The organism is Devosia sp. Micro-HW1 (genome assembly GCF_056341075.1).
The window spans coordinates 285,920-343,590 of record NZ_CP094375.1 but is presented as its reverse complement, the minus strand read 5'-3'; the positions used below and the strand labels follow the sequence as shown (position 1 = coordinate 343,590).

At 62.2% G+C, this 57,671-nt stretch carries 45 protein-coding genes and 1 tRNA gene (2 of these 46 running past the window's edge); 13 read left to right on the top strand and 33 right to left on the bottom strand.

Annotated elements, in window-relative coordinates:
- The 10 genes from MQW79_RS01520 to MQW79_RS01475 form a co-directional block, all read right to left on the bottom strand.
- Window positions 1-571, bottom strand: partial view of a Crp/Fnr family transcriptional regulator gene (locus MQW79_RS01520; RefSeq protein ID WP_476586414.1) — the 5' portion only. The gene continues 152 nt to the left of window position 1, outside the view; only the first 571 of its 723 coding nucleotides appear in the window; it begins with the start codon at window positions 569-571; its stop codon lies off the left edge, out of view.
- A gap of 24 nt (window positions 572-595) precedes the next feature.
- Window positions 596-832, bottom strand: coding sequence for a DUF6894 family protein (locus MQW79_RS01515; protein WP_476586413.1), 237 nt, complete (start codon window positions 830-832; stop codon window positions 596-598).
- Window positions 833-914: 82 nt separating this feature from the next.
- On the bottom strand, window positions 915-1,733 hold the full coding sequence (locus MQW79_RS01510; protein WP_476586412.1) for an ABC transporter ATP-binding protein: 819 nt from the start codon (window positions 1,731-1,733) through the stop codon (window positions 915-917).
- A gap of 15 nt (window positions 1,734-1,748) precedes the next feature.
- A complete protein-coding gene (locus MQW79_RS01505) occupies window positions 1,749-2,801 on the bottom strand; it encodes a FecCD family ABC transporter permease (RefSeq protein ID WP_476586411.1) in 1,053 nt (350 codons plus the stop codon).
- Window positions 2,798-3,826 (bottom strand): FecCD family ABC transporter permease, encoded by a 1,029-nt coding sequence (locus tag MQW79_RS01500; RefSeq protein ID WP_476586410.1) that lies wholly within the window; start codon window positions 3,824-3,826, stop codon window positions 2,798-2,800. The genes MQW79_RS01505 and MQW79_RS01500 overlap by 4 nt, the downstream gene beginning before the upstream one ends.
- Window positions 3,827-3,834: 8 nt before the next feature.
- Window positions 3,835-4,776 carry an ABC transporter substrate-binding protein gene (locus tag MQW79_RS01495; RefSeq protein WP_476586409.1) on the bottom strand — a complete coding sequence of 314 codons (942 nt, stop codon included), beginning with the start codon at window positions 4,774-4,776 and terminating at the stop codon, window positions 3,835-3,837.
- 270 nt (window positions 4,777-5,046) lie between these two features.
- On the bottom strand, window positions 5,047-6,282 hold the full coding sequence (locus MQW79_RS01490) for a class I SAM-dependent methyltransferase (RefSeq protein ID WP_476586407.1): 1,236 nt from the start codon (window positions 6,280-6,282) through the stop codon (window positions 5,047-5,049).
- A gap of 225 nt (window positions 6,283-6,507) precedes the next feature.
- Window positions 6,508-8,298 (bottom strand): single-stranded-DNA-specific exonuclease RecJ, encoded by a 1,791-nt coding sequence (recJ, locus tag MQW79_RS01485; protein WP_476586406.1) that lies wholly within the window; start codon window positions 8,296-8,298, stop codon window positions 6,508-6,510.
- Window positions 8,299-8,501: 203 nt separating this feature from the next.
- Window positions 8,502-9,488 (bottom strand): class II fructose-bisphosphatase, encoded by a 987-nt coding sequence (gene glpX, locus MQW79_RS01480; protein WP_476586405.1) that lies wholly within the window; start codon window positions 9,486-9,488, stop codon window positions 8,502-8,504.
- A gap of 34 nt (window positions 9,489-9,522) precedes the next feature.
- On the bottom strand, window positions 9,523-10,863 hold the full coding sequence (locus MQW79_RS01475; protein WP_476588165.1) for a homoserine dehydrogenase: 1,341 nt from the start codon (window positions 10,861-10,863) through the stop codon (window positions 9,523-9,525).
- A 217-nt stretch (window positions 10,864-11,080) separates the two neighbouring features.
- Between MQW79_RS01475 and MQW79_RS01470 the strand changes: the two genes are divergently transcribed.
- Window positions 11,081-11,911 (top strand): hypothetical protein, encoded by an 831-nt coding sequence (locus MQW79_RS01470; protein WP_476586403.1) that lies wholly within the window; start codon window positions 11,081-11,083, stop codon window positions 11,909-11,911.
- Window positions 11,912-11,951: 40 nt separating this feature from the next.
- Here MQW79_RS01470 and MQW79_RS01465 read toward each other — a convergent pair whose 3' ends face one another.
- The 5 genes from MQW79_RS01465 to MQW79_RS01445 form a co-directional block, all read right to left on the bottom strand.
- Entirely contained in the window at window positions 11,952-12,932 is a 981-nt protein-coding gene (locus MQW79_RS01465) for an ABC transporter substrate-binding protein (RefSeq protein ID WP_476586402.1), read from the bottom strand.
- A gap of 19 nt (window positions 12,933-12,951) precedes the next feature.
- Window positions 12,952-13,920 carry an iron-siderophore ABC transporter substrate-binding protein gene (locus MQW79_RS01460; protein ID WP_476586401.1) on the bottom strand — a complete coding sequence of 323 codons (969 nt, stop codon included), beginning with the start codon at window positions 13,918-13,920 and terminating at the stop codon, window positions 12,952-12,954.
- An 11-nt stretch (window positions 13,921-13,931) separates the two neighbouring features.
- Window positions 13,932-14,900: an ABC transporter substrate-binding protein gene (locus tag MQW79_RS01455; protein WP_476586400.1), complete on the bottom strand. Its 969-nt coding sequence runs from the start codon at window positions 14,898-14,900 to the stop codon at window positions 13,932-13,934.
- 81 nt (window positions 14,901-14,981) lie between these two features.
- Window positions 14,982-16,121 carry a 23S rRNA (uracil(747)-C(5))-methyltransferase RlmC gene (gene rlmC / locus MQW79_RS01450; RefSeq protein ID WP_476586399.1) on the bottom strand — a complete coding sequence of 380 codons (1,140 nt, stop codon included), beginning with the start codon at window positions 16,119-16,121 and terminating at the stop codon, window positions 14,982-14,984.
- 67 nt (window positions 16,122-16,188) lie between these two features.
- On the bottom strand, window positions 16,189-17,412 hold the full coding sequence (locus MQW79_RS01445) for an LL-diaminopimelate aminotransferase (RefSeq protein ID WP_476586398.1): 1,224 nt from the start codon (window positions 17,410-17,412) through the stop codon (window positions 16,189-16,191).
- A 425-nt stretch (window positions 17,413-17,837) separates the two neighbouring features.
- Here MQW79_RS01445 and MQW79_RS01440 point away from each other — a divergent pair, with 425 nt between their 5' ends.
- Together MQW79_RS01440 and MQW79_RS01435 are read left to right on the top strand one after the other, a co-directional pair.
- Window positions 17,838-19,127 carry a glycosyltransferase gene (locus MQW79_RS01440; RefSeq protein WP_476586397.1) on the top strand — a complete coding sequence of 430 codons (1,290 nt, stop codon included), beginning with the start codon at window positions 17,838-17,840 and terminating at the stop codon, window positions 19,125-19,127.
- 58 nt (window positions 19,128-19,185) lie between these two features.
- The gene (locus MQW79_RS01435) at window positions 19,186-21,222 is read left to right on the top strand and encodes an NAD-dependent epimerase/dehydratase family protein (RefSeq protein WP_476586396.1); all 2,037 of its coding nucleotides are present in this window, start codon (window positions 19,186-19,188) and stop codon (window positions 21,220-21,222) included.
- Here the strand turns inward: MQW79_RS01435 and MQW79_RS01430 are convergent.
- The 3 genes from MQW79_RS01430 to lon all read right to left on the bottom strand — a co-directional run bounded on the left by MQW79_RS01430 (window position 21,197) and on the right by lon (window position 24,690).
- The gene (locus tag MQW79_RS01430; RefSeq protein WP_476586395.1) at window positions 21,197-21,838 is read right to left on the bottom strand and encodes an SdpI family protein; all 642 of its coding nucleotides are present in this window, start codon (window positions 21,836-21,838) and stop codon (window positions 21,197-21,199) included. The genes MQW79_RS01435 and MQW79_RS01430 overlap by 26 nt on opposite strands.
- A complete protein-coding gene (locus MQW79_RS01425; RefSeq protein ID WP_476586394.1) occupies window positions 21,835-22,104 on the bottom strand; it encodes an autorepressor SdpR family transcription factor in 270 nt (89 codons plus the stop codon). The genes MQW79_RS01430 and MQW79_RS01425 overlap by 4 nt, the downstream gene beginning before the upstream one ends.
- A 159-nt stretch (window positions 22,105-22,263) precedes the next feature.
- Window positions 22,264-24,690, bottom strand: a complete 2,427-nt coding sequence (gene lon / locus MQW79_RS01420) for an endopeptidase La (RefSeq protein WP_476586393.1) — start codon at window positions 24,688-24,690, stop codon at window positions 22,264-22,266.
- A gap of 522 nt (window positions 24,691-25,212) precedes the next feature.
- On the opposite strand from lon, the gene rocF reads away from it, so the two are divergent.
- On the top strand, window positions 25,213-26,184 hold the full coding sequence (gene rocF, locus MQW79_RS01415) for an arginase (protein WP_476586392.1): 972 nt from the start codon (window positions 25,213-25,215) through the stop codon (window positions 26,182-26,184).
- 4 nt (window positions 26,185-26,188) lie between these two features.
- Here the strand turns inward: rocF and MQW79_RS01410 are convergent, their stop codons facing one another.
- From MQW79_RS01410 to MQW79_RS01395, 4 genes are all read right to left on the bottom strand, one after another.
- Window positions 26,189-27,364 (bottom strand): GGDEF domain-containing protein, encoded by a 1,176-nt coding sequence (locus MQW79_RS01410; RefSeq protein WP_476586391.1) that lies wholly within the window; start codon window positions 27,362-27,364, stop codon window positions 26,189-26,191.
- A gap of 81 nt (window positions 27,365-27,445) precedes the next feature.
- Complete coding sequence (gene clpX / locus MQW79_RS01405; protein ID WP_476586390.1) at window positions 27,446-28,723, bottom strand: ATP-dependent Clp protease ATP-binding subunit ClpX; 1,278 nt, start codon at window positions 28,721-28,723, stop codon at window positions 27,446-27,448.
- A 174-nt stretch (window positions 28,724-28,897) separates the two neighbouring features.
- Window positions 28,898-29,527, bottom strand: coding sequence for an ATP-dependent Clp protease proteolytic subunit (locus MQW79_RS01400; RefSeq protein ID WP_476586388.1), 630 nt, complete (start codon window positions 29,525-29,527; stop codon window positions 28,898-28,900).
- A gap of 251 nt (window positions 29,528-29,778) precedes the next feature.
- On the bottom strand, window positions 29,779-30,006 hold the full coding sequence (locus tag MQW79_RS01395; RefSeq protein WP_476586387.1) for a hypothetical protein: 228 nt from the start codon (window positions 30,004-30,006) through the stop codon (window positions 29,779-29,781).
- Between the two features lie 134 nt (window positions 30,007-30,140).
- Here MQW79_RS01395 and MQW79_RS01390 point away from each other — a divergent pair, with 134 nt between their 5' ends.
- Window positions 30,141-31,397: a cytochrome P450 gene (locus MQW79_RS01390; RefSeq protein ID WP_476586386.1), complete on the top strand. Its 1,257-nt coding sequence runs from the start codon at window positions 30,141-30,143 to the stop codon at window positions 31,395-31,397.
- Between the two features lie 46 nt (window positions 31,398-31,443).
- On the opposite strand, the gene MQW79_RS01385 is transcribed toward MQW79_RS01390, so the two are convergent.
- From MQW79_RS01385 to MQW79_RS01365, 5 genes are all read right to left on the bottom strand, one after another.
- On the bottom strand, window positions 31,444-32,817 hold the full coding sequence (locus MQW79_RS01385; RefSeq protein ID WP_476586385.1) for a dicarboxylate/amino acid:cation symporter: 1,374 nt from the start codon (window positions 32,815-32,817) through the stop codon (window positions 31,444-31,446).
- 170 nt (window positions 32,818-32,987) lie between these two features.
- Window positions 32,988-33,629 (bottom strand): SdpI family protein, encoded by a 642-nt coding sequence (locus MQW79_RS01380; RefSeq protein WP_476586384.1) that lies wholly within the window; start codon window positions 33,627-33,629, stop codon window positions 32,988-32,990.
- A gap of 140 nt (window positions 33,630-33,769) precedes the next feature.
- Window positions 33,770-34,252: a 30S ribosomal protein S9 gene (gene rpsI, locus MQW79_RS01375; protein ID WP_476586383.1), complete on the bottom strand. Its 483-nt coding sequence runs from the start codon at window positions 34,250-34,252 to the stop codon at window positions 33,770-33,772.
- Window position 34,253: 1 nt separating this feature from the next.
- Entirely contained in the window at window positions 34,254-34,718 is a 465-nt protein-coding gene (gene rplM, locus MQW79_RS01370; RefSeq protein WP_476586382.1) for a 50S ribosomal protein L13, read from the bottom strand.
- Window positions 34,719-35,008: 290 nt separating this feature from the next.
- Complete coding sequence (locus MQW79_RS01365; RefSeq protein WP_476588164.1) at window positions 35,009-36,061, bottom strand: COX15/CtaA family protein; 1,053 nt, start codon at window positions 36,059-36,061, stop codon at window positions 35,009-35,011.
- 87 nt (window positions 36,062-36,148) lie between these two features.
- On the opposite strand from MQW79_RS01365, the gene MQW79_RS01360 reads away from it, so the two are divergent.
- Entirely contained in the window at window positions 36,149-36,370 is a 222-nt protein-coding gene (locus tag MQW79_RS01360) for a DUF2842 domain-containing protein (protein WP_476586381.1), read from the top strand.
- Window positions 36,363-36,659, top strand: coding sequence for a hypothetical protein (locus MQW79_RS01355; RefSeq protein WP_476586380.1), 297 nt, complete (start codon window positions 36,363-36,365; stop codon window positions 36,657-36,659). Before MQW79_RS01360 ends, MQW79_RS01355 begins: the two co-directional genes overlap by 8 nt.
- Here MQW79_RS01355 and MQW79_RS01350 read toward each other — a convergent pair.
- Together MQW79_RS01350 and MQW79_RS01345 are read right to left on the bottom strand one after the other, a co-directional pair.
- Complete coding sequence (locus MQW79_RS01350) at window positions 36,656-37,696, bottom strand: polysaccharide deacetylase family protein (RefSeq protein ID WP_476586379.1); 1,041 nt, start codon at window positions 37,694-37,696, stop codon at window positions 36,656-36,658. The two genes, MQW79_RS01355 and MQW79_RS01350, sit on opposite strands and share 4 nt — an antisense overlap.
- 13 nt (window positions 37,697-37,709) lie before the next feature.
- Window positions 37,710-40,046: a GumC family protein gene (locus MQW79_RS01345; RefSeq protein WP_476586378.1), complete on the bottom strand. Its 2,337-nt coding sequence runs from the start codon at window positions 40,044-40,046 to the stop codon at window positions 37,710-37,712.
- Between the two features lie 152 nt (window positions 40,047-40,198).
- Here MQW79_RS01345 and MQW79_RS01340 point away from each other — a divergent pair, with 152 nt between their 5' ends.
- The 5 genes from MQW79_RS01340 (at window position 40,199) to MQW79_RS01320 (ending at window position 46,184) form a co-directional block, all read left to right on the top strand.
- Window positions 40,199-40,750: a polysaccharide biosynthesis/export family protein gene (locus tag MQW79_RS01340; protein WP_476586377.1), complete on the top strand. Its 552-nt coding sequence runs from the start codon at window positions 40,199-40,201 to the stop codon at window positions 40,748-40,750.
- A 1-nt stretch (window position 40,751) separates the two neighbouring features.
- Window positions 40,752-41,855 (top strand): glycosyltransferase family 4 protein, encoded by a 1,104-nt coding sequence (locus MQW79_RS01335; RefSeq protein ID WP_476586376.1) that lies wholly within the window; start codon window positions 40,752-40,754, stop codon window positions 41,853-41,855.
- 90 nt (window positions 41,856-41,945) lie between these two features.
- Window positions 41,946-43,460, top strand: a complete 1,515-nt coding sequence (locus MQW79_RS01330; protein WP_476586374.1) for an undecaprenyl-phosphate glucose phosphotransferase — start codon at window positions 41,946-41,948, stop codon at window positions 43,458-43,460.
- Between the two features lie 37 nt (window positions 43,461-43,497).
- Window positions 43,498-44,904 (top strand): hypothetical protein, encoded by a 1,407-nt coding sequence (locus tag MQW79_RS01325; protein ID WP_476586372.1) that lies wholly within the window; start codon window positions 43,498-43,500, stop codon window positions 44,902-44,904.
- Complete coding sequence (locus MQW79_RS01320) at window positions 44,901-46,184, top strand: O-antigen ligase family protein (RefSeq protein WP_476586371.1); 1,284 nt, start codon at window positions 44,901-44,903, stop codon at window positions 46,182-46,184. Before MQW79_RS01325 ends, MQW79_RS01320 begins: the two co-directional genes overlap by 4 nt.
- On the opposite strand, the gene MQW79_RS01315 is transcribed toward MQW79_RS01320, so the two are convergent.
- The 3 genes from MQW79_RS01315 to MQW79_RS01305 all read right to left on the bottom strand — a co-directional run bounded on the left by MQW79_RS01315 (window position 46,157) and on the right by MQW79_RS01305 (window position 48,053).
- Window positions 46,157-47,131, bottom strand: a complete 975-nt coding sequence (locus MQW79_RS01315; protein WP_476586369.1) for a phosphotransferase enzyme family protein — start codon at window positions 47,129-47,131, stop codon at window positions 46,157-46,159. The two genes, MQW79_RS01320 and MQW79_RS01315, sit on opposite strands and share 28 nt — an antisense overlap.
- A 56-nt stretch (window positions 47,132-47,187) precedes the next feature.
- A tRNA-Pro gene (locus MQW79_RS01310) sits at window positions 47,188-47,264 on the bottom strand.
- Window positions 47,265-47,528: 264 nt separating this feature from the next.
- Window positions 47,529-48,053 (bottom strand): diguanylate cyclase domain-containing protein, encoded by a 525-nt coding sequence (locus tag MQW79_RS01305; protein WP_476586368.1) that lies wholly within the window; start codon window positions 48,051-48,053, stop codon window positions 47,529-47,531.
- Between the two features lie 422 nt (window positions 48,054-48,475).
- Between MQW79_RS01305 and MQW79_RS01300 the strand changes: the two genes are divergently transcribed.
- On the top strand, window positions 48,476-49,090 hold the full coding sequence (locus MQW79_RS01300; protein ID WP_476586367.1) for a transglutaminase-like cysteine peptidase: 615 nt from the start codon (window positions 48,476-48,478) through the stop codon (window positions 49,088-49,090).
- A 49-nt stretch (window positions 49,091-49,139) separates the two neighbouring features.
- Here MQW79_RS01300 and MQW79_RS01295 read toward each other — a convergent pair whose 3' ends face one another.
- On the bottom strand, window positions 49,140-57,671 hold the 3' portion of the coding sequence (locus MQW79_RS01295; protein WP_476586366.1) for a T1SS-143 repeat domain-containing protein. Its footprint extends 2,430 nt past the window's final position; only the last 8,532 of its 10,962 coding nucleotides appear in the window; the start codon falls outside the window, past its right edge; the stop codon is at window positions 49,140-49,142.

The following is a 57,671-nucleotide window of genomic DNA, read 5'->3' as shown; positions in this document are numbered from 1 at the left end:
TGCCCAAGGCGTCGGCGAGATGGGTCTGCGTTACCTTGAAGGGAAAGACAGTGCCGGAAATGGCGCCGACAGACTTGAGGCGCATATACATTTCGCAGAACAGATGCGCCATGCGGGCCTCGGCCGAGGCCTGGCCAATCAACATCATCCAGGTGAGGAATTTTGCAGAGTCGATCAGCGTATCCCGCCAGAAAAGGGCCGTGAGGCCGGGATTTTGATCCAGCATGGCCTTCATATCCGCGTGGCGAATGAGGCCGATGGTCGAAGGTGTGGTGGCCGAGAGCGTGTAGTCGACCTTCCTCAGATGCAGGCTCTGGAGATCGGGAATGTCCCCGGACGGATGGAAGGACAGAATCTGGCGACTGCCATCCTGCATGTGCTTCTGCCGATGCAGCAGACCCGAGAGCACGACGCAGCAATGGTGCATCATCTCCCCCTCCATCACCGCGTCCTCGCCCCGGTCCAGCTCGGAGACCCGCACGGGCAATTCCCTTATGGCCGTCTCATATTCGGGCAGAACGCGCCCGATGGAGTCGAGCTTGGCGATCAATACGTCGATAGGTTGAGTCATTGCCGCGTCCGATCCGCCGTACGACTAGTAGGACTGCGAGTGAAAGGTGACTCGCAGCTCAAGCAGCGCATTGCCCCGCTCATCGCGGACAACAATGTAGAATTCCCGCTGCGGTCCGTCGCGCGGAATTTCTTCGGCGGCAATTTCGGACAGGGTCCGTGTCGCTTCGACACGCGCGACGACCTCGTCCGGCAAGTCCGTGCCAGTATCGTCGACGGCGAGGCGATCACCGTCGTGAACATCGAAATAAAACAGTGGCATTGACCCTTCCTCTTTTCCGCTCAATGGGAAAGGAGGCGAAATCGTTCCGACAGACGGATCACAGAACTGTCTGGGACGCTGGTCAGGCGCTTACAGCATCGCGCTCGATGTGGTGCCGGCCAATCGGCACGATCATGGGCGTATTGGACACCGGATCGACGACGACGCGCGAGGCCATGCCGAAGACATCGGCGACCACGGCCTCGGTCATGACATCGACCGGGCGGCCTTCGGCGACGATCTGACCCGACTTCATGGCGACGATATGATCGGCATAGCGGCAGGCAAGGTTGAGGTCGTGGAGGACCACGACGACGGTGCGGCCGCGCTGCTTGACGAGATCGGTGAGCAGGTCGAGCACTTCGACCTGGTGATTGATGTCGAGGAAGGTGGTGGGCTCATCGAGCAGCAGGAGGTCGGTCTCCTGCGCGAGAGCCATGGCAATCCAGACGCGCTGGCGCTGGCCACCGGAGAGTTCGTCGACCGGGCGGTCGGCCAGCTCGGCCGTATCGGTGGCGGCAAGGGCTTCGGCGACGGCGGCGTCGTCGTCCGGGGTCCAGCGGCGGAACCAGCCCTGGTGCGGATAGCGGCCGCGACCGACCAGATCGGCCACCGAAATGGCGTCGGGGGCGATGGGGCTCTGCGGCAGCACGCCGAGAATAGTGGCGACTTCGCGGGTCGGCATCTGGTGAATGGGCTTGCCATCGAGATAGACGGCGCCACGCTGGGGCGGCAGCAGACGAGCAAGGCCGCGCAACAGTGTGGACTTGCCACAGGCATTGGCGCCGACGATGACCGTGAGCTTGCCGGGCGGCAAGGAAATATCGAGAGCGGAAACGATCTGCCGCTCGCCATAGGCGAGGTCGAGGCCCGCGGCCATGAGGTGGTGATGTACCGACATGTCGTTTCTCTCAGATCAGTTCACGCGGCCCGAGCGGCTGGAGGCCATAAGAAGCCATAGCAGGAAGACGGCGCCACAGGCACCCGTGACGACGCCAACCGGCAGTTGCACGGAAGGAATGAGATGCTGGGCAATGAGGTCGGAGACCAGCATGACCAGCGACCCCACCAGCGCAGCATGAAGGAAGCCACGCCCCGAGCCCTTGAGCAGATTGCGCGCCAATGGACCGGAGACGAAGGCAACAAACCCCACCGGGCCGACTGCGGCCGTAGCGAAGGCGGCAAAACCGACCGCGACCAGCATGAGGCCAAGCCGGGTGAATTCAACGCGCGCGCCGAGCGACTTGGCGGTATCGTCGCCCAGTTCCATGGCGTCGAGACCGCGCAGCAGCGCCATCATCATTGGTACCAGCACCAGCATAGCCGTGCCGAGGATAATGGAATCCCCGGGACGCGAGGCATTGAGACTGCCGACCAGCCAGGCCATGGCCTGCTGCACCTCGTTGAGACGGGCGCGGGTGAAGAGGTAGGAAATGACGGCGGCGAGCATGGCGGCCATGCCGATGCCGATGAGCACGACGCGGAAGGCAGTGACGCCATCGCGCCAGGCGAGCAGGTAGATCATCAAGGCGGTGAGCACGGCGCCGCCGAAGGCGCCGAACGAGACGCTGAGGCCAGACCAGCCGAGCACAATGATGCAGAACACCGCCGCTGCACTGGCGCCATGGGCAATCCCGATAATGTCGGGGCTTGCCAGCGGGTTACGCAGAAGAGTTTGGAAAGTGATTCCGGCCAGTGCAAAGGCAGCGCCGGACAGAATGGCCAGCACGGCACGCGGCAGGCGGACTTGCAGGACGATGAAATCGACGCCTTTGTCGACGAGCCCGGTAAGAGGAGAGAACAGCGACTGGATGATGCCGGGCACGGCGACCGGGTAGTCGCCCAGATACATGGCAAGGCAGAAGGCCAGGAAGAGCGCAATGACCAGGCCGAACGCGACCACCCGGCGGCGGCTGGCTGCAGCATTGCGGACGGCGGCAATTCGGGTGGTGTCGACAACCTGGGTCATAGCGCGGCCAGCTTCCGGCGCCGGACCAGCGCGATGAAGAAGGGCGCGCCGATAAAGGCGGTGACGATACCGACCTGCACTTCGCCCGGCGGGGCTATGATGCGGCCGATGATATCGGCGCCGAGCAGCAGGATGGGCGCCATCAGCATGGAATAGGGCAGGATCCAGCGGTAGCCGGGGCCGGTAATGGCGCGGGCCACGTGCGGCACTGTGAGGCCGACAAAGGCGATGGGACCGGCAGCAGCGGTGGCGCCACCGGCCAGAATGACGGCGGCAAGGCCGGCAAGACCGCGGGACAGGCCGATACGCTGGCCGAGCGCGCGGGCCACATCATCGCCCATGGAAAGGCCGTCAAGCATGCGGGCGCTGCCCAGAGCGAGCACCATGCCGAGTGCGAGGAAGGGCGCGACCTGGATGACGATGTCGATGTCGCGGCCCGACAGAGACCCCACCTGCCAGAAGCGGACTTCATCGAGGGTCCGCGGGCTGGTGAGCAGGATGCCGTTGATGATGGACTGCAGCACGGCAGTGATGGCAGCACCGGCAAGGGCGAGCTTGACCGGCGTCGCGCCTTCGCGGCCGAGCGAGGCTACCGAATAGACCACCAGCATGGTGACGCCGGAGCCGATAAAGGCCAGCCACACATACATGGAGAGCTCGGTCATGCCGATGACGGCGACGCCGAGAACAACCGCGAGAGCTGCGCCGGCATTGATGCCGAGAATGGAGGGATCGGCCAGCGGATTGCGGGTGGCGCCCTGCAGCACGGCACCGGAGAGACCGAGAGCGGCACCGACGAGCAGGCCGACAATTGTCCGCGGCAGGCGCAGGTCCCAGATGATGCGGTGCTCGGTGGAACCGGGGTCAAAGGCGGTGAGGGCCGCCCAGACAGTTTCGAGAGGGATGGCGCGGGCACCGGTCGCCAGCGAGAGCATGGCAATGGCCAAGAGGGCAGCACCAAGCATCAGCAGTCCGGCGGTGAGCCGGGCTGACTTCTGCATATGGTGGGAAACCGTGTCGGCCATGGCGGCGATCAGGGCGCCAGGTTTTCGTCGGCGGCGTTGATGGCGGCGGTCAGCTTCGCCAGTTCTTCGCCATAGACGCGGTAGTTGCGCATCCAGAAGGCAGGCCAATCGGTGACCTGACCGGCTTCCGCGGCCTTCATCAGATTCCAAGTGGGCTGGGCAAGAGCAGTTTCCATGGTCGCGGCTGAGCGGTTGTCGACCAGGATCAGATCGGGCTGATACTTGTCGGCCAGTTCCCAGGAAAGAGTTTCCCAATAGCCGCGGTCATCGGCGACTTCGGGATCAATGAGCTTGAGGCCCCAGGAGGCGAAGTCCATGAGTTCCGAGGCGCCACCGGTGGCAGCAATATAGAGGGCATCTTCACCGGCCCAAACGGCCAGCGCGGTCAGGTCGGGCTTGGCAGCGGTGGCAGCCTTGAAATCGGCCAGGGCGGTTTCGAAGGCGGCCTTGTCAGCGGCGATTTCCGGAGCCGACAGATCGGCGCCGAGGCTGGCAGCCAGTTCTTCATAGTCCTCGATCAGAGTGAGGATCGAGGCCCCCTGCTCCGGACCGGTGATCGGGGCCAGTGCGCTCAGCGCGGTGACGACGTCGGCGCCACCGGACCACGTGGTTTCAAGGGGCCAGAATTCGGCGACGATCAGGTCGGGCTCAAGCGCGGCGGCCTTTTCGACATCCACTTCGCCCCAAGCCTGGCCGATAATCTCGATGCCGGTGAGGTCGAGCCCCTGCAGGGCCTTCGCATCGGCGACGGCGCTATCGGCATAGATGGCGACCGGACGGATACCGAGCGGAATGAGGCCGGCAGCCGCATCCTGGCTGGCAATGATGCGGGTGGGAACCGCATCGAGTGTGACAGTTTCGCCGTCGCCGCCGACAAAGCTCCACTGCGCAAAGGCAGGCAGGGCTGACGAGGCAATCAGAGCGAGCGCGAGCGCGGCGGAACGAAGCATGAGGCGACCTCAGGGGTTCGGGAAATTTCGACGTTTCCCTAGACCCGGTAAGATGAGCGGTCAAGTCATGTTTATTGGTCTGCCGTGGAATTCGGACGGGGGCCATGGCCCGGCCCCTCCTACAGCCGTCATTGCCCGGCTTGTCCGGGCAATCCATTGCGCCGCCACTTCGCATGGACCACCCGGTCAAGCCGGGTGGTGACGATGGCGCGAGTAAAATGGGCCGCTTCTTGTGGCCCTCGGGTCGGGCCCAAGGGAGGCGTCGCGACGTCAGGCCGGCCTGCGGTACTGGTAGATGCCGACGTCGATGGAGCCTTCGGCGAAGCCGGCCTCGCAATAGGAAAGGTAATAGACCCACTTGCGCTTGAATGTTTCATCATAGCCAAGCGGGGCAATCATCGGCCAGCGTTCGAGGAAGCGTTCGCGCCAGAGGCGGAGGGTTCGCGCATAGGACAGGCCAAAAGTCTCGACCTGCTCGAGCACCAGACCGTAGCGCTCCCCGAACTCCTTCATGACTGTCTTGGTCAGCAGCATGCCTCCGGGGAAGATGTATCGCTGGATGAAGTCCGGACCCGATTTGTAGTTCTCGAAATCATGTTCCTGGATGGTGATGGCCTGGATGGCCGCAGTGCCGCCGGGCTTCAGGCGATCATGCAAGGTCTGGAAATAGCTGGGCCAGTTATCCTCACCCACCGCCTCGATCATTTCGATGGAGCCGATATGGTCGAACTCACCCTGAGTATGGCGATAGTCCTCGAAAACCAAGGTTGCGTATTGGTCGAGACCCTGACGAGAGAGTCGTTCGAGCCCGAATTTGAGCTGTTCGGCAGAAAGGGTAATGCCCCGCAGGTTGGCCTTGTAGTCGCGCGCGACTGTCTCGGCAAAGCCACCCCAGCCGCAGCCGATTTCCAATACGGACGAGCCCGGCGTAATGCCGGCCATGTCGGCGACGCGGCGATACTTGGCGAGTTGCGCCTCCTCAAGGCTCTGGTCACCCGAGGTGAACACCGCGGAGGAATAGGTCATGGAGGGGTCGAGCCACTGGCCGTAGAAGTCATTACCGAGGTCGTAGTGTTCGGCGATGTTCTTCTTGGAGCCTTCGAGCGTGTTGCGGCGCGAGAGGTGATAATGCAGATCGCCTGCCGCCCGATGGAAGAAACCCTTGCCGGCCTCGTCGAACATCTGGCGGTTCTGCAAGAAGAAACGGAACACGGCCGTCAAATCATCGGACTCGATGTCGCCATTCATGTAGGCGGCGGCAAAGCCGACCGTGCCGCGCTTCATGGCTTCATTGATGACCTTGAAATTGTTGAGGCGGAGCGTGGCGTGCTCGCCCGCATTGCCCTGCCCCAGCGTACGGGTACGGCCATTGGGAAGGATCACCGTGATCGAGCCATGGCGTGGCTTGCCGATCAGGGAAACACCAACCTGCTCCACGAGCCAGGAGGTGAAATGGGTCCACGCAGAAGCGCCGGTTTCGGTCTCTTCGACGACTGTTTTCGTCATTTTGCCGTTTGTTCCAACTATCGCAATACGCGGCGGCACGCGGCAGCGTGTCGCCAAACACTGAGCGTCAGAATTATCCTGTCGGCAAGGAGTCGCCTACCGGAGGACACCACGGATAGTTTAGCCGCCACAAGCAGATATGCAAGCGGCCTCCACCGGCGGACAGGCGCTCAGCAGTCCGCGCATTGCATAACGCGGCAAGATCCAAACTGGATTGAAGAAATTTCAGCGCGCCGGACGGGCGATGTCGGTGAGGCGGAACTGGGCCTGCTCGCGGCCCTGATAGTGATCGACCGAGAGACCTCCGGCAAAGTGCAGCGGTTGGTCACTATCGCGCATCAACGCATCGCCAAGAGCCGTGCCGGCGGCACGGAAGGCGATAGACTTGAGCTTGGCGCCATCGTCTGAGGTCAGGCTAAAACTGATATGCCCACCCTTGCCCACAATCTGCGGGAAGCGGGCGCGATGGGCGGGAAAGGCAAAGACCGGCGATGGATTGCCTGCGCCGTAAGGTCCCGCCTTTTCGAGGCTGTGCAGCAGATCAACACTGGCGCCCCGGGCCGTCAGCGCGGCATCGATCCTGAGGGCCGAGGCGGCCCGGGCAGCGCCGACACTGGCCGTAAGCTTTTCGGCCAGGAAGGCGCGGAAGGGGCCGAGATCACCGGGCCGCAGCGAGACACCAGCGGCCATGGCATGGCCACCGCCTTTCGGGATGATGCCCGTGTCCACCGCCTCGATGACGGCACTGCCCAGGTCGACGCCGGGCATGGAGCGGCCGGAGCCGGTGCCGGTGCCATCAGGATGAAGCGCGATGGCAAAGCTGGGGCGCTCGAACCGCTCGCGCAGGCGTGCGGCGACGAGACCAACGACGCCCGGATGCCAATTGGCCGAGGCCAGGACCAGGACCGGCGGCCCCTCTCCACTCCCGATTTCGGCTTCGGCGGTGGCAGCGGCTTCCTCGACGGCTTCCACCTCGATGCGCTGGCGCTCGCCATTGAGTTCGTCGAGCTGGGCAGCGATGACCATGGCCTGGTGTTCATCATCGAGGGCAAGGAGACGGGTGCCGAGGGCGGCATCGCCGATGCGACCGCCGGCATTGATCCGCGGGCCGATGAGAAAGCCAAGGTGATAGGGATTGAGCGGGCCGGAGGCGCGTGCGGCCAAAGCCAGGGCGGAAAGACCCGGCTTGTCGCCACGCCGGGCGACTTCGAGCCCGCGGACCACGAAGGCGCGATTAAGGCCGACCAGCGGGACCACGTCGCACACTGTGGCAAGAGCGACAAGGTCGAGAAGTTTCAGCAGATCCGGCAGGCCGGTATCGCCTCGGTTGCGCAAGGCGCGATTGACTGCGACCAGCACCATGAAGGTGACCCCGGCGGCGCAGAGATAGCCCAGGCCGGAAATGTCGTCGGGGCGGTTGGGATTGACCAGCGCATTGGCGGGCGGCAGGTCGTGATCGGCCAGGTGATGATCGATGACCAGCACATCGGCGCCGCGCTCGCGGGCATGGGCGATCGGCTTTTCGCTGGTGGTGCCGCAGTCGAGCGTGATGACCAGCGAAGCGCCCGCATCGATGAGCTTGTCCATGGCCGCAATATTGGGGCCATAGCCCTCAAAGATGCGGTCGGGAATATGCACCTGGGGCTCGATGCCGAAATGCCGCAAATAGCGGGCCATCAGGGCGCAGGAACAGGCGCCGTCGACGTCATAGTCGCCAAACAGGGCGATGGATTCATTGTCGGCAATGGCCTTGGCCAGCCGTTCGGCCAGATCGTCCATTCCTGATAGCGTTGACGGATCGGGCATGAGGTTGCGGATGGTGGGCTCAAGATAGCTTTCGGCGTCATCCAGGCCGACGCCCCGCGCCGCCATGATGCGCGAAAGTATGTCGGGAATGCCCGATCGTTGTCCGATGGCCGTAGCTGTGCGGGCCTGCGCAGCGTCAAGCCGATCAACCCACGCGCGGCCGGAGACCGAACTGGTGATGTCGAGGAAGGGGCGCGGGCTTTCGGGCATGGTGGAGGGTTAGGGGATTTTGGAGAGAGTGGGAAGGGGTTGCCCCTATTCTTCTCCCCATCGGGGAGAAGGTGGCGCGCAGCGCCGGATAAGGGGGAGATCGGATCGCGCCCTGGAGTGGTGGATGGCCTCCCCTCACCGACCCGGCCTGCGGCCGAGCCACCTCTCCCCAATGGGGAGAGGAATAGGGCGCCGAGTTCGCCTTACCTTGCGTGTCGCGCCTTTATCCAGCGCGTCGTCTGGCTCCAGCTGCGCATGACGACGGTGGAGGTCTCCACCGAGCCGCGGCGGAGTTTGACACCTTCGGCCAGTGAGCCATCGGTGATGCCGGTGGCCGAGAAGAGGACGTCGCCAGCGGCGAGTTCGGTAACGTCGTAGATGCGGTTGGGGTCCTCGATGCCCATTTCGCGGGCGCGCAGGCGCTTATCCGGGGTATCGAGGATGAGTTTGCCCTGCATGTGGCCACCGATGCAGCGAAGGGCCGCAGCAGCGAGGACCCCCTCTGGGGCGCCGCCTGAGCCGAGATAGATATCGACGCCGGTATCGGCAGTGTTGACCGCATGGATGACGCCGGCAATGTCGCCGTCGCTCAGGAGTTTGACGGAGACGCCGGCAGTGCGGAGTTCTTCGAGGAGGCCGCCGTGGCGCGGGCGATCGAGAACGATGGCGGTGATTTCCGAGATCGGCACGCCCTTGGCCCTGGCCAGCGCCTTCACGTTCTCGGTTGCCGACCATTCGATATGGACGGTGTCCGCCGGATATTCGGCGCCGATGGCGATCTTGTGCATGTAGACGTTGCGGGCAACGTTGAGGAGGCCCCCGCGCTCGGCCATGGCGAGGACAACAAGGCTATCGGGCTGGTTCTTGGCGCAGAGGGTGACGCCCTCGAGTGGATCGACCGCAATGTCAACCTCCGGCCCCTGCCCTGTGCCGACCGCCTGGCCGACATAAAGGTTGTCGCATTCGAACTGCTCGCCTTCGCCAATGACGATGCGGCCGGAAATGCTGACACGGTCCAGTTCATCCGTCATGGCGGCGACGGCGGCCTCGTCGGCGGCCTTTTCATTACCCTTGCCGCGCCATTCGGCGGCGGCAATGGCGGCACGCTCGGTGACGCGCACCATTTCGAGCGTCAGGGTGCGATGCAGATGCGCCGGATTGCGGCCGTCTTCGACCTTGCTGAGTTTCATGACTTTCCCCCGGGGCCCCTCGGACCCTGGCGGGTCAGAGCTTCTCGATACGAATAAGCTGTGGTTCGCCGACTATGAACCCATCCGCAGCGATCTCTGCAAGCGCTTCGCGCACGGATGATTCCAAAGTCTGTTGAGTAATCATCACCACGGTGCGGGTCGGGGACCCGTCGGGCGCGATGGCCTTCGCACTCAAATCCGACCGCTGGATGACAGAGTCGATGGAAATCGACTTTTCCCCCATGCGCGTAGCGATGGCGGCGAGGGCGCCGGGAACGTCCTTGGCGCTGAGGCGGATATAGTAGCCACCCTCATGGGCGCGGTGGGGCGCCTCGCGATAGGGCAGAAGCTCGTCGCTGGGCACGCCGAGCGGAGGGACGCGGGTGCCGCGGGCGATGTCGAGAATGTCGGACAGAACCGAAGAGGCAGTCGGCGGGCCACCGGCGCCAGGGCCAGCCAACAGCAGTTCATGGACATGGTCGGTTTCGAGCGCCACGGCATTCATTACCCCATCGACACCGGCAATGGCGCTGCCCTTGGGCACGAAGGTGGGATGGACGCGCTGCTCGATGCCGCTTTCGGTGCGTTCGGCAATGCCCAGGAGCTTGATCTTGTAGCCCAGGTCGGCCGCGACCTGGATATCGTGCTGGGTGATGCCGGAAATGCCCTCCACGCGGATCTTGTCGGGCGCAATTTCGTAGCCGAAGCAGAGCGTGGCAAGGATGGAGAGCTTGTGGGCGGTGTCAAAACCTTCGACGTCGAAGGTCGGATCGGCCTCGGCATAGCCCAGGGCCTGCGCATCCTTCAAACAATCGGCAAAGGAAATGCCTTCATTACCCATTCGGGTGAGGATGTAGTTGCAGGTACCGTTCATGATGCCAAAGACCTTGGCGATGCGGGCGGAGCCCAGGCCTTCGCGCAGGGTCTTGATGACGGGAATGCCTCCGGCAACAGCAGCTTCGAAACCCAGCTGAGCGCCGGATTCTTCAGCGAGGCGCGCGAGAGTGACACCATGTTTGGCCAGGAGCGCCTTGTTGGCGGTAACGACCGGGCGGCCGATTTCGAGCGCAGCCTTGACGGCGGCAAAGGCCGGACCGTCTTCACCGCCGATCAGCTCGACGAAGAGATCGATGCCGTCCCACTTGGCGAGGGCGACTGGATCGTCGAACCACTCAAGCCCAGAAATATCAATGCCGCGGTCGCGGGAACGCGAGCGCGCGGCAACGGCGACGACTTGCAGTTGCCGCCCAAGTTTTCGCGTCAGCTCGGCGCCATCCTTTTGCAGGATGCGCACCAGCGTTGCACCGACATTGCCCAGGCCCGCTACGCCGACGCGCAGGGGCGCCTGCCGGTCAGCATCCCCCAGCTCGGCCATGGCCTTCAAAATCCGGGCGCGCGTCTCGGTGCGCGGCTCACGGCCGTCCCGCAGATCGAAGACGAAAAGCGGGTCACCTGCTACAATGCGCCCGAAACGGGTCGGCGTCCAACCCCGTGCAGAGATGAAGGTTTCGACGGACTGACGGAAAGACTGGATATCACTCATGGTGGCGGACATGTGCATAGGAAGTCGCCTAGTCGTCAATAGGAATTATTTGGTCCTGGCGCTGGTCTGCCTTGGCTCAACAAGTTCCGCGTTCGGGCAGTCCGAGACCGGCGCCCTGCCCGCCCCCGGGGACATTGCCGCGGGCGAAAAGACCTATGCTGAACTGGTTGCAATGGCCCTGCCCGGCGCTGTCCAGACCGACGAATATATCGTCGTGGAGCAGGAAGTGGCGCTGCCCCATATCCAGGGGGCAGACTTCGAGGTCTTTGCCCCGCCTCCGGTTGCTGTCATCGATTTCAATGCCGTTGGCCTGGATGTGGACGGGGAGCCCTATCTCGCATTGATGATCGAGCTTGCAGAGGCCCCCAACAGTGCTGGGCCGATTGCGGCCCTGGCGCTGTTCGACACCAGCGGCGAGCCCGAGCTGGTCGATGTCGTCGATATCGGCGTCGATCGACAGTCCGGCTTTGCGCTGCCGCCCACCCTGCAGGTTGGTGCGGGGAATGACCTGATCCTGGTGTTCAACAGTCACGGAAATGCCGGCCAGTTCTACAATGCTGTCACCATTATCGACGTGGTCGAGGGCGAACTGACCATGGTGGACCAGGTGCTGACGCTGGCCACGATGAGCTGCGAGGAAACCCGGACGCAGTATCTGGACTATGTGGTGGCGACGCCTGACGGCGAGGGCAAGGGTGACTTCACCGTCATCGTCCGGGACGTGCTCGAACCGCCCGACGAGACCTGCGACACAAACGAGACTTATGCCCCGGGTGAAACCAGCTATTCGGTGGACTATATCTGGGACGAGGACGAAGGGCGCTATATCGCCCAAGGGGACTGGACCGCATTCGACAAGATGAACATCGCGCGGTTCTAACCACTCCTCCCCCTGATGAGGGAGGAGTGGTTTTTTGGGCCTATTCGGCCTTGGAAGCCGCTGCGGCCCGGCCGACTTCCCTGATGACATCGGCAAAGCCCCAGCGCAGGGAGGCCGGGGTGATGGCGCCGCTGACAGCCATGGTCAGTTCGTCGCCAACCAAGTTGGTATAGGCGTTCTTCTTGACCAGCGGCGAAAGCTGGATGAGCTCCATGGCGAAGAAGTCATCGGCAGACTGCTTGGTCGAAAAGAAGCTCACGAGCATCTCGGCCGGGATCTGGTCGAAATTCTCGTAGCTCAGCAGATAAGCAATCTTTGTATCGACCAGCGAGCCGCCGGGCGCCTCGCCGGCGGGCACCATGCCGATATCGGCAAACAACTGGACGCGCGGATCGCCTTCGATGCGCACCGACACTTGACCATCGTTGCGGTTGACGACGTTGGCGAAGACCGTGCCCTCGATCTCTGGATAAAGATCACGCTCGGCAATCATCCAATCCATCGTGTCAGACACCAGGGCATCAGCCTCGGCCGACAGTCCAAGCGCCTTGCCTGTCGTTGTGACGACGTCCTGCCAGCTCGCGAACCAGGGCTTTTCGGGATAGGCGATGACCGGAGCGATATTGCTCAGTGACGCATATTCATCGGCAGTCAGCCCCGAATAGGGCGCGATGATGATGTCCGGCTGCAATGCGGCGATTGCTTCGAGCGGCGCTTCGGGCGTGTTGGGCAGAACTGTGGGAAGGTTCATGCCCTTTTCGGCCAAAGCAGCTTCTGTCCAGGGGAGGACGCCATCTTCACCGCCACCATAGGCGAAGAAGGGCATGCCAACCGGCTCGACGCCGAGATCGATGACGACATCCTGCGCCGACCAGCCCCAGGTTACCACGCGGGTGGGCTTTGCTTCGATCGTGGTTGTGCCCAGGGCGTGCTCGATGGTCACCGGGAAGGTGTCCTCGGCCATGGCCGGGGCGACGAAGGCGGTGGTCGCGACAAGCGCGAGCACAAAGTGCTTCAGCATCAGAATAGTCCTTTGGTCCTTAGTTCTTGGCCGCGGTAGCGGCGGCGGCTATGTCGGCGATATAGTCGGGAAAGCCCCAGCGCAGGCCCAGCGGGCTCAGGGCACCGATGGACATGGCCTTGGCTTCGCCGACAATGGCGGCAACCGAGCCGCGCTCGACCTGGGGCGAGAGCTCCACAGTCGGCTGGGCGTAGAAGGCGTCGGCGGCGTCCTGGGTGTCGAAGAAGGAAATGATGACGTCGGCGTCGATCATGTCGAAGTTCTCGAACGAGACCACCGAGTAGAAGCCGCCCGATGTGTCGGCGCCTTCGATTTCGACATCGGGGACCATGCCGATATCGGCCAGCATCTGCACACGGGCGTCATTGGCCGAGTGAACGGCGACCTGGCCATCGTAGCCGATGGTGGTGGCAAAGCTGGTGCGCTGGAGATCGGGATACTTGGCGGCTTCATCGGCCATGAACTGCTCGGTTTCGGCCAGCAGCGCCTCGGCTTCCGCCGACTTGCCGAGCGCCTGGCCCGAAATAAGAACGACATCCTGCCAGCTGGTGGACCAGGGCGCGCCGGGAGAGGCGACGACCGGGGCAATGCCGCTGAGAATGCCGTACTGTTCCTCGGTGAGACCCGAATAGGGCGCCAGGATCAGGTCGGGCTGCAAAGCGGCAATGGCCTCGATCGGCGGCTCCGCTTCGGAGAGCAGTTCCGGCCTCGGACCACCGAGAGCCTCAACGGCTTCCAGCGTCCACGGCAGGAACCCGCCGCTATCGTCGCCGCCATAAGAGTTGGTGGGGACGGCGACTGGCACCTTGCCCAGGGCCAGGACGGTATCCTGTGCCGACCAGCCGAGGGTGACAATGCGCATGGGTTCGGCAGGAATGACGGTTTGGCCGAAGGAATGGGCGATTGTCACCGGGAAGGCGTCCTGGGCCAGCACGGGAAAGGAGAATACGGTGGTCGCGACAAGAGAGGCGGCTAGAGATTTGAGCATTGGTGGCGTCCTCAGTTCCGGCCAGCCTTCACGCCGTCCGCGATCAGCTTGATGTATTGCGGATAGCCCCACTTGAGCGAGAGTGCACTCGGCGGCGAGATCGAGTTGATGAGCTCGGCCCCGATGACGTGCGCGACGGCGCCGGACTGTACCTGCGGGTGCAGCGCAATGACCGGATTGCTGAAGAAGGCCGCGTCAGCTTCGGGCGTCTCGAAGTAGGATACGAGCACGTCGGCGGTGAGTTGCTCGAAGGATTCAAAGCTCAGCGAGAAATAGAAGCTCTCGCCCTGGGCCAGTTCGGTGACGCTGGGCGCGGAGACCATGCCGACATCGACCAGGAATTTTACCCGGCTATCGAGATCGGCATAGACGGCGACTTCACCATTGTATTCCGCGACCGTCGCGAAGCTTGCCCCCGCAACGTCGGGGTATTTGGCCGTTTCATCAATGATGAACTGCTCAAGCTCGGCAACGAGCGCCTCCGCCTCGGCCTTCTTGCCCATGGCCTCGCCGGTTATGGTGATGGTCTGCTGCCACGGCGTGCTCCAGGCGGTTTCAGGGAAGGCCACGACGGGCGCGATGCCGCTCAGTACCTCATATTCCTCGGCGGTGAGGCCCGAATAGACAGCGATGATGAGATCGGGCTGCAGGGCGGCGATAGCTTCGATGGGAGCATCGAAGCCCTCTGGCAGGATGGTGGGGAACTCGGCACCCATCGCCGCGACCGCATCCGTGGTCCAGGTGATGGCGCCATTCTCGTCGCCGCCATACCGGAAGAAGGGAATTCCTACCGGCACCTCGCCCAGCGCAATGACAGCGTCCTGCGCCGCCCAGCCCCAGGTGACGATGCGCTGCGGCTTGGCCGGAATGGTGGTTTCGCCGTAGGCGTGGGGAATGGTCACAGGAAATTCCTGCGCCTGCACGGCTGCCGCAAGGCCAAGACCGACAAGAACGGAAACGAGGAGGGATCGGACGTGCATAGGGTCACCCGTTGCGTGGAGATAGTCTCTCCATACAAAAGGTGACTTACTTTGTCATGTACCAAAATGTGATTGTTACAATCATGCTTTCGAGCCTCGTGTGAGCAGGACCATAACCTCGTAGTGGTCGGTCTGGGGAAACATGTCGAACAGGCGGATGCGCCTCGGGGTGTAGGACGGCATCGCCGCGATGTCCCGCGCAAGGCTCGCGGCATTGCAGCTCGAATAGACTATCGTCGGGACGCCCGATGCATCCAGAGTGGCGCAGAGTGCGTCCCCGAGGCCGCGGCGGGGCGGGTTGACGATGATCGCGTCGGGGGCCCCGGCGGTGGGAAGAGTCGTCGCGTCGCCGACGGCAAAGGTCACATCGGCAAGGCCGGCCTCGGCGGCGCTGGTCCGGGCCGATTCGACGGCGGGCGCACTCACCTCCACGCCATGCACGCGGCGGCCGGGAGCGGCGACATGGAGGGCAAAGCCCCCTACCCCGCAATAGAGGTCCCAGACAGAGCGGGCACCGACTTCATCGATCCATTCCCGCGCCTGGTTGTAGAGCCCGACTGCAATGTCGGTATTGGTCTGGAAGAAGCTGGCAGGCCGCAGATGCAGCACCAGATCGCCGAGGCGCATGGCCAGTGTCTCGCCGCCACCAAGGGCAATTTCCTCCTCGCCCTCGAGGACGGCCTTGTGCTCGGGCAGCAGGTTCGCGGTGACTACCGAGAGCTGCGGGAGGGCGGCGAGGAGGCCGGGCAGGTGCTTGCGGATGCGACCGAGAGGCTCGGTCGAGCGCAGGACGAAGCGCAGCATCAGCTCGCCATCGGGAGATTGGGTCAGGAGGACATGCTTGAGTTCGCCGCGGCGGGTGGGCACGTCGTAGGGCATAATGCGGGCGCGGGCGATGAAGCCGGCGATGGGGGCAAAGGCGGCGCGCACGCCGGGCGAGAGGATGCCGCAGCCTGTGAGATCGACGCCATGCCGGGACGCATCGAGAATGCCCAGCGTCGGCTCATCGGCCGTGCCGCCGACAACCATCTTGGCCTTGTTGCGGAAGTTGTCGGGACGGCTTGCCATGGGCGGCAACCAGACGGCATCGGGCCAGGCCGCAAGCACGGCGCGCAGATGCTGCATCTTGTCGGCAATCTGGGTGTCGTATGGCGTGCCCATTGCCGTGCATGAGCGGCAGACGCCGTTGTCGAAATAGAAGCACTGCATGGCGGCGCTCACACCTGCATCCACCCGGCTACCTCACGCAGGACAGGAGGCGGACTGGCCGCCTCCCCCAGAATCCGGATTACTTTGACGTGCCGTTCAGCGGCACGACATTACCCTGGCCGGATTTGCCGCCGAGGAACTTCTTGATGTTCCGGGCGGCCTGGCGGATGCGGTGCTCGTTTTCGACGAAGGCGAGGCGGATATACTGGTCGCCATATTCGCCGAAGCCGACGCCCGGAGCGACGGCAACGCCGGTCTCCTGCACCAGGAGCTTGGCGAATTCGAGCGATCCCATTTCCGCAAATTGGTCGGGGATGGGCGCCCAGGCAAACATGGTGGCCTTGGGGACCGGAATGTCCCAGCCGGCACGGCCAAAGCTCTCCACCATGACGTCACGGCGCAGCTTGTAGACCTTGCGCACTTCCTCGATGACATCGTCAGAGCCGTTGAGGGCGGCGACGGCGGCGACCTGGATGGGGGTGAAGGCGCCGTAGTCGAGGTAGGATTTTACGCGCGCCAGGGCGGCAATCAGGCGTTCGTTGCCCACGGCAAAGCCCACGCGCCAGCCGGGCATGGAATAGGTCTTGGACATGGAGGTGAATTCGACGGTGATGTCGATGGCACCCGGCACCTGCAGCACGGACGGCGGCGGCTGGTCTTCATCGAAATAGATCTCGGAATAGGCGAGATCGGAAAGGATGAAGATGTCGTTGGCCTTACAATACTTGACCACCTCGGTGTAAAAATCGAGGTCGGCCGTGTAGGCGGTCGGGTTGGCCGGGTAGTTCAGCACCAGGGCGATCGGCTTGGGGATCGAGTGCCGTACTGCGCGATCCAGCGAGCGCATGAAGTCCTCGTTCGGATCGGCCGGCATGGAGCGGACGACGCCACCGGACATGATGAAGCCGAAAGAGTGGATCGGATAGGTCGGGTTGGGCACCAGCACCACGTCGCCGGGGGCGGTGATGGCCGAGGCCATGTTGGCAAAGCCTTCCTTTGACCCGAGGGTCGCGACGACCTGGGTATCAGGATTGAGTTTCACGCCGAAGCGGCGGCCGTAATAGCTCGCTTGGGCCTTGCGCAGGCCCGGAATGCCGCGGGAGGTGGAATAGCGGTGCGTGCGTCCATCCTTCACCGTTTCCTGCAGCTTGGCCACAATATGGTCCGGCGTCGGCATGTCGGGGTTGCCCATGCCCAGGTCGATGATGTCCACGCCTTCGGCACGCGCCTTGGCCTTGATCGGGTCGATATGGGCGAACACGTAAGGCGGGAGACGGCGGATGCGATGGAAGACTTCGCTCATTTATTCCTCGGGTGGCCTGGCTGGGGCCGAAAAGCTGACCGCGACGCGCAAGGCGCTGCTTGCTCCATTTGGAGTGGCTGATTATCGCGGAATTATGGTTGTGCGGGGGTTAAGCGTCCCGTGAAGGACGGAGACATTTCTATTCGGCTCTTCCCGGCCATTTCCTGGCCATGCGGGAAGAGCTATCGGGCGTTTGCCGCGGCCGCGAAAAAAACGGCTGCCACCGGATTGCCGGCGAGCACAGCTGCGAACCTTGCAATGGTGAACGGAGACGGCATGTCTCTTGCCCTTATGAAATATCTTCTGCTACCACCCAAACGCGGCTTACTCCTAATATGTTTTCCCGCCATGGTTGTAAATGCCGCCGAGCCTTAACATGTAGTGGGCTCGCTGCTGCGGCAGTGTAGTTATTGTCGGACAGGTGCATGAGAAAACGCGTCGCGATCGCCACTATCGGCACTGCAGGTGATGTCAGGCCCTACTTGGCCCTCGCCATTCAACTCAAGCAGCACGGGCATGACGTCGTGCTGGGGGCCAATGCCGACTTCGAGGACTTCGTCACCTCGCACGGCATCGAGTTCCACAATCTGGGCACCAATATCCAGGACTGGCTGCAGGAGTCGCGCTTCGACACTGCCATCAGCCAGATGAAGATCCACCACTTCCCGCAATTGCTGCGACAAGGCCAGGCGCTGGTCGAACGGGCGGCGCGCAATTCCTGGGTCATGGCGCAGGGCGCCGATGCAATGGTGGTCAATATCAACACCAGCTTCGGCATCGACATTGCCGAGGCGCTGGACATTCCGGTCATCATGACGGCGATGCAGCCGCTCAATCCGACCCAGGAATTTCCGGTCTGCGCCTATGAAGTTCCCGATCTCGGACCGACTTTCAACAAGCTCAGCTATATCGCCATGAACATCCAGCAGGGGTACTACGACCTGCCGCGTGACCGTGTGCGCAAGGAGCTGATGGGCCTCGGGCCGCGCAAGCGGGGCGGCCTGTTCAAGGACAGCCACGGCAACAACCTGCCGACGCTCTACAATTTCTCCTCGATCGTCTCGCCGCGCCCGCGCGACTGGCCGCAGACGGCCGTGGTCACCGGCTTCTGGTTCCTTGACGACAACAGCCACTGGAAGCCGTCTGCCGAACTTCAGGCCTTCCTCGATGCGGGCCCCCCGCCGGTCTATATCGGCTTCGGCTCCATGCCTTTCGGCGCCGAGCGCAATACACAGATCCTGCGCCAGGCGCTGGAGCAGTGGGGCGGGCGCGCCATTGTTTCGCGCGGCTGGGGCGGCATCAATGTCGACGACTTGCCCGACACGGTCTTTGCCGTGTCCGAGGCACCGCATGACAAGCTCTTCCCGCACTGCGCGGCGGTGGTACATCATGGTGGCGCCGGCACGACGGCAGCGGGCCTGAGGGCCGGCAAGCCCACATTCACCCTGCCCCAGGCCTATGACCAGCGCTATTGGGGCCGCCGCGTGCGCGCTCTGGGCTGCGGTCCGGCGCCGGTGCGGCTGCGGACGCTGACGCCGGAAATCCTGGCCAGCGCTCTCTATGAGCTGACCAATAATAAGACCATGGCTGCCAATGCGCATTCGATTGGCGAAATGCTGCGGGGCGAGGATGGCCTGACCACAGCCGTCCATTTCATCGAAGCGACCATCGACGCGGCGCAGGCCGGCGCGCGACGGTTTTCCGTGCCGATGTGAGCCGCCTTTGCGGGCACATGAGACGCAATTGGGAAACGGCCAGGAGGGGGCAAGCGGGGTGAATATCTGCCTGGTTGGAGCGGGCGGCGGCATCGGCCGGCAATTGCTCAAGACGTTTTCGGCCAAGCATAACGTGCGCGCCGTTTATCGTACCCTGCCCGCGCGCGCTGGAAGCGCAGCGGTGGCCTTTGGCGACGAGACCGGACTTGCCCAGGCTGTGCAGGGTGCAGACGTGGTCATTCACGCCGCCCTCAATACACGCGCCAAGGGCAAGGATTTCATTCCAGCCAACCGATCGGTAACCGACAAGCTTCTGGACCTGATCCAGCCCGGCCAGTGCCGCCTCTTCGTCTATTTCAGCTCGCAGGTCGTGTATTCGGCGCTCGATCCGGTCGCCCATCCGGTGCAGGATGAGTCTCTGGCCCTTGAGGACAAGGGCAAGCTCGACGCTTACACCCGCCTCAAGCTGATCGAAGAGCAGCAGGTAATCGATGTCTGCCGCGCCAAGGGCATCGACTATCTCATCGTGCGCCCGACCGTGGTCATGGGCCCACACATGCAGTGGTCGAGCGGCATCGTCGACGCCATGCGCTGGGCGCCGTTCGGGCTCAAGAGCCGGACGTTCAACCTCATTCATGTCGAAGACCTCAGCGCGCAATTGCTGGCGCTGGTGGACAATGGCGTGGTCAATGACGTGGTCAACCTGGGCGACCTCGACGTCAGCTCGGACGACTATTTCCGTCACGCGGCAGGGCTCGCGGGACGCCCGATGTTCCTCGCGCCGGACTGGCTGGCCGGCATTGCCGGGGGCGCTATCCCCTCGACGCTGTGGTTCCTCGCGCATGACGTGACCGTCGACACGCAGAAGGTGCGGCGCCTGTCGGGCGTGGTGACTGACCGTTCGCTTGGCGATTTCTTCGAATATCAGGCCAAGGTGGTGCCGGCGAAAGATCTTGATGCCATTCGCAAAGTGGTACGGAGCGGCAAGCCCTTCCACACCATCGGACGTGGCTATTCCCTGTGGTTCAACGACAAGCTCACCTCCGACCAGCTGGTCATGGGGCACTATGCCGGGATTGCCGGGCTGGAGGGCGATGAGATCACGGTGCGGGCCGGCACGACGCTGCGCGGCATTCTCGACTATCTGGCGCCCCGCAATCTGACCCTGGGCACCCTGCCCGAGTTTGTCGACATTTCCGCCGGCGCCTGCTTCTTTGCGGAGGTGCATGGCAGCAGCTCGGACTATATCTCGGTCTATGACCTCATTGCGGCCATCCGCTATGTCGGTCCCGACGGGGTGGAAGCGTATTCCCGCCGCGACGAGGCCGAATGGGACGCATTGCGGGCCCAGACCAATATCGTGGTCACCGAGGTCACGTTCCGCTGCGTGCCAAACCAGCGGCTGGCCAATGTCATTGAATGGCATCCCGATACGCGGCTCGAGCACTATGTCGACGGCGGCTACCGGGCCAATTTCAGCACCACGGTGCACTGGTATCCGCGCAGTCACGAATTGATGGTCTACAACGTCAATCCCGTCGGAGAAAACCAGCCCAGGGATCGCGGGCCATTTGCTCCCATGCGTGGCTCGCCGGCCCTGATGCAGAAAATGCTGCTGAGCCTGCGGCTACGGGGCCGCCTGAGAATTGTCGGGCCCGCGGAGCAGGTCCTGGCCCCGTGGACCGGGGTGCCCGCCAAGGAACTGGTGGGCAAGGTTTTCCGCGACAGCCGCCGCCGTATCCGCAACCTCGAAGTCTGTGTGCCAGACACATGTGCGGCCAATTTCTTTGCGCGCGTGCGCCAGCACCTGCCTAAAATGCAGATCAATCCCGGACAGGGGATCGGTGTGCGCTTCACCCGAGACCCGCAATCGCAGCGTGGCTTTGTCTGGGTAGAAATGACATCCCGGAATGCCGATCAGATGCATGCGATGGTGGATATGGCGGGAGACGTCTGCGGCGATAATTTCTGGCTCCACCGCGGCAAGTATGTACCGAGCTGGGTCAGCGTCGACCACCTTTTCATCCGGCGCAGCCCGGTCAGCCTCTCCCCGAAGGTGGCCGCGCCGGTCAGCGACGCGACAAGCGGTAGCTGATCGCCACGCCTGCGAGGGCCGGCAGAAGCGCTGCCGCGATGACCACGGCAAAGAGCACGCCCGGCGGGGCATTGCCGATAGAGGCGAGGAGCGCCACTCCCCCCCCCAGCATCATGAGGCGACCGGTCCAGCGATGCGTCACGCGCCAGTTGCCGGCATCGCCTAGAGTCCAGGGCAGGCGAATGCCGGCGACGGCATTGGGCTGGGTCTTGGGCAGGTAGTTGCCGAGGACGAGGAAAATGACGCCGAGCGCGCCGACGATGAGCCTCGGCATGTCCACCGCGTAACCCAGGCCGATGGTGACGGTTGCTGCCAGCAGAAGCAGTGCGAGACCGAGGATGACCGAGACCGATGCCTCGATGACGTGGTGCCCCGCCTCGAAATCACGCTTGGCGTGCGGACGAAGGAAAACCAGCAGGCCGACGACAGCACCAGCCATCACGGCCGGCAGCAACAGGGCCACTGGCGCTGGCGCAAAGCCATCGGCCTCACCGGCCACATTCCAGTGGATCGGCAGGCTGCCATCGACGGGGACGATGGCGAAGGCCAGGAGCGTTGCCAAGCCGAGAAGGGCCAGCAAAGCAAGATTGAGACGACTAAGAGCTGGCCTGGTCACGACTTTTTCTCCGCAAGATCGAGAATACCGGCAAGGGCATCCTCAAGGACACTGGTGTTGAGGTGGTAGATCAGGCTGGTGCCGCGCCGCTCCACCACGACAAGCTCGGCCTCCTTGAGCTTGTTGAAATGGACCGACATCGTGGGCCGGGAAATATCAAAGTGATCCGCGAGGTCACCGGCGCTCATGGGACCGGCCTTGAGCAAGGCGAGAACCTTGCGGCGGACCGGGTGCGACAGAGCTTCGAAGACCATATTGATGCTCACAGCCGCTCCTTTTTCCAGGATCATCTAATTAGTGTTTTTGCTAATTAGTGTCAAGGCGAAATAGCGAGCGCAATCCGGCCCCCCCCCCCAGGGCCGGTGGCTTAAGCAAAAATGGCGGCCCGGGGGCCGCCATTTTCAGTAAGTGGATAGCGATAGCGATCAGTGGGTGACGCTGACGCCGGCGTCGTCGACGGGGTCGGTCTTGGCCGGGACGGCCGGTTCGGCATCAAAGTTCCACTCAATGGGCTCGGGCTTGCGCACCAGAGCACGCTCGATGACCTGGTCCATGCGGGAGACCGGAACGATTTCCATGCCTTCCTTGACGATATCAGGAATCTCCTGGAGATCGCGGACGTTCTCCTCGGGGATCAGCACCGTCTTGATGCCGCCACGCAGGGCCGCGAGGAGCTTTTCCTTGAGGCCGCCGATGGGCAGGACCCTGCCCCGCAGCGTGATCTCGCCCGTCATGGCAACATCGTTGCGCACAGGGATGCCGGTCATGACCGAGACGATGGCGGTGGCCAGACCAATACCGGCCGACGGACCATCCTTGGGAGTGGCGCCTTCGGGCAGGTGGACGTGGATGTCGCGCGTATCGAACATGGGCGGCTTGATGCCGTAGTCGATGCTGCGGGACTTCACATAAGCCTGAGCGGCCGTCAGCGATTCCTTCATCACTTCCTTGATGTTGCCGGTGACCGACATGCGGCCCTTGCCCGGCGTCATCACGCCTTCGATGGTGAGCATCTCGCCGCCGACCGAGGTCCAGGCGAGGCCGGTGACCAGGCCAACCTGGGCTTCGGCTTCGATCTCACCATGCTTGAAGATCATCGGTCCGAGATATTCGGCAAGCTTCTCGTCGGTGATCTCGATCGACTTGACCTTGGTGCGGACAATGTCGGTGACAGCCTTGCGCATCAGCTTGGAGATTTCGCGCTTCAGGTTGCGGACGCCGGCTTCGCGGGTATAGCCGCGGATGACCTTCATCAGCATCTCGTCGGAGAGCACAAATTCACCATGCGCCACGCCGTTTTCCTTGGCGGCTTCCGGCATCAGGTGCTGCTTGGCGATCGCGTGCTTCTCTTCCTCGGTGTAACCGGAGAGGCGGATGATCTCCATGCGGTCCATCAGCGGGCCGGGGATGTTGAGCGTGTTCGAGGTGGTGACGAACATCACGTCCGAAAGGTCGAAATCAACCTCCAGATAGTGATCGGCAAACGTGTTGTTCTGTTCCGGATCGAGCACTTCGAGCAGGGCCGAAGACGGATCACCGCGGAAGTCCTGGCCCATCTTGTCGATCTCGTCGAGCAGGAAGAGCGGATTGTTCTTGCCCACCTTCTTGAGCGACTGGATGATCTTGCCGGGCATGGAGCCGATATAGGTGCGGCGGTGGCCGCGGATCTCGGCTTCGTCACGGACGCCACCGAGGGCCATGCGGACGAATTCGCGGCCAGTTGCCTTGGCAATCGACTTGCCGAGCGAGGTCTTGCCGACGCCCGGGGGGCCGACGAGGCAGAGGATCGGTCCCTTGAGCGTGCCGGTACGGGCCTGCACGGCCAGGTATTCAAGAATGCGTTCCTTGACCTTCTCGAGGCCGTAGTGATCGGCGTCGAGAACCTTCTCGGCGAGGGCGAGGTCGCGCTTGACCTTGCTCTTCTTGCCCCAGGGCAGGCCCAGAAGCGTATCAAGATAGTTGCGCACGACTGTGGCCTCAGCCGACATCGGGCTCATGCCCTTGAGCTTCTTGATCTCGCCCTCGGCCTTGGCCTTGGCTTCCTTGGAAAGCTTGGTCTTGGCAACGCGCTCTTCGAGCTCGGTGACCTCATTGGCCCCGTCCTCGCCATCGCCCAGCTCGCGCTGGATCGCCTTCATCTGCTCGTTGAGGTAGTATTCGCGCTGGGTCTTTTCCATCTGCCGCTTGACGCGGGAGCGGATGCGCTTTTCCACCTGCAGCACGCCGATCTCGCCTTCCATCAGGCCAATGACCTTCTGCAGGCGCTCGATGACCGACACGGTCAGCAGCAGATCTTCCTTTTCGGGGATCTTGATGACGAGGTGGCTGGCAATCGTATCGGCGAGCTTCGAGGCGTTCTCGATCTGACCGACGGCAGCGACGACCTCGGCCGAAATCTTCTTGTTGAGCTTGACGTAGTTCTCGAACTCAGACTGCGCCGAACGGGCCAGGGCCTCGATCTCGGTAGCGTCTTCCTCAGGCTCGGGCAGGATCGAGGCTTCGGCCTCGAAGTAGTCCTCGGTCTGGAGGTAGTTATCGATAACCGCGCGGTTGAGCCCTTCCACGAGCACCTTGACGGTGCCATCGGGGAGCTTGAGCAACTGCAGCACGGTGGCGATAGTGCCCGTGGGATAGATCTGGTCCGGCGCGGGATCATCGTCCTGCGCATTCTTCTGGGTAACAACAAGAATGTGCTTGTCGTCGCGCATGACTTCTTCGAGCGCCTTGACGGACTTCTCGCGGCCCACGAAGAGCGGCACGATCATACTTGGGAAGACGACGATGTCGCGCAGGGGGAGGACCGGATAGACCCGGTCCCGGCTTGTTTCGCCGGTGGGATTGACGTCCGACATCACATTTCCTTTCCGGGGCGCGCCGGAGGGAGGAATAGGTAGCGCGCCCGTATTGCGACTGCCCAATCCAAAAAGGCTGGGCGATTCAGGTTAATAAATAGGGTGGACTACCCTGCCCGCAAGTCAACCTTTGCGGTTTTATGGCCGATAGCGTTACTTCGCACAGGAGATATGTGCGCAAGCCAGAAACACAGCTGTGCCTAGGATGCACCGTGGATGCAGCATCTTCCCAGGATCGCGCCATGACACAGGGCAACAGGCCATCGCCAAAGTTATCGCCGGAATTTTCGGCAGCGCTCGGGCTGACCTCGAGCAAAGTTGTGCCCGGGCGTGCTCGATGCTGACGGGATATTCCTTCGGGACAGCGGTGCCAAACGTGGCGCGGATTGCGACCGTGACCGGGGCAACCAGACGTGCCAGAGTGAGCTACATCGAGCCCTCCCTGGGATGAATTTGCACATCAAATCTGGGGACCAAGGGCAGTCTCTAGTACTGCGGCAGAAAAGTTCACAAGGACGGACCATGACCCTTCCCCGCCCCCGGCGTATCGACATTCTCGGCATTGCCACGGCCTCTGGCGCCTCGGTGCGCGGCTGCGGCATGGGGCCGGAATCCCTGCGTGTGGCGGGCTTGCTGGAGGCACTCATAGACCTCGACCTTGACATCGCCGATCACGGCGATCTGCGGCGCGTACACCCGGAGTTTTCCACCAATCCGGCCGGCTCGCGCCTCCCCGATGAGCGCAAGGCCGACGTCCTGGACCTGGCAGCCCGGGCCAGCGATGCGGGCCTTGCCATCCTGGAGGCCGGCAATTTTCCGGTCTTCATCGGGGGCGATCATTCCATTGCCATGGGCACGGTGTCGGCCGTGGCGCGGCATTGCCTGCCTCGGCAAAAGCCCGTGCACGTCATCTGGATCGATGCCCATGCCGATTACAACACCCCCGAAACCTCGCCTTCGGGCAATCTCCACGGCATGCCGCTGGCCCTGCTGTGTGGCGAGAAGGAATTCGACGACAGTTTTCGCGGGCCATGGCTCGGGCGGATCGATCCCCGCAATGTGACGATCTTTGGCGCGCGCTCGATTGACCGGGAGGAGCGCAGGCTGGTGCAGGCGCGCGGCGTTGACGTGGTCGACATGCGCAAGATCGACCAATTGGGCGTGGTTGCGGCAATGCAGAAGGTCATCGACAAAGCGAAGGCGGACGGCGCGCACCTGCATGTGAGCTTTGACGTCGACTCCATCGACCCGGCCATCGCCCCGGGCGGCGGTACGCTCGTCCCTGGGGGCCTCACCTATCGCGAGGCGCATCTGGTGATGGAAATGCTCCATGACAGCGGCGTTGTCGGCTCACTGGATGTGGTGGAACTCAACCCGTTTCTTGACCATGGCGGCAAGACAGCCACTGTGATGGTCGACCTCGTGGCGAGCCTGTTCGGTCGATCGGTCATGGGTGAGGAGCCCGGGCCGGTGGAATTCGTCACCGATCCGTAACGGGTCAGGCCACGAGCAATGTGGCGGGACTGCTGATGACGGCGCAATCCCTTCCGCCGGCCTTAGCCTGGTAGAGAGCGTCGTCGGCTCGGCGATAGACGCTGGCTATACCGTCATCGGCCGGTCCAGATTGCGCTATGCCGGCGCTGAAGCGCACCGGGGATCCGTCGGGCAGTGACAGGCGGGCTGCGAAGGCCTCACGCAACTGCTCAGAAAAATCGTGGGCGGTGCGCGCATCCACTCCAGCATAGATGAGGCAGAATTCCTCGCCGCCCATGCGGGCCGCCAGTGCAGGCGCAGGAATGAACGCAGCCACGGTTGCGCCGAAGGTCGCAAGGACCCTGTCGCCCTCGTCGTGGCCCCATTGGTCATTCACGCGCTTGAAGTTGTCGAGGTCGAGCGCAAGCATGGAAAAGCTGGTGCCCTGGAGGCGGGCGGACTGCCACAGCTTGCGCCCCTGCTCGAGCATGGCGCGGCGATTGGACAGGCCCGTGAGCTCGTCTCGGAAAGCCATGTCGGCCAGGCGAGCCTCAGCGCGATCCTTCAGGGCGGCAAGCCAGGACAGGATAATCAGAGTGGTGCCGATATAGCTCGCCAGAAAAGGCCAGGTGTTGCCTGGATCGCCGGACAGCGCATAAAAGTCGACCTTTCCGCGAAGCAGAACTTCGAGCGGGCGCGAGACGGCACTGCAGAAGGAAAAGGCGTAACCAAGCGCCATAAGGAAAGCGGTGCTACTGCGAACGACCTGCCGGCCGTAGACCATTACAAATACCGAAGCTGCAGCAAGCTGCAGGCTGAGAACAACGCAGCTGAGCAGCGCAGCATCCACAGGACGCATCTGCAGCGCGACGATGACCAGCATGACCCCGACCGGCGGGACCACAAACCAGGCCGTGTGGATTCGGCGGCCGGTCATGACGACGATGGCGGCCCATTGCAGCGCGACGGTGGCACTGATGCAGCCTGAGTAGACGGCGGTGACGTACATATTGCGCGTCGAAACGGCCGCAATGACGGTGATCCAGCTCAGGATCGCAAATCCCAGGGACCAGCAGAACACAGCCGTTTCCGGCCGGTCCCTGCGCAGGGTCATGATGGACACGCCAATCGCGAACACCATGATGCTGACGATACGCGCCACCACCAGCGTCGGCATGTCCAGTAGCAGTGCCGCGTCCACAGCCCCTCCTGACGGCCACAAAACATTACGGCCTCCGGCGATTTAAGCCGAAGGCCGTAAAGGATTGGTAAGCCTGCCAGATCAGGCGGTGGCCGGAGCCTCGTCCTTCTTGCGCTCGGAGTAGATATAGAGCGGACGGACGTCCTTGCCCTTCACCACTTCTTCCGAGATCACCACTTCTTCGACGCCCTCGAGCGAGGGCAGATCGAACATGGTGTCGAGCAGGATGGCTTCCATGATCGAGCGGAGGCCGCGGGCACCGGTCTTGCGCTCGATCGCCTTCTCGGCGATGGCCTTGAGGGCATCTTCGTGGAAGGTCAGCTCGATCTCTTCCATCTGGAAGAGGCGCTGATACTGGCGGACCAGGGCATTCTTGGGCGCCGTGAGAATTTCGATCAGCGCCGGAATGTCGAGGTCTTCGAGGGTAGCGAGGACCGGCAGACGGCCGATGAATTCCGGGATCAGGCCAAAACGGACCAGGTCTTCGGGTTCGACATCAGCCAGGATCTGGCCGACGCGACGGTCGTTAGGGTCCTTGACGGTTGCCGAGAAGCCAATGCCCGAACCTTCACCGCGGGCCGAGATGATCTTTTCCAGACCAGCAAAGGCACCGCCGCAGATGAACAGGATATTGGTGGTGTCGACCTGCAGGAATTCCTGCTGCGGATGCTTGCGGCCACCCTGCGGGGGCACGGAGGCAACGGTGCCTTCCATGATCTTGAGGAGAGCCTGCTGCACGCCTTCGCCCGAAACGTCGCGGGTTATGGACGGATTGTCCGACTTGCGGGAAATCTTGTCGACTTCGTCGATATAGACGATGCCGCGCTGGGCCTTTTCGACATTGTAGTCGGCGGCCTGGAGCAGCTTCAGAATGATGTTTTCCACGTCCTCGCCGACATAGCCGGCTTCGGTGAGCGTGGTGGCGTCGGCCATGGTGAAGGGCACATCGAGGATGCGCGCCATGGTCTGGGCCAGCAGCGTCTTGCCCGAACCGGTCGGACCAATAAGCATGATGTTGGACTTGGACAGTTCAACATCCTGGTTCTTGGCTGCGTGGTGCAGGCGCTTGTAGTGGTTGTGGACAGCCACGGAGAGCACGCGCTTGGCGCGGCTCTGACCGATGACGTAATCGTCCAGCACCTTGCAGATTTCTGCAGGGGTGGGCACGCCCTCGGAGGACTTGACCATGGAGGTCTTGTTCTCTTCGCGGATGATGTCCATGCACAGCTCGACGCATTCATCACAGATGAAAACGGTCGGACCGGCGATCAGCTTGCGCACTTCGTGCTGCGACTTGCCACAGAACGAGCAGTAAAGCGTGTTCTTGGAGGTTTCGCCGTTGGTGGTCTCTTTGGACATCCAGTCACTCCCGGGGGTTGAGAACCCCCAAATTCAAGCGTTAACAGGCAGGCTAACGCTCAAGGCATAAAGAAAGTCTAAGCCGAAACGACCTTAAAGGCCGTTCCGGCTGGGTGCAATTGCGCTTGGATCACAGTCCACGGCGCATCAGCAATGTGCTTAACGCGCGCCAAGTCAGACAGATGCCTCGGGGATAGCGCGTTTTTCCATCACGGTATCGATGAGGCCGAAAGCCTTGGCTTCTTCCGGCGACAGGAAGCGATCGCGCTCGAGAGCGTTCTCGATTTCCTCGTAGGTGCGGCCGGTGTGCTTTTCATAAATCTGATTAAGACGGCGCTTCAAACCCTCGACTTCCTTGGCATGAATCAGGATGTCGGTCACCTGACCCTGGAAGCCGCCGGACGGCTGGTGGACCATGACACGCGAGTTCGGGAGGCTCGAGCGCATGCCGGCTTCACCGGCTGCCAGCAGGAGCGATCCCATGGAAGCGGCCTGGCCCATCACCATGGTCGCAACGGCCGGGCGGATGAACTGCATGGTGTCGTAGATGGAAAGGCCTGCCGTCACCACGCCGCCGGGCGAGTTGATGTACAGGGCGATTTCCTTCTTCGGATTCTCTGATTCGAGGAACAGAAGCTGGGCGACGATAAGCGAGGCCATGTTGTCCTCGACCACGCCGGTCACGAAGATGATGCGCTCGCGCAAGAGACGCGAATAGATGTCGAAGGCGCGCTCGCCACGGTTCGACTGCTCGACCACCATGGGAACGAGCGTGTTCATGTAAAGATCGTGCGGATCCCGCATAGTTTGCCCCTTGGCCATGCCCCGGGTCGCGGACCGGGCGGCAGGCTTGGTTGTTTTGGCAATCCCCTGCCCTGAACGCGCACTCAGCGGGACAGTCGGGAATGCCGGAATCGAATCAGCGCGACCGGCTGATTGCAGGCGACACCGCCTTAACGGGCGGTAAAGGCAGAGATAGGCGGCATTGGGGCGAGCTTCAATAGCGCGTCCAATTCTTGTTGGTTCAAGGTGAATGCCGCCGAAACCTGTTGCCCTCAGGTGAAGCTGACGGCAACACCCTTCTTGCGGAAATAGGCCTGCATCAGCTTGCGGCCCTGGCGATTGCCCTGGGCCAGCTTGGCGGTCTCGAACGTGGCTTCCTTGACGCCTTCGCGGGTCATGGCGCCTTTGAGGGCCGCGATGTGGGTATCGAGGTCTTCGTTGTCATTGCGGATCGAGGTGTAGATGGCCTCGATGGCGTCGGAATAGCTGATATCGCTCACGGGAACTGCTCCACGGAATTGTTGGCCTCTTCCCTAGCGATTTTTTCGGGCAGAGCAAGGCAGCAGGCCATAGGCAGAACGTTCACTGCACTCTAGATTTGACCATACGATCAAAAGACCAGCCCCGAAGACCCATGGCCGCCATTATCCAAGTCAAGCCGATCACCGATGTCCCGCCACATCTCAGCGCCTCCGCGCAGCCGCAGGACCCAGCTTTCTTCCAGAACCCCTACCCTTTCTACGCTCGGCAGCATGCGAGCCACCCGGCCTTCTTCTGGGAAGAATATGGGCATTGGTGCTTCTCGGATTTCAAATCCGTGAGCCAGTTGCTCCGTGACAAGCGGTTCGGCCGGGAAATCCTGCATGTGGCGACGCGCGAGGAGATCGGCCTGCCCGAGCCCAAACCGCATGTCGCGGACTTCGACCTCACCGAGAAGCATTCCCTGCTCAATCTCGAGCCGCCCGACCACACGCGCCTGCGTACGCTGGTCAACCGGGCTTTCGTCTCGCGCCAGGTAGAACAGCTTCGACCGCGCATCCGGCAGCTTGCCAATGAGATGATCGACCGGTTCGAGGGCGAAGACAGCGTCGATCTGATCAAGGCTTTCGCTGCGCCGATCCCGGCCATTGTCATTGCCGAGATGATCGGTCTGCCGGCTGACATGGCGGGGCAATTGCTCAACTGGTCCAACCGCATGGTGACCATGTACATGTACAATGTCACCCGCGAGACTGAGCTCGACGCCAACCAGGCAGCCGCCGATTTCACCGCCTATCTCCGCAGTGTCATTGCCGAGCGGCGCAAGTCGCCCAGGGAGGACCTCCTCAGCCACATGCTGACCACGGATCGCGACGGCGATGTGCTCAGCGACGAGGAAGTGATGTCAACCGCCATCCTGCTGCTCAATGCCGGGCACGAGGCGACGGTGCACACAACAGGCAATGGGGTGAAATCGATCCTCGAAAGCGGCCTCGACCCACAGAGCCTGTTTGCCACGCCCGAGCAGGCCGAAAAGACCGTGGAAGAGTGCCTGCGCTTCGATGCGCCGCTGCACCTGTTTACCCGCTATGCGCTCATGGACACAGAGGTGGAGGGTGTTCCCCTTCGCAAGGGCGATGTCATCGGACTGATGCTGGGCGCCGCCAACCGCGACCCGGCGCGTTTCGCCAATGCCGACACGTTCGACCCGTTCCGGACCGATGGCGCCAATGTCAGCTTTGGCGCGGGCATCCATTTCTGCATCGGCGCGCCGCTGGCGCGGATCGAATTGCAGGAATCGATGACGACACTCTTCCAGCGGCTGCCAAAGCTCCGGATCGCGGAGCCGCCGCGCTACGGGAATGTTTACCACTTCCACGGGTTGGAAAAGCTGATGGTGAGTTGGAAATAAAAAGGGGGCCGTGAGGCCCCCTTTCGTTTGATGCAGCTGCTTCGGCTTACTGTGCCGGAACGGCGTCGCCTTCGACGTCGAGGTCTTCGATGGCCTTGCCATTGTCATAGACAGCCTGATCGAGAATGCCCTGGCGCTTGGCGACGATGGTCGGGACCAGCGCCTGGCCGGCGACGTTGACCGCGGTGCGGCCCATGTCGAGGATCGGATCGATGGCCAGCAGGAGGCCCACGCCTTCAAGCGGCAGGCCGAGGGTCGACAGGGTCAGCGTGAGCATGACCGTGGCGCCGGTGAGACCAGCCGTGGCGGCAGAGCCGATGACGGCCACGAAGGCGATCAGCAGATAGTGTTCGATACCGAGCGAGATGCCGAAGAACTGGGCCACGAAAATGGCCGAGATCGCGGGGTAGATCGAGGCGCAGCCATCCATCTTGGTGGTGGCGCCGAGCGGCACGGCGAAGGCAGCATATTCACGCGGCACGCCCAGGTTCTTCTCGGTGATCCGTTCGGTCACCGGCAGGGTGCCGATGGACGAGCGGGATACGAAGGCGAGCTGGATGGCCGGCCAGGCGCTCTGGAAGTAGCGGATCGGGTTGAGGCCATTGGCCTGCAGCAGCGCCGGATAGACCACGAAGAGCACGATCAGGAGGCCGATATAGATGGCTGCCGCATACCAGCCGAGCTGGGCAAGGGCATCCCAGCCATAGACGGCCACGGCATTGCCCAGAAGGCCGATGGTGCCGATGGGCGTAAGGCGGATGACCCACCACAACACCTTGTGGATGATCTTGAGGAAGGAGCGGTTGAACGCCAGGAACGGGTCGGCAGCGGGACCAACGCGCAGCGCGGCAATACCGATCACGATCGAGACGATCAGAATCTGCAGCACGTTGAAATTGAGGCTGGTGGTAGCGCCGCTGTCGGAGACGCGGGTCGACGCCTGCAGGCCGATGAAGTTGGACGGGATCAGGCCCTTGAGGAAATCGAGCCAGGAGCCGGTGGATGAGGGCGCACGGGCTGCTTCAGCAGCGACGGCGGTATGGACGCCCGGCTGGATGATAAGGCCAAGTGCAATGCCGATAGCGACGGCGATCAGCGCGGTGATGGCGAACCACAGCAACGTCTGCCAAACCAAGCGAGCCGCGTTATTGAGTTCGCGCAGATTGGCGATCGAGGCGACGATGGCAGTGAAGACCAGCACCGGCACAAGGGCCCGCAGCAGCGACACGAAGGACGAGCCGACAGTAGCAAGGGTCTGGGTCAGCCAGTTGGCATTGCCGGCGGCATCCGGACCCATGGTGCGGGCGATGTAGCCAAGAATGAGCCCAATGACCATTGCGGCCAGGACCTGGAATCCGAAGTTGAGATAGAGCGGCTTGGGCGCGCGCGGAGCGGAGCCGGCCGGAACAGCAGTGGGCATCGATTTGGCCTTTCAGGGAACGGAGACTCACTGCCCAAAATATGAGCAAAAAGCCTCTCGATTGACCAGAGACTACCCTGCACCTGTGGGGGTTTCAGCGCATGAGATTGCGTTTTGAGTTGGACGGAATGGATTATTCTGCCCCGGAACGTCGAAACGGCAGCAATGGCTTATCGCATCGCCCGCGTGAGCAGGGTCAGGACGCCTGCGATGAGCGGCAGGATGACCAGACTCAACGCCATGGAAATGGTCAGGACACCGGGGCCGGGATCGTTCCAAGCCAGCCAGGCAAGGGTGATGGCAGCTATGCCCGAAGCAATACCGCTGACCCGGTGCACAATGGTCCAGGCGCGGTCCGATCGAATGCGCCATGGCATCCGCAGGCCCGCATAGGAATGGCGCTCGGCTTCGAAGATGATCACGGCCAGGACCATCAGCGTTGCCGCAAGGCCAGCGGCGGCGATGCGGAACATGTCGAAATCGGACCCGATGCCGACTAGCAAAAGTCCGAACTGACAAGCCGTTGCGACCGCCAGCAGCAAGGTCAGGGCCGGATCAAGGATATGCTGGACCTTGGCATAGTGGTTCTTGGTCAGGAGCCGGCCGAGCACATGGAATCCGGCCATCAGGACCAGCTCAACTACCGGCGCGACCACAAGGGCAAGGTCACGCGGCCAGATCCAGTCGACCTGGCTTCCATGCCAGTGGGCGGGAAATGCAAAACCTTCCGGCACATGCATCAGGGCGACGGCTGATATAGCCAGGGTGACGCTGAAGAGCAGAAGGTGAAATCGGGTAACGAGGCTGGGCATGGGCGAACTCGGTGACGCCCTCCATATGGAAGCCTGCCAAGGCGAAGACCAGAGGGAATAGTAAATTCCTGCTCCTGGCCTTGATCCAAAAAGCAAAAGGGCCGGTTTCCCGGCCTTTTCGAATTTGTCGTTCGTGAAGCTTAGCGCTTGGAGAACTGGAAGGAGCGGCGGGCCTTGGCCTTACCGTACTTCTTACGCTCGACAACGCGGCTGTCGCGGGTCAGGAAGCCACCCTTCTTCAGAACCGGGCGCAGGCCGGGCTCGAAGTAGGTAAGGGCCTTGGAGATGCCGTGACGAACGGCACCGGCCTGACCGGAGAGACCACCACCGGCGACGGTGACGTTCACGTCATACTGGTCGAGACGCTCGGAGGCGACGATCGGCTGCTTGACGATCAGCTGCAGCACCGGACGGGCGAAGTACTTGGCGAATTCGCGGCCGTTGACGGTGACAGTGCCCTTGCCCGGCTTGATCCAGACGCGAGCAACGGCGTTCTTGCGCTTGCCGGTGGCATAGGCGCGGCCGAGGCTGTCGAGCTTCTGCACGTGGACCGGAGCGGGGTTGGCAACCGGAGCGGCAGCCGAGGTGCCGAGGTCTTCGAGGGAGTTGATGGTTTCGGCCATGTTACTTCACCCGGGCGTTCTTGGAGTTCATCGCAGCGACGTCGAGCTTGGTCGGGTTCTGCGCTTCATGGGGATGCTCGGTCCCGGCGTAAACGCGCAGGTTCTTGAGCTGGGCGCGGGTCAGCGGGCCGCCCGGCATCATGCGACGCACGGCGTTCTCGAGGACGCGGTTCGGGAAGCGGCCTTCCAGCAGCTCGCGAGCGGTGCGGTCCTTGATGCCACCCGGGTAGCCGGTGTGCCAGTAGAAGCGGTGCTGGTCGAGCTTGCGACCGGTCAGCTTCACCTTGTCGGCATTGATGACGATGATGTTGTCACCCATGTCCATGTGGGGGGTGAAGGTGGGCTTGTGCTTGCCGCGCAGACGCGAGGCAATGATCGAAGCCAGGCGACCCACGACGAGGCCATTGGCGTCGATCAGGATCCACTTCTTTTCGATCTCGCTCGGTTTTGCCGAGTACGTGCTCATATCGAATTCCTCAAAATTCAAGCAGCCGGCCCACGCATGGACCGGCCAGTTCGGCGGCGTCTCTATGGGAGATTCCCGAAGCCGTCAACACCAAATAATTTACAACGTAAAATCAAAGGGTTAGACTTACGGTATTATATTACCGCATTAAATGTTGCCCAATTCTCCATCCATTCCATCGTCACCACCCGGCTTGACCGGGTGGCCCATCTCTCAGGAGGTGGATTGCCCGGTCAAGCGGGGAATGACGGGGCGGAGGGGTCGCAGGGTCAGCCACCACCTACTTGTCGCTACCGCACGCGCGTCATGTCGGCGATATAGGCCACCGACAGGCCGGCGAGCATGAATGCCAGGGCCTGGTGACCGACCGCTAGGCTGATCGGCACGCTGGCCAGCAGAGTTGCGATGCCGAGACCCACCTGCAGCAGCACGACGACGCCGATGCGCGGCAGCCAGCCATGCACCCCGGCAAAACCGCCATCCTTGTACCGGCGCCAGATCAGCCAGAAGACAAAGGCGACGATGAGATAGGCAATGCCACGGTGGATGAACTGCACGGTCAGGGCGTTCTCGAACAGGTTCTTCCAGACCGGATCCATGACAAACAGGCCATTGGGGATGATGGCGCCGTCCATGAGCGGCCAGGTCTGGTAGCCCATGCCGGCATCCAGCCCGGCAACGAAGGCCCCTGCCCCGATCTGCAGTACCACGGCGACGAGCAGGAGAATGCCCATGGTCATGTGGAATGGCGTCACCCGGCCAAGGGCGCGGCCCGGCGAGAGCGTACGGGCGACGTAGATGAGCGCGATGAACAGAAAACAGGCCGCCGTCAGATGCGCCGCGAGGCGATATTGCGAGACGGATGTCAGCTCGCTGAGGCCCGAGGATACCATCCACCAGCCCAGTGCGCCCTGAAAACCACCCAGGATGAACAGGCCGAAGAGCGGCCAGGCCAGATCGCGCGACAAGCGCTTCTGGAACAGGAAGACGGTAAAGGGCACGAGGAAGACCAGTCCCAGCGCGCGCGCCAAGAGGCGGTGGAACCATTCCCAGAAGAAGATGTACTTGAAGTCATCCAGGCTCATCCAGGAATTGAGCACCTGGAATTGCGGGATCTGCTTGTAGGCCTCGAACTCGGCCTCCCATTCCGCCTGATTGAGCGGCGGAATGACGCCGGAAACCGGCTTCCATGAGGTGATGGAGAGCCCGGACTCCGTGAGCCGCGTAATGCCACCCACGACCACGATCAGCAGCACGAAGGCTGCCAGGGCGTAGAGCCAGATGCGGACAGGCCTCAGTCGGTCGCTGGCATAGCTCACTTGGCCCGGTGCGGCATCTTGCATGGCATTCACGGTCTTATTCCGGTATCGATCAACGTGCCGGAGTGGTAGACGTCCCAACACTGACCCGCAACAGTCCAGATGCCGCACATGACCCAGCGTAACCGCAAGTTGATAGGCGCCTTCCTGCTGGTTGGCTCGATTGTCCTGTGGTCGGTGCTGGCCACCGCGATCTACCTTCTCCTGCCAGAAGGGCTGCCTGGCCTCGTGCTGATCGTCTTTTTCATTATTGCCGGCATGGGCTGGATGCTGCCCGCCATGCCATTGATCAAGTGGATGGCAAAGCCGGACGCGACCAAATCCAATGGATAGATTGCTCGCCGAGAAAGTCTGGATCGTGCCGTGGTCGGTTCTGGCGCTTGCCGCCCTGATCGTCATGGCGATCTATCTCTTTGTCGATACGAGCAGCAGTGCGACGGGCGCCATCTGGTTCGTTCAGCGCTGGTTCCATTCGCTGTGCTGGCTCCTGCTGGCTCTGGCCGCGATTGCCATGGCGAAAGTCACGCCCCTGCCGTCCGATTGGGCCGGCTCGCTCGCCATCGCCGGCGGCGTGGTCTATGCGATTTTCGCGGCCACCAGCATGCTGGGTGGCAAGGTCTAGCCCGTCAGCTTTCCAAGCTGGGTAAATAGCCCGCCGCTTGAGAATACATCGACATATCGACGTTTCTGGAAGTATCCGTTGAGCGAGACGCGGGGGAGAGCGGTCAGCGTTTCGAGATGGTGCGGGTATAGCCCGCCCGGCCGCGTGGTCACCGCCGTGCGGAAACCGAGTTCCCGCGCCAGGGCGAATTCCCGCGGCCCGCAGGAAAGCGGACCGCCCAGCGGATAGGAAAAATGCGCGGGGCGAATACCGAACTGCGCCTCGATGACATCGACAGACTGGATCATCTCGTCGGCTGCCTGCTGCGCCGGCAGCTTGGCCAGCTCGTAGTGATGCACCGTATGCGCGCCAATCGTGCAGAGCGGGTCGCCAGCGAACAGGCGGAGCTCCTGCCAGTCCATGATCAGGTCGCGACACTGCTTGTCGAGGTCATAGCCATAGGCGGACGTAAACTGTGACAGGAGGGCGAGCCGCTCGCGTTCGGGGAGTTTCCGCATCCGCCAATAGAGGCGGTTGAAGGCGTCATTCTTCTCGGCCGTGGTGCGCGTGTCGACATATTCGATCTCGTCGCCTTCGGTGAAGGCCACTGCCTCCTGGCGCGCGATAATGTCCTCGATGGCCTGCCACCAGAGCTGGCCAATCCCATCCACAAAAGCCGTGGGGACATAGAGCGTGAACGGCGCATCATGGGCCTGCAGGACCGGCAGGGCATGGCGCAGGTTGTCGCGATAGGCGTCATCGAAGGTCAGCACGACAAAGGACCGGCCCTTATTCGGGGCGGCGAGTCGCTCAAGCGCTTCATCGAGGCTGACGATATCGATGCCAAGGTCCCGCAGGCGTTCGATACAATAGTCGAGAAAATCAGGCGTCACCTGAAGAATGGCGTTGGGCGAGAATTCAGCCGGCGCTTCCGGCAGCACGCGATGCAGCGTCAGGATCAGGCCGCGCGACTTCGACAGCAGATTGAACAGGTGCGGCATCCGCGAGAGCCAGAGCAGCTCGAAAGTGCTGCGGATGGCCGCATATTTGAGCGACATCGTTGTCCCCGGCTCAGGCGGCCACAGTTTCCCGCAGCGCCGTGATCTCGACCCTTGTCAGTCCGGCCTCTTCGAGCGACTGGCGCGTCTCCTCGGCATGGTCAAGCGCCGCTTCGTCATCGGCCACCAGCACGATACGTCCCCCGAGTTCGCCAAAAATATCGAGGCTTGAGCGGGGCCCGACCTGGCCAGTGAGCACGACCACGACCTCGTAGATGTCGCCCAGAGCCTCAACCAGCGTCTGCGGACGGCTGGAGCGGCGATCGATCGTGGCTGCGCGACCCCAGGTCACTTCGGCGAATCCATTGTCAGCCGACTTCTGGACAACATCCCCGAAGCTTGAAGCGCCAGTGCTGAGATCACTGATGCCGGCATTGGGGCTGCGATGTCCGGTGCCGGCATCGATGAGGGCAACGCTCAGGCCCTTGGCCAGTGCATCTCCAACGAGGTCTTCGGCGAGAATAGAACTCCCCTGCCCGTGCGGATGATCAGCCAGCAGCAGGAGATGCGTGCGGCCCAGAACCAGATCAGAGACGAGGTCCGAATACTGGACGAGGTCGGCAGACGGCGCCGGCTTCGTCATGGACGGAACGGGACGTGCAGTTATGTCGGCGACTGCGGCAGCACGACGTGCATCGCGTTCGGCCGTTGCCGGGGTGGCAGCCGGAACAACCTCGGCCGCGACGACCACCTCTTCGATGACGGGCGTTTCCTCGACTGTCTTTGCGGTGCGCAACAAGAGGTTGCGCATAAAGGCTCGCGCCGCGCCAGACTTTGCTTCGACCCGAGTTGTGTCAGGAAGAACAGGCGCTGCATCAACCACCGGCTGCGGGCTGGCCACGGGCTGTTCCACGGGGTCAATTTCCGCTTCCCAGCGCTCGCTGGGTTCAAGCTCGGCCGTGTCAAAAGGCGCTTCCTGCAGCGTGTCGGTGGCCGCATGCGGCCGAGCCGCCGACACGAGGACCCGGCCGGACATCAGTTCGGCAAAGGCCACGACACCAACCTGAATGACGACAGAAAGCACACCCACGCCGATCATGATCATGGAGGTCTTGGGCGAGGACGGCGTCACCGACGGCGCGGCTTCAGAGACCACGCGCACATCTGGCAGCGCTGAATTGGCATCGACACGCGACGAAGCTTCGTTGAACCGCAGCAGATAGGCTTCCAGAAGGTCGCGCTGCGCCTTGGCCTCGCGCTCCAGCCCATCGAGCGTTACCGTATCCTTGGTCGCAACAGAGGCCGTCGACTTGGCGCGAGCCAGCTCGGCCTGGGAAGACGCAACCAGGTCCCCTTCGATCTGCGCTTCGGCCTCAAGCGCGGCAGCAACGCGTGCGCCTTCGGTTCGAATCTGGTTGTTTAGCTCGGCTATCTGGGCGTTGAGCGCGCGGATGCTGGGGTGGTTGGCCAGGAGGGTGGCGGAAAGCTGCGCCTGCTCACCCTGCAGTCGCGCCTTGTCTTCACTGAGGCGCTGGATGACGACGGAGTCGCGCACATCCGGCACACTGTCGAGCGGCTGATTGCGATCGATAAGGCCGCGGATCAGCGATGCGCGCGAGAGGGCCGAATTGCGACGCTCCTGGGCAGTCGTAATCTGGGCAGCAATCGTGGAGAGCTGCTGATCGAGGAGGCTGGTATTGTTCTGACCGACGAACAGGTCGTTGTCGACCTTGAAGTTGGCGACCGCAGATTCGGCTTCTTGCACCGTGACACGCAGCCGGTCGATTTCGGCGCGCAGCCAACCCGAAGCATCCACCGTGTCGGAAATCGACAACTGCGCGCGACGGGCAACATGGGCGACCGCGACAGCATTGGCGATCCGGGCCGCCAGATCGGGATCCGTGGAACTGACCGTGACCGAAATGATCCGGGAATCACGCTCCTGAACGACATTGAGTCGATCATTCAGCGACTTGAGCACGACCTCATCGATGCTCTCAGGCGTGACCGCGCGCCGTCCGGCGAGCTGCATGATGACGCCCAGCGGCGACATGCTTGCTGCAGCACCGTTGAATTCAGGAACAGAACGCAGATCAAGCGCATCGATGACGCCCAGCAGGGTGTCGCGCGACTTCAGCAGCTCGATCTGGCTGGACACAACGCCAACCTCATTGCCCGAAAGCGAGGGAGCCTGCTCGTTGGACGCTCGAACATAAGGACTGGAGCGTGGCTCAACCAGGATGGACGAGGACGACTCATACATACGCGGCTGGAACATCAGCACGACGAATGCCGCAACCAGCAGGGCCAGTGTGACCAGTATGATGCGCGGAAGGCGCTGAACAATTGCCGAAAGCAGGGCCGAAACATCGATCCGCGTATCGTCATGTGATGAATGTTCGTAGCTCATGGCGCTTCCCCTGGTACGCTCCCAGAGCTACGCCAATCGTGGTCAACATTCAGTTAATCGACGCCGCATTGCGCAACTAAACTGCACGGCCATAAGCGAAATCTTAACCATGCCCGACCATGCTTTCATCACCTCGAAAGCTCGGGATTCTTATGCGCTGGCTACCACTGATCGCTGTTCTCGCGTCGCTCGCCCTTACTGGCTGCGCCACGACTCGCCCTGCCTCCTATCTCGTTGAGACCAAGGGGCCCTATCAGCTTGACACCGGCGACGTCCTGCGTGTGACCGTCTATGGCGATGCCGAGCTGAGCAAGACCTACAAGATCGACGACAAGGGGGCCGTGTCATTCCCGCTGGTCGGCTCTGTGACGGTGCGCGGCGGAACGACCGCCGATGCCGCACAGCGTCTCGCTCGCGCACTGGCCAATGGCTATATGCGTAACCCCGATGTTGCCGTCGAGATCGACCAGTACCGCCCCTTCTACATTCAGGGCGAAGTCAAATCCTCGGGGCAGTTCCCCTATGTCTATGGCATGACGGTGCGCGCGGCGATCAGTACAGCAGGCGGCTATTCCGAAACCGCCGACCGTGACCGTGCGATCGTATACCGGCGCCAGGGCAATGAGATGGTGAAGGGTTCCGTGGATCTCGACTTCCCCATCTTCCCCGGCGATACCATCGTCGTCCAGGAGCGGTGGTTCTAGCTTGCGCATTCTGCAGGTTTTGCGGGCACCTGTCGGCGGCTTGTTCCGCCATGTCGCGGACCTCACGCGAGCGCTGTCGGCCAACGGTCACAGCGTTGGAATTGTCGTCGACAGCCTCGCCAACGACGCCCAGACCGAAACCTTGCTTGCTGCTCTCGAGGCGGATGCGGCGCTCGGCATTCATCGCTTCGACATGCCAAGGCTGTTTGGCAAGGGCGACCTGAAAACACCCTTTGCTGTCAGCAACCTGGCGCAGAAGCTCGACATAGACATCCTGCACGGCCATGGCGCCAAGGGCGGCTTCTATGCTCGCCTGGCCACCTATGGGCGAAGCCGGGCCAAGGTCTTCTACACCCCGCATGGTGGTGTCCTGCACTATCCCGCAAACAAGCTCTCCGGGAGACTGTTTCATCGCATCGAGCGGCAGTTGATGGCCAAGACGGCAGCAATCATCTTCGAAAGCGCCTATGCGCAGAAGACCTATTCGTCCCTCATCGGCGCCCCGACCTGCCGCAGCACGGTCATCCACAATGGTCTCAGGCCGGAAGAATTCGTGCCGGTTGCGCCAATGGCCGACGCGGCCGATTTTGTCTTTGTGGGCGAGCTGCGCGGCCTCAAGGGTATTTTCCCGCTGGTGGACGCATTGGCCAACGTTCGCCGCCCTGACGGTGTACCAGCAAACCTGGTCATGGCCGGCGATGGCCCGGATCGGGCCGCGCTTGAGGCGCGGATTGCGTCCCTGGGACTGATGGAGCGTGTCAGGCTCGTGGGTTCGCGGCCGGCGCGCGAGGTTTTTGCGATGGGCCGCATCGCTGTCGTACCGTCGCTGGCAGAGTCCCTGCCCTATGTGGTGATGGAGGCCGCCGCCGCTCAATTGCCGGTCATTTCAACGCGGGTGGGCGGCATACCAGAAATATTCGGTCCGACCGAAGACAGCCTGATCCCTCCCGATGATGCCGGAGCCCTGGCGCTCGCCATGACGAAAGCGCTGGCAGATCCGACGGCGGCGGCGCACGAAATGCGCGTGCGGCTGGCGCATATCGAGGCGGGATTTTCCGTTGCGCGAATGGCGGGGTCCATCGAGGCGCTCTATCGGGACGCCTAAGAAACCCTCGGTCTGCATCTAAGGATTTCACCGAGTATAAAGGTCTCTCGATGACAATGCCGGCGCAAACACTGTGCGTCGGTAGGCCAAATGTATCGCGTTGACCCCCAGAAGGCCATTGAGGAACATGCGTCCCGCAAGGATGCATCGGACGAAATCAGGCTATCCCCCAAGGCCGAGGTCATCATTGCGGCACCTGTGGACTCGACCCTCTCGGGGCCTGTGATCGCGGGTGTCGCGCAGATCGTCGAGGCCCTGTTGCTTGCCCTTCTCGGCTACGGAATTCACGCCGCCTATGTGGAGCCGCAGCAGGACGCCTTCTACATCCCCGTCGTGCTCGCCACCGTCCTGATCGCCAACATCGCCTTCAATGCCGCCCGCTCGCACCGTATTGCGGTGTATCGCACCCTGATCTCACAGGTCGGCCGCGTGCTGGGCGCCTGGTCCGGCGTCATGCTGGTGCTGATGGTCGGCATCTTCTTCTTCAAGGCAGGAGACCAGGTCTCGCGCGTCTGGCTGCTCACCTGGTTCCTGTCGGGCGCGGCGCTGCTCGTGGCCTATCGTCTTCTGGTGCGCGTGCTGGTCCAGCGCTGGACCGCCCAGGGCCGCCTCAAGCGTCGAACCGTGATTGTCGGCGGTGGCAGCGATGCCGCGCTGCTCATCGAACAGATCAATGCCGGCTCCGCCAATGACATCAACCTGCTCGGCCTGTTCGATGATCGCGTCGGCGGGCGTTCGCCAGAGGTCGTCTCGGGCTGCCACAAGCTCGGCAAAGTCTCCGATCTCATCGAGTTTGCGCGGCGCACGCCGGTGGACCTCGTGATCGTGTCGATGCCGCTCTCGGCCGAGAAGCGCGTTCTGGACATGCTGACCCAGCTCTGGGTGCTGCCGGTCGACATTCGCCTGTCGGCCCACATGAGCAAGCTGCGCTTCACCGAGAAGGCCTATTCCTACGTGGGCGAGCTGCCCGTTCTCGATATGGCCGACCGGCCGATCTCGGACTGGAACCTGGTTTTCAAATGGGCCTTCGACAAGGTCGTGGCGCTGACGGCCCTGATCCTGCTTTCGCCGCTGATGATCGCCACCGCCATCGCCATCAAGCTTGAAAGCAAGGGACCGGTGTTTTTCATCCAGCACCGCCACGGCTTCAACAATGAGCTGATCCGCATCTACAAGTTTCGCTCGATGCGGACCGACATGCTTGACCAGTCAGCCGCAAAACTCGTGACCAAGGACGATCCGCGCGTAACCCGCGTCGGCAAGTTCATCCGCCGCACATCGATCGATGAGCTGCCGCAGCTGTTCAATGTGCTCAAGGGCGAGCTTTCCATCGTCGGGCCGCGCCCGCATGCCTTGCAGGCCAAGGCGGCCAACCAGCTCTACTATGAGGCCGTCGAAGGCTACTTTGCCCGTCATCGCGTCAAGCCCGGCATTACCGGCTGGGCCCAGATCAGCGGCTGGCGCGGCGAGACCGATACGATTGACAAGATCATGCAGCGCGTCAATCACGACCTCTACTATATCGAACACTGGTCGATCCTGTTTGATTTCTACATTCTCGTGATGACGCCGCTCCGCCTGTTCAATTCGGAAAATGCGTATTGAGCGGATGGTGAGGGCCCTTTTTCCACGCATCGCCGGCATGGCCGCACTGGCCCTGCTGACCTGCTCCACCGGATCGGCGTCGGCCGAAGACATCTGCCTGGAGTGCATCAGCGTGCGTGTCGGCCCGCCAGAAGTGGTCCGTGGCCCCTTCCCTGACGAGCTCGACGCCGCATTCGCCGCGATCCGGTTGCCTGATGGCCGGTTTCGCGGCTTTTCCGCCAATGGCGCGACCTATGCCGTAGATGGCGCAGACATTGGTGACATGAGCGGCCCGCGGCTTGCCGTGCTGGAGCCGGGTGCGCCCGGTTCCATCAACGACTGTGGCAGCTGGCTGACGTCGACCATCCGTACCGAGAGCCAACTCTATGGCTTCGTGCATCAGGAGCGCTCCTGCGACTACGACGCGGGCAGCACCGACAAGTCCATGGCCATCGCCACATCCCAGGATGATGGCCTGACCTGGACCAATCTGGGCACAGTGATCACCGGAACCGATGCCCCCGCGCCGGATCGCTTTACCGGCGAAGGCGATTGCTCGCTGGTGGATGCGCATGACGGGTTTTTCTATGCCTATTGCCTCAGGAATTCTGACTGGCAAACCATCGTCGCACGCGCGCCGGCTCATGATCCGGTCGATTGGCGAAAATACCATGAAGGCAACTGGCACGAGCCGGGCCTCGGCGGCGCGGCTACCGATATAGGCTTTGTCGGGACCGGTGCCGGCTACCTGGCCGATCAGGGCTGGGTTGCCGCCATCGCCACGGACCCATGGTTCAACGGATTGCGGCTCTCGCTGTCGTCAGACAAGGTTTCGTTCCTAGACCTCGATGAGCCGCTCCTGCCTATCGATGCCGCGGAATGGGATCGGCCGGCGCCGACCGACCTGGCCGCCTATGCCACGATCGTCAATCCGGCAGAGGGCGGCAATACGGTGGGCGACAGTTTCATGCTCGCCTACGTCTTCGTGCCGGCCGGACATGGTTTTGAAAGCCGCTATCTGGTCCAGCGTGAGGTCACTCTGGCGGTCGGCGGGGAACAGGATGCACCCCAGGTCGGCCTTGCCCTGTCGCGCTGGAGCCGCCCGGATTCGCGCGAACTGGCGACCACGACCGGCCCCCTCACCGGCGCAATGGCCGACTACGTCCACGACGGCGTGCTCGCCTATGTCCTGACACGCGCGCCGGATGCGGCCGCCAGCATGAAGCTGGTCGAATGCACGGACGGCAGGACCGGGTTTCGGCTGGCCGAAGATGGTGCCTGCGGGTTGTCGGGCATGCAGCAGGCCCGCACTGCCGGATGGCTGCTGCTCGACGAGGCACCAGGCACTGTCGGCCTCTACCAGTGCCAGGCCGCGGGCGCAGATAATCCGTTCATCTCGAACCGCGCGGATTGCGAGGGGCTAGGCGAAGTCCAGCATCTGCTCGGATATGGGATGGCATCATGAGCATGACTGACGCGGGCAAGGCCAGCGCCCCCGGCCTGCAGATAAGCCTGGCAGGCCTGCAGTTCGCAGTCCTTTCCACGCGCAACATGGTGTTTCTGCTGGCGGTTCTCGCCATGAACTTCACCTTGTTCCGCCCTTCGCCGGTCGACCTGCTCTATATCGGTTCCCTGCTGATCACGCTCTTCTACCTTACCCTGTCGCCGCCACACGGGGTTACACGGCGAGCCGTGCTGCTCGCATTGATCGTCGGGGCCTGGGCCGTCTCCTATTTCGTGGCGTCGGTGCCCCATATCGGGGAAGAGAAGGTTCCCTTTGAACTGCTGGCCAAGACCTTTGCCATCGCCATTGCCGTTATCGGGGCCTTTGTGTCGATGAGCTGGAACCGGCGGCACATCGAGACCTTCATGCGGTTCTATGTGGTCTCCTGCTGCATCGCGTCGGTCCTTGGCATTCTGGGCTTTCTCACACAGAACCAGCTGCTCACCTGGGACGGTCGCGCCAAGGGCCTGATTGACGACCCGAACATGTATGGGTCCTTCCTGATCCCGGCCGTGATTTTCTGCGCCTACCTCCTCACCCGCACCCGCGCGAACAAACTGTTCTTCATCGGGGCCATGGGTCTGGTCCTGCTGGGCATATTCTTTTCCCTGTCGCGCATTGCCCTGGTTGCCGCGCTGGCGTGCCTGCTCGCCTATATCTTCTTCCAGTATCGCCGGGATCCACGTCGGCTGTTGCTCATTCTGCTCGGCCTCATCATGGCGGCCGTTCTGCTGCCCGGCCTGATCAGCATTGCTTCGCCGGAATTCAGCGAGCGCTTCCTGGAGCGCCTGACGCTGGCACAGCCCTATGACCTGGGTGAACAGGGCCGCTATGGCCGCTACCTGCTGGTGCTGCCGATGATCGCGCAGGACCCGATCGGTGTGGGCGTGCTCCAGCTCGAAAAAATCTTCCCCGAGCCGATCCACAACATCTGGCTCAGTTCCTTCGTCAACTATGGCTGGGGCGGCGGCGTGGCCTGGTTAAGCCTCGTCATCGGCAGCGCAGTCATCTCCGTCCGCAACTACCGCCGCACCGGCAGTGACATCCCCGTAGTGCTGGTGGCTTCCCTGGTCGGTATCGTCATGTGCGCAACCCTGCATGAGGGCGAGCACTGGCGCCACATGTGGCTGTTCTATGGTCTGGTATGGGGGCTGAACATTGCCTGCCTCAGCCCTGCCCCGCAAAAGCGGCAAGGTCCGCAGCGCGCGGCGCCTCAGGGCCAAATCGATCCAGCCAGGTAGCGCTCGGCGAGGTCCGCGGTGCCCTGCGCAAAGCCCTTTACATGAGACTGCGCCAGGCTGGTCTCTGCGTGCGAGCCAATCCAGGCCGTGAGCGCCATGCGTCGCAGCAACACCATAGAATCAAGCATGTCGCGGTCATCAGGCGAGAGCGGCCGGACCGTCTGATAGGCCTCAAGCCATGAAGCCTTCAGTGCCGGTATGGCCTTGTGCGTCTCATGGAAGGATACGGCGGCAGCGAAATCGTAACCAAACCAGCACAGGCCACAATCGTCGAAATCGATGAGGCTGACCTGATCGCCGTCGACCAGCAGATTGCCCAGCCGCATGTCGGCGTGGATCAGGCCATATCTGTCGGAGGCCGTACCATAGTCAGCCAATCTCTGGCGGAGTGCCATCTCCGCGCGATCCAGAACTTTGCGGACAGGCCCGGCCACACCTGGCGCCGTTCGCCAATCTCCCCACAGCCCCTTGGCGTCCAGTATGCTGGCGGCGGTCCAGGCCTGGCGTTCGAATTCCGCCGGGCGCTGCCAGTTGATCGCATGCTGGTGCAGAGATGCAGCATAGCGCCCCAGGACCGCAAACAGATCGACGAGATTGCTGTCCGGGCTGGGTTCGTTGCCGCTGATATAGTGGAACAGCACCGCATGCAGTTGCTCGCCGGACGGCGTCCGGAAGTGCTGGAGGATTTTGCCGTTGCGCCCTGCCACCGGTTCAGGGATGGGCAGGTCGGTCTCATGGTGCAGCGCTTCGAGCCAGGCCAGTTCGCTTTCGATATTAGCAATGCTCTGGTAGTGCGGCCGGTGAACGCGCAGCGTAAAGGCCTCGTCGCCCGGCACGGACAACAGAAAAGTGTGGTTTTCCGAGTAATTCAGGAGCCGCGGCACTGCCCCGGCAAGATCGGTCCAAAGCGGGAGGGCATTATCCAGGTCGCGCACTTGCAGCGGCATGGCCAGCTCCGGCTTTCGCGCTGGCCGTCATCGGCCAGTATCTGCTTGAGATTGAATGGTCGGAGCGGCCGGATTTGAACCGACGACCCTTTGTCCCCCAGACAAATGCGCTACCAGGCTGCGCTACGCCCCGACTGCGCGGAGACATAGAGATTCCGGGTGTTTAGCGCAACCCTGTTTTTGCGCTGGGTGTGAACAAGCCAGAACAAATGGGTCTGAACAGGTAGGCGTGTGGCCAAAAATGCCGTGAAAGCCCGGCCTGTGGAGGCCGCGGCCCGCGCCCACCCACTCGCCAGTCGGTCATACCCATGTGGAGAATCCCAGGGCTCTTCATTGCGTATCCGCCGAGGCCACTACTGGCCGCCCCTGAGCAGGGGCAGCCCCATGAAAGAGCGCTTTAGCCTGCGCCAATGGTGGCATTGGCGGACTGGATGACCTCTTCGGTGCTGGTCCATGGGTAAACCGAACGACCGGTGACAACCTCGAGGGTAGCGATGCCGCCATGCGTGACGAAGATCGTGTCTTCCACAGACTCGAGGATACGCGCATTGATGGTGTCTGCCTGCGCGAGGGAGGCGCCACGCAGCATTGCCGCGAAGCGGTATCCCTCGACATGGGCCAGGAGGTCATCGTGGCGGATGGCCTGACGGATGGCCTGGGCCAGTAGCGGCAGGACGGTATCGTCCTGATCTGCCGCCAGTGCCATGGTCCGGGACGTCTCGCTGAGGTCGATCATAAGCAGAATGCCGGGAGTTTGTGCCTGCTCCGCCTCCAACAGGGGAATGAACCGTTCCCAGCGCAAAGCGCCAGTCAATGGATCGAAATCCTCCGGCCGTGGCATATTCTGCGCGGGGGCGATCTCCTTGCGCCGATCCACGCCACCCCAGCTGCCGATAAACCTGCCCAACCAGGACTTTGCCATTTGATCCCCCGTGTTTGATCCGAGGTATCAATGGCCAAATTTTCTCAATTCATATTGCCAAATATGTCAGCAATTTTAGCGACCGGACGGCCATAGCCCGCATATCGGATGCGTAAAATTTTATCGAATAGATGAACTCAAACTATACTTTGCTGATTTGCTGAATGTTATTTCGCAGAGACTAGGCTCCAGTGGAGTTCACTGGAGGCCAAATTGCTCCGTACAGTTGTTTTTGCAGTCGTCACCCTTGTTGGGGCATCTATTGCCCCAATCAATACAATGGCCATGTCCAGCGACGAACAAGGCCGCTTCGGCCAGCAGACTCCTGTTGTCGCAGCTGCGCCGGGAATGCAGGTCGCCGCCCTCCCCGCCCTCCCCCGCCCTGCCCCCCAAAGCACAAACGCTGGGCGTATTCGGATCCGTTGCCATCTCGGCGGCTCGCCCTGCCGGCGGCACGCAAGTGGCAAGATGTACAGAGCGCCGACTATTCGGCCTTTTTCACGGACGACTGTGCCCTGAGCGGCCTTGAAAATTGCGACAGCCGTTTCGCCAAGCGCCTCCGCGGCATGAGCGGCATGCAGGGAAGCCTTGATCGCGCCCTGCTCGACCGCGTCAACCGCAGCGTCAACGCTGCCCTGACCTACAGGTCCGATCGCGCTGTCTGGGGTCAGGGCGACTATTGGGCGACGCCCTCCGAAATGGCCAACAAGGGCGCCGGCGACTGCGAAGACTTCGCCATCGCCAAGTATTGGTTGCTGCGCAGTCTCGGCGTTGCCGACGAAAACCTGCAGATGGTCATGCTGCAGGACACACGCCGCCAGCTGTTCCATGCCGTGCTCGTGGTCCATACCAGCTCGGGCGCGTATGTGCTCGACAATGTCACCAACCGGCTGCGGCTCGACACCGATTACGGCCAGTACCAGCCCATCATGAGCTTTGCCGGCGGCCGCAGCTACATCCACGGCTTCGAAGCCGGCCGCACCGTCACCGCCATGCCCAGCGACCTCTCCGCCGTGGCGCCGGGCCTCGGCATGTAAAACAAAACGGCCCGCCGAAGCGGGCCGTTTGAGTTTGAGACGGATGACGTCAGATGTTGTGGGTATTACCGTCGATTAGCAGGCGGATATCGTCGCCTCCCGACAGGGTGATGTCCTCAAGGATGACGACATCGACCCAGGCTCCGGACTGGTTCACTTGCAGCTTTACGTCGGCACCGTCCTGTACGGCCTGGACGTTGCTGATGTCTCCCGAGCCCAGAAGCCCTGACAGGTCCACTGTATCGTCGCCGAACACATAGTCCGTGATCGTGTCGACATGGTCCGGCCCGGCTTCATTGAAGACGAAAATGTCTTCCCCGTCGCCGCCTGTCAGCGTGTCGTTACCCCGGCCGCCCCACAGGATGTCGTCACCGTCGCCACCGACCAGAATGTCGTTGCCATCCAGGCCATGAATAACAGTGTCGTCGTCGCTGGCAAAGACGATGTCATTCTTATGGGTCGCAACAACCTGCTCGATATTCTTCAGCTCGTCGGTGTCTCCGTACGTATCGCGGGCCTCGCCCTCGTCAACCGTCCTCAAGGACCCGTCGAAGAATCTGGTCTTGTCGGAGCCTGACATATTGACGAAGACTCCCTTGGTTCCCCCGTCTCGGCTGTAGTCAACGGTGTCAAAGCCGGAACCACCATCAATGACGTCATCTCCGGCATTGCCGATCAACCAGTCATCGTCGCTCTGCCCTTCGACCTCGTCGTCTCCAGCTCCACCCATGAGGAAGTCGCGGCCAGATCCACCTTTGACTTCGTTGTCGCCAGAACCACCAAGGACAACGTCGCTGCCAGAGCTACCGTCGTATTCTGTGTTCTGATTTACGTTTGTAGCATCGATGTAGTCGTTGCCACCCTCGGCCATCTTGTCCTTATTGCCATCGATCACCCAACTTTCACTGGCTGAAGACCCGCCCGTATTCTGATGGAGAACAGACAAACCGCCCGCCACGAAGAGCTGCATTACGGAAGCGACTGCATTCCCGTTGTCGTCAGTGGCCACCACCTTGAACGTCTTGTGGCCTGTCGTCAGACCCGACGCGAAGCTGATTATACCCGTAGTGCCGTTGATCGTGATGCCCGTGGCAGCACCGTCCAAACTATAGGTCACATCAGCGCCTGCACTCTTTGCAAACAAGTGCGCCGTTTCCACGGTGTGCGTCCCCATCGCATGGAAGGGAACGAACGCCCCCGACACACCCTGGCGAAGTTGTACCTCTGCCGCCGGCGCGGATTCATCCGCGCCGTTGATGGTCACCTTGATGACCACCTCCGTGCCGTCGGCGGTTGTGACGGTGATGCTATCTTCCAGTTCCTCGCCATCGTTCAGGGCCTGAACGTCGGCGTTGCCATTGTTGAGCGTATACGTCCAGAGACCGTCGCTAGTGATAGAGAACGTGCCGTAGCCGTTGTCGCCAGACGCGTTGGTCTGCACCGCAAACGTTTCGGGACTGTCCACATCGTCAACATTCAGCTGACCCGAGACTGTTGCCGCACCGTCTTCGTCAATTTCGCCTTCGGTATCGCCGGTAATCACAGCAGGGTCATTCACCGGCGTCACATTGATCGTGAACAGTGCCGACACCGGTGCAGAGCCATCCTCGTTGCCGTCTTCCACCGAGACGGTGAACGAAAGCTGCGATGCTTCGCTGCCGTCATGATGGAAGGTGATGAGGCCCGCTTCTACTTCTGCCGCAGTGAAGGAGATGGCAGGGGCGCCGCCATTGCGGAATTCACCACCGGTCACGCCGGAGACCATGAACGTTACATCGGTATCGTCAGGGTCTACGAAGCCGAGCATCGCAGTGGTTACGGCCATCGAGCCGCCTTCCAGGACGGTGCCTTCGAGGGCACCAGCCAGCAAGGGCTTGTCGTTGCTGGGGGCGACGGTCACGGTCATCTGCGCCGAAGCGCTGGTGTCGAGACCGTCGGAAGCGACCACTGTCAGTGTCCGTGAGGCGCTCGGCGCGTCACTGCTGTTCAGATAGACCACACCCCTGAGAATGCTCTGGTAGACGGCAACCGACGCCGCGCCCGTGAGGGTCATGGTGCCGGTCGCCGGGTTGAAATTCACCGTGACGCCGGCGGCCGTAGCGGCGTTCGTGGCGGTCGTATTGAGCGACAACGTCTCAAGTGCGCCATCAGGACGCGAGTTGAAGCTGATCGTCATGGACTGCAGCGTGCTGTTGTCCACGTCGGACAGCGTGGCAGCGTTGAAGACCCATTGCGGCAACTGCTCGTTGGCGCCAGCAGTGGCATCAATTCCGGCCGAGACGCCGTTCAGATCAACCACCGGAGCGTCATTCGCACCATCAACCTGTACCTCGATGGTGTGGCTGGCAGTGCCGTCCAGCGAGGTGACGACGAGCGTTTCAACTTCATGCTGACCTGCGGCCAATGCCTGAGTGGCAGCCCGGCTATTGTCGAGCTCATAGGTCCACGCGCCGGTCTGGGCGTTGAAAGTGAACGTTCCGTAGGTGCCATCCAGCTCTGTGGGAGTCGGCTCGACGAAGGCATTCTCGCCCGTGTCGACATCGCTGACTTCGAGCTTGCCCGAGGCATTGCTGTCCCCGGCCACACCGTTGGCGATGCCACCGGCTTCGGTCACCGAACGGTCGTCGGCGACGGCCGTGTCGATAAGGATGGTCGCCGGGTCGTTGGTGCCCACCAGGGTGACGGTGATGTCACGATAGGTGAGGTTGCCGTGCTGGTCGCGCACTTCGACCCGGAAGGTTTCCACCTTCTGGTCGCCTGCGCCCAGCGGATTGAGGGCGCTGTCGGAGACGAAGTACTTCCAGCTGACAACGCCGTTTCCGTCGTTTGCTGTCGTCTCGCTGACCCAGGCTTCGAGGCGGCCGAGATAGCCGGTGCCCGAGCCGGGGACGACGGTGATCTGATGCACATCGCCCTGGTCGTCGTAGAGGTGGAACGCACCGCCATTGTAGCCGGCATAACCGACAGGGGCATCAAACTCCGTGCGTTCATCCGTCGAGCCGGCCCGCAGATCGGTCGACAGATACTCGGTGATTGTACCGGTCTCCGGGAAAGCAATCGAACTGCCAGTCGGATCGTCATTCCCGTTGATGGTGATGGTGTAGATGCCCGACTTGGCGTCGCCATCCGCATCGGTGACCGTGAACGGGATCGACAGGGTAGCGATCTCGCCCTTGCTCAGGCCGTTGAAGCCCCAGCCGGGATTGACCGTCAGCTTGCCGGAGGCCTGATCGTAGCTGATCGAGGGCACGCCCAGCGTGGTGCCGAACGGCGTGCTCATAACTGCCTTGCTGGCATCGAAGCTGACCGTACCGGCCCCGTCGGCGCCGAAGGCGAAGTGGGTGTCATCAAGGTCGAACACCCCGACCTGGTCTTCATGCATGCTGCCCGTGACCACCGGCAGCAGTGCTGCGTCGGCCGGCACCAGTTTGACATTTGCCAGGTAAGTCCCGGTATTGTCCGAAGTGCCGATCTCCTTGAAGCTGAGAACGCCCTTGCCATCCGAAGTCGTAAGGCCGGTCAAGGTCATCAGCGTCAGCTGGCCCGGGCCCGACATGGGCAGGGCGACATCGATCTTTTCGCCGTTCCAGTAGACTTCGAGGCCTGCAGAGCCAGGCTGCGGCGAACCATATTCAAAGCTCAGCGTATACGACGCTCCGACCGTCAGGCCGGAAAGGGCCTGGGTGATGGTCGTGTTGCCGGGGGACGCGCCGAGATCGACCATGACACCATTGGTCGAGCTGTGCATGCTGAAGTAGCCGTCGTCGACATATTCCAGCTGGACGCTGGACGGGTTGGTCCCAAGGATCTGCCAGCCAACCGACTGCGTCGCATAACCGCCGCCCCAGCTTCCATCGATCCAGCCGCCGTCGGCAAAATCGCCATTGGTGAGCAGGTTGAAGGCCGTGTCGGAGCTGAAAACTTCCGGGCTGTCGTCATCGACATTGACCCAGATGTAGCCCGGTGCCGTGTCCCCATCGCCGTCGGTGACGGTGTAGTGGAACTGGAACTGAACGTGGTTCTCTTCATCGCCCGACAGATGGGAGATGGGCGCGTTCTGCACGAGATCGTACTTGCCGGTCAGCGGATCGACCGTGGCGGTGATGACCAACGTCGTACCCTGATAGACATACAGGATCTTGCCACCGTCGTCAGGCACGGCATTGAAATCGGCCGCATTGCCACCATGGGTGACGCTGATGCCCGTCCAGGCGATCTGTCCTGGGCCATCAGCGCCGAAGTTGAACTTGACCACATTGCTGGTGTTGGCCGGCCCGTGATCACCGATACCACCGGGCTCACCGCCGGGCAGCGTGTCTTCGTTCAGCCATGCCGTTGTGCCGGCACCACCGGTCGGAACACTATCGGCGACGTCGATTTCGAACGTCTGCTGGACCACGTCTCCGTCGCGGTCGGTCGCATTCACCGTGAAGCGGATCGAAAGCGAGCCGTCGTTGCCTGCATCGTTGTGATCCAGCGGCTTGTAGAGCACGAACTGGTAGGCAGCCGAGTTGGACGTGAGGTTGACCGAGAAGACCCAGCTGGACGTATCATTGGCATCACCGCCGATAAAGGCGACCAGCTTCTGATCGAGCGGGTTGCTGCTGCCGTCAGCCGGGATCACAACATATTGGAGTTCGACGCCACCCGAGCTCAGAGCGTTGCCATTCGTATCCTCGATGTCGGTGTTGGCGAACTGCACGGAGCCGGCCTTGTCGGCGCCCCATTTGATATTGAGCGAGTTGACCGCCAGCGCTACCGCGCCGCCGGACGAAACATCGGACACCATGCCGTCGGCAACCGGAGCGGTCGCGATTGGCGTATCGTCATCGACATTGACCCAGATATAGCCGGGCGCGGTGTCGCCATCGCCATCGGTCACAGTGTAGTGGAACTTGAACTGGATGTCGTTCTCGTTGCCGCCGGCAATGTGGGCGATCGGCGCGTTCTGGGTCAGGCTGTAGGCCCCGGTCAGAGGATTGAGCGTCGCGGTGATGACCAGCGTCGTGCCCTGATAGACCTGCAGGATCTTGCCGTTATCGGAGGGCACCGACGAGAAGTCGGCCGCATTGCCACCATTGGTGACGCTGATGCCCGTCCAGGCGATGTTTCCAGGACCATCCGCGCCAAAGTTGAACTTGACGAAATTATTGGTGTTGGCCGGTGCATGGTCACCAACGCCACCGGCGTTGCCCCCAGGCAGGGTATCTTCGTTGATCCAGGCGGTCGTGCCGGCGCCACCGGTCGGCACGTCATCATTGACGTTCACGGTGATGGTGCCGATGGCAGTGTCGCCATCGCCGTCACGCACTTCGTAGGAGACCGTGAAGGCAATGTTGTCTTCGCTGCTCTTGTCAAAATGCAGGACAGGCCGGAGCTGCTTGATCTCGTACGCGCCGGTTGCCGGGTCGAGGTTCATTTCCACGACGTCGACGTGAACGCCGCCCTGCAACTGCGTGATGATCAACTTGGTGGGATCGACCGGTTCCTTGAACCACAGGTCGTTATTGCCCAGCGTCATACCGCTGCTCATCCACGACACGGTGCCACCATCGGCGCCCATGGAGTGGCTCAGCGTGCCGGTCGCCAGGATGTCCGTCACATTGGCCAGCAGACTGTCGTCATCGAGATGGACGATATTGTTGGTCGAGGCAGTGGGCGCATCGTCGTCGATATTGACCGTGATGGTGCCAATGGCCGTGTCGCCATCGCCGTCGCGCACTTGGTAGGAAACGGTAAAGGCGATGTTGTCTTCAGTGCCCCTTTCAGGGTGCAGGATCGGGCGGAGCTGCCTGATCTGATACGCGCCCGTGTTCGGGTCGAGGTTCAGTTCCACGACATCGACATACACACCACCCTGCAACTGGGTGATGATCAGCTTCTGGGGATCGACCGGCTCCTTGAACCACAGGTTGTTATTGCCCAGCGTCATGCCGGTGCTCATCCAGGACACGGTGCCGCCATCGGCGCCAAATGTCAGGCCAAGCGTGCCGGTGGCTGCATTAGGCGCACCGGCGCTCGCAATGTCGTCCTCACCAGCACCGTCAACCGGGTTGCCTGCAACACCAGGATTGCCGCCAGGCAGCAAATCGTCATCCAGCTGGACCACCGCGTTCGGCAGGACAGAGGGCTCGTCATCCAGGAAGCGGACATTGTGGCCTACCAGGACCTCGGCGGTCACGGTGTCACCGTCGCGATCGGTCACGGAATTGACCACCTTGATCAGGCCGGTCAGGTCGACGAAGTCGTTCGGTGCACTGGTCTGTTCAAGCGACATCCACTGCGCAATGCGCAGATGTCCGACCGACTGACCGGCTACGGTGCTCTGGCTCAGCGCCAGGGCAAAGGCGGCTTCGCCATTGGCATCGGCAAGACCATCCTCGCCCGCCAGGCGGCCCACGATCAGGCCATTCTCAACGTACAGGAATATCTTGGTGCCATCGGTAACACTGAGACCCGAGTCCGTGCCGTTACCCCCGACGATCGCCAGGGACAGCACCGACGTCCACGGATTATCCGCGCCGGGCAGCGAGTTGGCCGTCACGAACGGCGCTGCTACAGGCGAGGCGGCGTAGCCGGCCGGCATATCCGGGTCGGTGCCCTTGTTGGCCACGCCATTGAACAGGTTACGAACTGCATTGGTCGTCGTGTCCTGCGCCTGCAGGCCGGCGCTCTCGTCGCGTCCGACAACCGTGTTGGTGGAGGTCACCGAGGCCGACGGCAGGTCATCCTTGATGGTGATGGGCAGCTTGCCAGCAAGACCGACAACGTCGCCGTCGCCATCAGTGGCCTGGATCACCTGACCAAAGTCGATGAAGGCAAGGCCGTTCGGCGTGCCGTTGGCCAGTGCCGTGTTCTCGCTGTTCTGACCGTCGTCCACATGATCGAGCTGGTCGTAGAGACGGAAGGTGAAATCACCCGTCTCTGCGTTCAGCGTCAGCGACATCACCGGACGGTCGATGATCGGCTGGAAGCCCGAGAACGCCCCGTTCACATAGCCGATGAGCGAACCCGTCAGCGGCTCGATCGCAAAGACGACCTTGCCGCCATTCGAGGTCAGGTTCAGCGCATTGAGCGTCTCGACCGCATTGGCAGTGAAGCTGAAGCCACCGCCGGCGGCCTGGCCATCGGCGCCAAAGTCAACGACGCCAGACAGCGAGCCGCTTGCCGTCGAGGCGAAGGTTGCAAGGAGTGCCGGCTGCGACGTGCTGTCGACACCAGACTCTTGCGAACCCGGGCTCGAGCCGAGAGAGTACGCATTGGCAATGTCGTTCTCGGCAACAACCCGGGTAACCGCCGCACCATTGGCAACAGGACCATCGTCGCGGAACTGGATGTTCTGACCGATCTCTACGCTGTCGGACTTGGTGTCGCCGTCGCGGTCGGTGACCGTGATGACCGCTTCGAGCAGGCCGTCGAGACTGACCATGTCGTTGTGGTCGGCAGCATCGTCGTGGCTCAGCGCCTTGTACTGCGCGATGGACACACGGCCATCCGAACCAATGCGGATCGCAAAGGCGATTTCCTCAGCTTCGTCGATGCCGAGCACCATGCCATTGGCACCGTAGGACAGCGTGATCGCGCCGCCCGTCGTCGTCGACAGACCGGTGGCGCCACCGTTCAGAATGTTCAGCGTCAACGCGCTTGTCGTGTTCTCGTCAGCGCCGCTGATCGTCACCGTGTCGACAAGGTCGGCACGCGCATAGCCAATCGCCGTCAGGCCAAGCGAAGAGAACTGGCTGACGACACCGCTCTGGCTGGTCTCGCCCGAGTTGAAGCCGGCGGTCTCGTCATGGGAGACGATATTGCCAGTCGGCGAGATCGAAGCAGACGGCACGTCGTCCTTGACTTCTATCAGCAGCTTGCCGCCGAGACCGACTTCATCGCCGTCGCCATCGGTGGCAACAATCACCGAACCAAAGTCGATCGCTTCGAGGCCGTTCAACGAGCCATTGGCCAGGGCCGAGTTCTCGTCGTTATTGCCGTCGTCGACGTGATCGAGCTGATCATAAAGACGGAAGGTGAAGCTGCCATTGCTTTCAAGCGTCAACGACATCACCGGACGGTCGATCAGCGGCTGGAAGCCCGAAAACGCTCCGTTGACATAGCCAACGACAGTGTTGCCGACGAAGGTGAACACAACCGGACCGCCCTTGGAGGTCAGACCAAGGGCGTTGAGGGTCGCTAGCGTGTTGTCGGCGAAGCTGAAGCCACCGCCGGCGGCCGCACCATCGGCGCCAAAGGTCACAACGCCAGCAACCGAACCCGACACTGTCGAGGCAAAGCCGCCGCCCAGCAGGGCAAGTGCGGTCTCGCTGTCTTCATCAGTACCAGTCACCCAGGGGCTTGAGCCCAGCGAGCGGATGTTGGCAATGTCGTTCTCGGCAACCACCAGGCCAACAGCTGCGCCATTGGCAACAGGACCATCGTCGCGGAACTGGATGTACTGACCGATCTCTTCGCTGTCGGACTTGGTGTCGCCGTCGCGGTCGGTGACCGTGATGACGGCTTCGAGCAGGCCGTCGAGGTCAATCACGTCGTTGTGGTCGGCAGCATCGTTGTGGCTCAGCGCCTTGTACTG

Bases quoted from the DNA above. Each gene is read 5' to 3' on its own strand.
- MQW79_RS01515 (WP_476586413.1), bottom strand. From the start codon at position 832: ATGCCACTGTTTTATTTCGATGTTCACGACGGTGATCGCCTCGCCGTC.
- MQW79_RS01510 (WP_476586412.1), bottom strand. From the start codon at position 1,733: ATGTCGGTACATCACCACCTCATGGCCGCGGGCCTCGACCTCGCCTAT.
- MQW79_RS01505 (WP_476586411.1), bottom strand. From the start codon at position 2,801: ATGACCCAGGTTGTCGACACCACCCGAATTGCCGCCGTCCGCAATGCT.
- MQW79_RS01500 (WP_476586410.1), bottom strand. From the start codon at position 3,826: ATGGCCGACACGGTTTCCCACCATATGCAGAAGTCAGCCCGGCTCACC.
- MQW79_RS01495 (WP_476586409.1), bottom strand. From the start codon at position 4,776: ATGCTTCGTTCCGCCGCGCTCGCGCTCGCTCTGATTGCCTCGTCAGCC.
- MQW79_RS01490 (WP_476586407.1), bottom strand. From the start codon at position 6,282: ATGACGAAAACAGTCGTCGAAGAGACCGAAACCGGCGCTTCTGCGTGG.
- recJ (WP_476586406.1), bottom strand. From the start codon at position 8,298: ATGCCCGAAAGCCCGCGCCCCTTCCTCGACATCACCAGTTCGGTCTCC.
- glpX (WP_476586405.1), bottom strand. From the start codon at position 9,488: ATGAAACTCAGCAAGGTCGAAGACGGCCGCAATCCGGCGCATCTGCAT.
- MQW79_RS01475 (WP_476588165.1), bottom strand. From the start codon at position 10,863: ATGGCCGAGCTGGGGGATGCTGACCGGCAGGCGCCCCTGCGCGTCGGC.
- MQW79_RS01465 (WP_476586402.1), bottom strand. From the start codon at position 12,932: ATGCTGAAGCACTTTGTGCTCGCGCTTGTCGCGACCACCGCCTTCGTC.
- MQW79_RS01460 (WP_476586401.1), bottom strand. From the start codon at position 13,920: ATGCTCAAATCTCTAGCCGCCTCTCTTGTCGCGACCACCGTATTCTCC.
- MQW79_RS01455 (WP_476586400.1), bottom strand. From the start codon at position 14,900: ATGCACGTCCGATCCCTCCTCGTTTCCGTTCTTGTCGGTCTTGGCCTT.
- MQW79_RS01445 (WP_476586398.1), bottom strand. From the start codon at position 17,412: ATGAGCGAAGTCTTCCATCGCATCCGCCGTCTCCCGCCTTACGTGTTC.
- MQW79_RS01440 (WP_476586397.1), top strand. From the start codon at position 17,838: ATGAGAAAACGCGTCGCGATCGCCACTATCGGCACTGCAGGTGATGTC.
- lon (WP_476586393.1), bottom strand. From the start codon at position 24,690: ATGTCGGACGTCAATCCCACCGGCGAAACAAGCCGGGACCGGGTCTAT.
- rocF (WP_476586392.1), top strand. From the start codon at position 25,213: ATGACCCTTCCCCGCCCCCGGCGTATCGACATTCTCGGCATTGCCACG.
- clpX (WP_476586390.1), bottom strand. From the start codon at position 28,723: ATGTCCAAAGAGACCACCAACGGCGAAACCTCCAAGAACACGCTTTAC.
- MQW79_RS01400 (WP_476586388.1), bottom strand. From the start codon at position 29,527: ATGCGGGATCCGCACGATCTTTACATGAACACGCTCGTTCCCATGGTG.
- MQW79_RS01390 (WP_476586386.1), top strand. From the start codon at position 30,141: ATGGCCGCCATTATCCAAGTCAAGCCGATCACCGATGTCCCGCCACAT.
- MQW79_RS01385 (WP_476586385.1), bottom strand. From the start codon at position 32,817: ATGCCCACTGCTGTTCCGGCCGGCTCCGCTCCGCGCGCGCCCAAGCCG.
- MQW79_RS01380 (WP_476586384.1), bottom strand. From the start codon at position 33,629: ATGCCCAGCCTCGTTACCCGATTTCACCTTCTGCTCTTCAGCGTCACC.
- rpsI (WP_476586383.1), bottom strand. From the start codon at position 34,252: ATGGCCGAAACCATCAACTCCCTCGAAGACCTCGGCACCTCGGCTGCC.
- rplM (WP_476586382.1), bottom strand. From the start codon at position 34,718: ATGAGCACGTACTCGGCAAAACCGAGCGAGATCGAAAAGAAGTGGATC.
- MQW79_RS01365 (WP_476588164.1), bottom strand. From the start codon at position 36,061: ATGCAAGATGCCGCACCGGGCCAAGTGAGCTATGCCAGCGACCGACTG.
- MQW79_RS01360 (WP_476586381.1), top strand. From the start codon at position 36,149: ATGACCCAGCGTAACCGCAAGTTGATAGGCGCCTTCCTGCTGGTTGGC.
- MQW79_RS01355 (WP_476586380.1), top strand. From the start codon at position 36,363: ATGGATAGATTGCTCGCCGAGAAAGTCTGGATCGTGCCGTGGTCGGTT.
- MQW79_RS01350 (WP_476586379.1), bottom strand. From the start codon at position 37,696: ATGTCGCTCAAATATGCGGCCATCCGCAGCACTTTCGAGCTGCTCTGG.
- MQW79_RS01345 (WP_476586378.1), bottom strand. From the start codon at position 40,046: ATGAGCTACGAACATTCATCACATGACGATACGCGGATCGATGTTTCG.
- MQW79_RS01340 (WP_476586377.1), top strand. From the start codon at position 40,199: ATGCGCTGGCTACCACTGATCGCTGTTCTCGCGTCGCTCGCCCTTACT.
- MQW79_RS01330 (WP_476586374.1), top strand. From the start codon at position 41,946: ATGTATCGCGTTGACCCCCAGAAGGCCATTGAGGAACATGCGTCCCGC.
- MQW79_RS01325 (WP_476586372.1), top strand. From the start codon at position 43,498: ATGGCCGCACTGGCCCTGCTGACCTGCTCCACCGGATCGGCGTCGGCC.
- MQW79_RS01320 (WP_476586371.1), top strand. From the start codon at position 44,901: ATGAGCATGACTGACGCGGGCAAGGCCAGCGCCCCCGGCCTGCAGATA.
- MQW79_RS01315 (WP_476586369.1), bottom strand. From the start codon at position 47,131: ATGCCGCTGCAAGTGCGCGACCTGGATAATGCCCTCCCGCTTTGGACC.
- MQW79_RS01305 (WP_476586368.1), bottom strand. From the start codon at position 48,053: ATGGCAAAGTCCTGGTTGGGCAGGTTTATCGGCAGCTGGGGTGGCGTG.